Below are 56,643 nucleotides of genomic sequence, written 5' to 3' on the forward strand. Positions count from 1 at the left end.
ACATAAAATATGCATACCGATTTTTGCCATGCCGTTACGCACGGAAAAAAGACGAGACCTGTAAGGACGATCGCCTTGCTCCTTTGATCGTTTCTGTTAAAAAACTCGTAAAGTCACACTTTATCCCACGCATCATACAAATGGGTCCCACTTCATGTCAGCCACCAAGCTTGCCATCGTCGGCGTCGGCAAAATCGTTCGCGACCAGCACCTTCCCGCCATCGCAGGCAATCCGGATTTTGAATTGATCTGCACGGCCAGCCGCCACGGTACCGTGGATGGCGTCGCTTCTTACGGCACCATCGAGACCATGCTGGAGGCCGTCGAGGATATCGAGGCCGTATCGCTCTGCATGCCGCCGCAGTACCGTTACGAGGCTGCATATGCGGCGCTGAATGCCGGCAAGCACGTTTTCCTCGAAAAGCCGCCGGGCGCAACGCTTTCGGAAGTTCAGGATCTCGTTCGTCTTGCGGATTCGAAGGGTCTTTCGCTATTTGCAAGCTGGCACTCGCGTTATGCGCCGGGCGTTGAAGCTGCAAAGGCGTTTCTCGCCTCGACAAAAATCGACAGCGTGCATGTCATCTGGAAAGAGGATGTGCGCCACTGGCACCCCAACCAGGCATGGATCTGGCAGGCGGGCGGTCTCGGTGTGTTCGATCCCGGCATCAATGCGCTGTCGATCATCACCCACATCCTGCCCCGCGCGCTGTTCCTGACCAAGGCAACGCTTGAGTTCCCGGAAAACCGCGACGCGCCCATCGCTGCCGAGCTGCATTTTTCCGACGTTACGAAAATGCCCGTGCGCGCCGAGTTCGACTGGCGCCAGACCGGCAAGCAGAGCTGGGATATCGTTGCCGAAACGGCGGCCGGGCAGATGGTGCTTTCGGAAGGCGGCGCGAAGCTCTCCATCAATGGCGAGCAGGCAGTGTCGGAACCCGAGCGGGAATATCCGGCGCTCTACGAGCGTTTTGCGGAAATCATCAAGGCCGGACGCTCTGATGTCGATCTTGCGCCATTGACTCATGTGGCCGATGCCTTCCTGCTCGGCCGCCACAAATTCGTGGATTCCTTCTACGACTGAGGAGCCGAAAGGCTTTTGGAAGCCTTCCGTAAGACAGGTGCATCAAAGGGCGCGGCTGACGAAACGGTCGCGCCCTGACTTTTTTGCCTGATACAGTGCCTCGTCAACGCTGCGCAAAAGCGTGGCGCGGTCAGCACCGGCCTGAGGGGCGATGGCGCCGCCAATGCTGAGACGCGCACCGACCGCCTGCCCGTCAACATCAAAGGGTTCACGGAAGGCTGCCAGAAGCCTGTCTGCCAGTCCGTTCATCACCTCAGACCTGCTGGGACGGGGTATGAAAATGGCGAATTCGTCGCCTCCCATGCGCACCACCGTATCTTCGCTGCGGATCGAATTGCGAATGCGGTCGGCGGCAGCGGTCAGCACCCTGTCACCCGCCGGGTGGCCGAACGTGTCATTGATCGCCTTGAAACCGTCCAGATCGAGATAGAGCACGCCGAAGGCCTCGTTCTCACGCAGAGCCGCGCCAAGCTGGCCATCGACAATCGCCTCCAGCGCCTTGCGATTGTAAAAGCCGGTCAACGGATCAGTCATCACCGCATCCCGCAATTCACGCTCCGCCAGACTCATTGTGAAATTGGCCTTCTGTAAACGCAGGAGTGCGGCCGCCAGCAGCGCAAAGTGCTTCAGATTGTCAATTTCGCTTTGAGAGAATTTTCTCGGCACCGTATCGACAAGGCAAAAGGCGCCGACCACAAGACCCGGTTCCAGCTCGATCGGCGCGCCAGCATAGGAACGCAATCCGGGACCGCCCTTCACATAGGACATGAAGCGGAAATCCGGATGCTGGGTCAGATCGGAAATGACCACGACATCCTGCCTGGCAATTACTCGGTTGCATATCGACAGATCGCGCGGGCATTCCGAAAGTTGCATTCCCGCCTGTTCGGCAATATGGAGCCAGTCCTCATCGACGATATGGACGGCCGCACGCGGGACGTCAAAGACGCCCTGCCCCAATCGAGACAGCACTTCCAGTTCCGGCATCTCGGCATTCTTGACGGACATGATTGACCGCACCGCGACCAGACGCTCTATTTCCCCGTCGGGCCGTGAAATCGCCTGTCCCATGATGATGTCCTTCTGCTGTTTGGTCTGTGGCAGCCGCCACCGTCCGTCACCTGTCGGCCGGATCAGACAGCTATGTCTGATTCGGCTCATAATGCGAAAACCGGCAGGCTGCGCCACATGCGAATTTTTGCCAGTCTTTTTGTGTGGGAAACTGTGATCAGGCTTTCTTCTGCCAGCGGCCTTCCGGCGATTGCTGCCAATAGGTCAGCGCATGACCTTCGGTCTTCAGCCTTTTCCAGTGGTTCCGCGCCATTTCCAGCTGGTAGGCATCATATCCGTCGAACATGAACACTATCCGCTCATAGCCCTCCACCGCCGGCGGTTCGGCACCGTCGACGAGAAACCGCACACTCGCCTCGTTACCGTTCGCATTCGACGCCGTCAAAAGAATCGGCTGGTTTTGCGGCGCGGCAGAGCTATCCGTTGCGTGCGGCAGAAAACTGTCGTCACGAAAGGTCCACAGATGCGTGTCGAGGAAATCGCGGCGCTCCTCGTCCACCGTCTGGATCGCGACCTTCCAGCCGCGTTCCAGCGATTTTTCGAGCAAGGGCGGCAATGCATCCTCCAGCTTCGATTCCGTCAGATGGTAGAACAGGATTTCAGTCATCTGCGGACTTGCAGCTCCGGTCGCATCAATCTTCGTAGTGGGCGCGAACGAGTTCGTTCAGCAACCGCACACCGTAGCCGGATCCCCAGGACTGGTTGATCTCGGTCAACGGCGAACCCATGGCGGTGCCGGCGATATCGAGATGCGCCCAGGGTGTTTCGCCCACGAAACGCTTGAGGAACTGAGCGGCGGTGACAGAGCCCGCCAGACGGCCAGAGCTGTTCTTCATGTCGGCGAATTTGGAATCAATAATCTTGTCGTAATCCTTGCCCAGCGGCATGCGCCACAGCTTTTCCGCCGTAACATCGCCTGCCTGCGAAAGACGTGCAGCCAACTCGTCATCATTCGAGAAAAGGCCAGCCTGAAGATTGCCGAGTGCAACCGTGATCGCTCCCGTCAAGGTGGCGAGGTTGATCATGAATTTCGGGTTGAAACGCTCCTTGGCGTACCAGAGCGCATCGGCGAGAACCAGCCGGCCTTCGGCGTCGGTGTTTATGATCTCAATGGTCTGGCCGGACATGGAGGTGACGATATCGCCGGGACGCTGGGCGTTACCATCAGGCATGTTCTCCACCAGACCGATGACGCCGATCACATTGGCTTTCGCCTTGCGGGCCGCGAGCGTGTGCATGAGGCCGGTCACGGCGGCAGCGCCACCCATGTCGCCCTTCATGTCTTCCATGTTAAGGCCGGGCTTCAGCGAGATACCGCCGGTATCGAACACAACGCCCTTGCCGACGAAGGCGATAGGCTCGTCCTTCTTGGAGCCGCCGTTCCACTGCATGACCGCAAGCCGGGGCGGACGCGCCGAACCCTGCGCCACACCGAGAAGCGCGTTCATGCCAAGCTTCTTCAGCTCCTTCTCGCCGAGAATTTCGACCTCGACACCGAGCTTCTTTAACTCTTCCGCCTTTTCAGCGAACTCGACAGGACCGAGAACATTCGGCGGCAGGTTGACGAGATCACGCGCCAGGACAACGCCGCCCGCGACGGCCTCCGACACGGCAAAGGCCTTTTCCGCCTCCTGATGGACTGCCGTCACGATGACGATTTCTACTTTCTTCGGCGACTTCTCATCATCGGATTTCTTCTTGGTCTTATAGGCATCGAAGCTATAGGCACGCAGCAGCAGGCCAAGCGCAAAATCCGCAGCCGCCTGCGCACCGACATCGACGCCCGGGGCATCTAGATAGACGGCAACCTTGTCCGCCTTCCTGAAATTGGCGGCAGCGGTGCCGCCGGCACGCAACCAATCATGGGCGACAAGTTTCGCCGGCTTGCCGAGGCCAATGACGAGAAGCCGGTCGGCGCCCGAACCCTGCGGCGCAATCACGTCGAGTGTGGTCATGGACTTTGCGGAAAAGCCCGAAATCTTTGCCGCCCGTTCAAGCACGCCACCCGGATCGGCTTCCGATGCGCCGGCAGCTGCCTGCGCCTCACCCGAGGCTTGCAGCACAACGGCAAGGGTATTTTCAAGCGAGGCGGAATTGGCGAAAGAAATATCGAATTTGGCGGACATGTTTTCCTGCTCTTCGTGGATAACTTGCGTGTGCGCCCGATCATGGCCTTTTCGGCCCCCGGCGCAACCCTGCATTTTTAAAGGCTCACATTCTTTAAAGGCCGACATTCGCTAAAGGAAAGGCATTTTTGTGGAATGGCCGATCGCGTCATGAAACCGACAGCTTGTTCCACAAAAAGACACAGGCGGTGGAAAAATCATCGTGCAAAACATTTTTGTGAGCGTGCCGGAATAGCCAATTGCAAACGATGCGATTAGATAGGCGGAAATCCGGCGAGCGATCGCGCAGAAAAACAATGTCGACAAGGGCAGTATGAAGCTTCTCGAGAACTATATCCTGCGACGGACAACGCAGATGTTTCTGGTCGCGCTGCTGCCGGTGCTGGCCATCATCTGGACCATCCAGGTTCTCCAGAGAATCAACCTCGTCACCGATACCGGCCAGTCGATGGGCTCCTTCATGGCGCTGGCGACGATGATCCTGCCGACGCTGATTCCCGTCGTGTTGCCTTTCGCCCTCGTCATTGGCATCACCCAGACATTCACGGCGATGAACAACGATTCCGAGCTTGCCATCATCGATGCGGCCGGATCGTCGCGCTCTGTGATGTTTCGCCCGGTTATCATTCTGGCTGCCGTTCTAAGTGCGCTTTCCTTCACCATCACCAACTTCATCGAGCCGCCTGCCCGAAATTCGGCCAGGCAGATGGTGGCGGCTGCCTATGCCGACCTCCTCTCGTCGGTGATCGAGGAAAAGACCTTCCGCGCTGTTCAGGACGGCCTCTATGTGCAGATCGCCCAACGTCAGGGCCGTATCCTCAAGGGCCTGTTCGTCGCCGATCGCCGCGATCCGAATTTCGATCTTATCTATTACGCCAAGGAAGGCATGATCGATGAAAGCGGCACGTCGCTGACGATGCGCGACGGCGAAGTCCAGCAGAAAACACCTGATGGCAAGGTCTCCATCGTCAAGTTCCTGTCCTATGCCTTCGACCTTTCGACCATGTCGGAAAAGCAGACTTCCGAACCGTCGCTTTCTCCGGGCGATGCGAGCCTCGGTTTCCTTCTCTCGCCAGACGAGAACAACGCGAGTTACAAGCGGTCTCCCGAAAGCTTCCGCAGTGAGTTGCACAAGCGCCTGTCGGACTGGATGTTCGCCTTCGCCTTCGCACTGATATCGCTGGTCATAGCCGCTGATGCGCGCTCGCATCGTGAAGCGCGGATGCATCCGATGGTCGCTGCGCTGGTGACGGCCTTCATGCTGCGCTGGCTCGGTTTTTACGTCACCAACCAGGTCAAGCAGAGCGCGGCCTTCATTCCGCTGGTCTATGCCGTGCCGGGCCTCAGCGGTGCCGCCGCCGCCTTTATTCTCATCACGGGTCGCAAGCCGAGAATGCCGAAGATCATCGCGGATACGGCCAGCCGTCTGCGCCGTCTTTTCTCCAGCCGGCTGGCGCGAAGCTCGGGGAGCGGTAACGCATGATTTTCAGCACCCTCGCCCGGTATTTCCTCAAACGGTATCTGATCACGGCCATCTGGTTCCTGCTCGGCGTATCGGCAATTATCTATCTTGCCGATTTCAGCGAAACGGCGCGGCGCATGTCCAGCGTGCCAGGCTATTCTGTTCCAGGCGCACTTGGCCTCACCGCGCTTCGCCTGCCGCTGATCCTGCAGCAGACTATTCCCTTCATTGCACTCTTCGTCGGCATGACGACGCTGATCTCGCTCAACCGGCGTTACGAGCTCGTCGTCACGCGTGCGGCAGGCGTCTCCGCCTGGCAATTCATCCTTCCTTTTGTCCTTGGTGCGGTCTTTCTTGGAATCCTGTCCGTCCTCGTCCTCAACCCTATCGCCGCCTGGGGGCAAAACCAGTCGCTGTCGATGGAGGCGGGCTGGCGCAACGAAGGCAGCGGCGGACGCCAGCAGGACATCATTCCCTGGATGCGCCAGTCGAGCGGCGGCCAGGATACGATCATCGGCGCTAAGAGCTTCGAAGACAACGGGACCATGCTTCTCGACGTGGTTCTGATACACCTCGACAAGGCCGGCAACATCGTCTCCCGGCAGGACGCGAAGTCGGCAAAGTTGGAAGATGGTTACTGGCTTCTTAACGGCGTCGCGGAAACCCGTGCGGGACATGTGCCAGTTCGGCAAGAGAGCACGCGGATCAGTACCAATCTGAGACGAGAATTCGTTCAGGAACGTATGACGCAGACGGAAACCGTTGCTTTCTTTGATCTTTCTCACAAGATCGAAGTTGCAAAGTCTTTTGGACTGTCTTCGAAAGCGCTTGAGACGCAGTATCATTTCCTGCTATCGACGCCCCTGCTTCTGGTTGCGATGACCTTGATCGCCGCGACAGTTTCATTAAAGTTCAGCCGCTTCGCCCAGTCGCGCTCCGTGATTCTGGGTGGAATCGTTTCCGGCTTCGTGCTTTATGTAGTAACCGTGCTCGTAAGGGCATTCGGGAGTGGTGGCGTTGTCCCTCCCACCGTCGCGGTCTGGGTTCCAGTCATCGTGGCGTTGGCTTTGGGGGCAACCATTCTGCTTCATCAGGAGGACGGCTAGTGGCGGTATATGACCGCGGGAATATCAGGCGGCTTTGGACGGCCCTTCTGACAGGTGCCGCTGTGTGCGCATATTTGGCATCCAGCCCGGTCGCTTTCGGCCAGGGTGGTTTGCTTGCGCCCGGAAGCCAAGACGATTCGAAACTCCTGCTTACGGCAAATGAACTGACCTATAATCGCGATTCCCAGCGGGTCATCGCGAAGGGTGTGGTTCGCATGCATTATTCGGGCTACCGTATGGTGGCCCAGCAAGTGGAATATAATCAGCAGACGGGCCGCGTGATTGCGCACGGCAACATCGAGCTGATCGAGCCCGGCGGCAACAAGATCTATGCCGACGAGATGGATGTCACTGACGATTTCGGTCAGGGCTTTGTCAATGCGCTGCGCGTCGAGACCCCGGACAATACCCGCATCGCGGGTGAAAGCGCCGAACGGCTCGAAGGCGACCGCATGGTCCTCAATAACGGCGTCTATACCGCCTGTTTGCCCTGCGCCGAACGGCCCGAAAAGGCGCCGTTGTGGCAGGTCAAGGCTGAACGTGTCATTCAGGACGGCAAGACCCATACGATCCGGCTGGAAAAAGCCCGCTTGCAGCTTTTCGGCCATTCGATCGCATACGTCCCGTTCCTGACGGTTCCGGACAATACGGTGAAGCGGAAGTCCGGATTCCTGTTTCCGCAGATGAGCATTACCGACAACCTCGGTTTCGGCATCGGCGTGCCCTATTTCCAGGTTCTGTCCGACACCTCGGATGTGACCGTTACCCCGACCTATTACACGACGCAGGGTCTGCTTCTGCAGGCGGAACTGCGCCAGCGTTTCGAAACCGGCATGCACACCGTGACCGTCGCCGGCATCAGCCAGCTGAAGTCCGATACATTTACTGCCGGAACCAGTGACGCCCTCAACGACAATCGCGGCATGATTGCCAGCAAGGGTAACTTCTCCATCAATCCGCGCTGGGCGTTCGGTTGGGATGCCATGGTGCAGACCGACAACAACTTTTCGCGTACCTATGGGCTGAAGGGTTACAAGAACGACGTCCAGACCAATCAGATCTATTTGGCTGGCGCAGGCGAGCGGAACAGCTTCGATGCCCGCGGCTATTATTTCAACGTTCAGGATACGGACAACAACGAATCCAACGAACGCAAGCAGGCCATCGTTCATCCGGTTGTCGACTACCGTTATTTCGTACCGGATCCGATCTATGGCGGCGAACTTTCGCTGACCACCAACCTGACCAGCATCACCCGCCAGAAACAGGATGCCTACGCGCTTGGAGGCTATTCGCGGTTCAACGGGCTTGAAGGAAACTATACGCGCCTTTCCACCGAAGCCGAATGGAAGCGCACCTTCACGATGGATAGCGGCCTGCAGATCACGCCGATCCTTGCCGCCCGTGGTGATGCGCTGTGGACGGATATGTCGGCGGCAAGCTTTACATCGGGTGGCACGTCCTATGCCTATCAGGGCATGATGCAGGACGATGCGGCGTTGCGAGGCATGGTAACCGGCGGTCTGGAAGTGCGTTACCCCTGGCTGTTCACGGCGCTTAACAGCAACCACGTGATCGAGCCGATTGCGCAGATTTTCGTGCGTCCGAACGAACAATATGCCGGCCGCTTCCCCAACGAAGATTCGCAGGCTTTCGTGTTCGACGCGACCAACCTGTTCGAACGTGATAAGTTCTCCGGTTTCGACCGGATCGAAGGCGGCACGCGCGCAAACATCGGTCTGCGCTACAACGGCACATTCGACAATGGCTACGGCATTCGCGCCATTGCCGGTCAGTCTTTCCACCTGGCGGGCGACAATTCTTTCGCCTCCTACGATCTCGTCAATGTCGGCGCGAATTCCGGTCTCGAATCCGACCGCTCGGACTACGTCGCCATGGCAGCCTTCGATGCGCCAATCGGCCTATCGCTGTCATCGAGCCTGCGCTTCGACAAGGACAATCTCGAAATCAACCGTTCCGAGACAGGCGTCAGCTATTCGGACCGCCGCCTCACCGGCAAGCTCAGCTATACGCAGGTCAAGGCGCAGCCGCAGTACGGCTACAATGAAGACCGCGATATCGTTCAGGCGTCCGGTACGCTGCGCATGGACGACAACTGGTCGCTGTTCGGCTCGATCAACTACGATCTGAACGGAAAATTTGCCGCCGAGCGCCGTATTGGCATCGCCTATCAGGATGAATGCACGATCTTGACGGTCAGCTACTCCGACGAGGGCAATATCAATTCCAGCCGGCAGGCCGCCAATGACTGGTCGATCAATGCCCGTCTGGCATTCCGCACGCTCGGCGATGTCAGCATCGGCTCCGCAAACGAGGACTGGGCCGATATGGATATCGGCTGGAAACCGAACAATTACTGAGTTTAAAGGCAGGCCAGACAGGATCGTGGCCTGCCTTTTTGCCATCCAGCCAGTAAAAGTCACGGTTTTGCCGCAACAACGCGCCAGGGTCCGTCCGGTATAGGACCATCGGGTTTCTTTCAACAAACCGACACATTGCCGTCTTGCAGATCGCGATGATATATACGTGGCAAATTCGCGGTGCGGATGCACAGGTGCAGATCTGAAAAGCTAGGGTAAGGAATATTCCCCATTGGCAGACAGAACAGATTGGCGGGACGGGGAAACAGACCCCCGCCCGACGAAAGGGAGAAGGATATGATGAATTTCGGAAAGACGGCTTTGCGTGGCGCTGCTTTCGCCTTTGCGATATTCGCCGTTCCCATGGCCGTTGCGCCCTTTGCCAGCCAGGCCTTCGCCGACAGCACGGTCAAAATCGTCGTCAACAAGACCCCCATTACCAATGATGATATTGCCAAGCGCGTCGCCTTCCTGAAGCTGCAGCGCCAATCTGGCAATCTCAACGAAAAAGCCCGCGAGCAGCTGGTTGATGAGGCGCTGAAACGCGAAGAAATCGGTCGCGTGAAAATGTCCGTCAGCACCCAAGAGGTCGATGCGGCTTTTGCGCGCTTTGCCGGCAACAACAAAATGAAACCGGAGCAGCTGTCTCAGGTCCTCTCCAAGGCCGGTGTCGGCGCCGACCACTTCAAAGCCTTCATCGCCGTGCAGATGAGCTGGCCGCGCCTTGTTAACGCCCGTTATGGTGCGCGTGGCAAGATGTCTAACCAGGACCTCGTCACCCGCCTGAGGGAACGCGGCGACAAGCCGGTAACGACGGAATATTTCCTGCAACAGGTGATTTTCGTCATTCCGGAATCGAAGCGCAATGCCATCACTGGCAAGCGTAAGGCCGAGGCTGAAGCCTCGCGCAAGCGTTATCCGGGCTGCGACCAGGCCATGACTTTCGCGGCCACCATGCGGGACGTGGCGATCAAGGATCTTGGACGGATTCTGGCGCCCGAACTGCCGGAAGAGTGGAAGCCTCTCGTGGAAAAGACCAAGGAAGGCGGCACCACAGGAACACGCGTGACCGAAAAGGGCGTCGAATATCTGGCAATCTGCAAGCAGCGTCAGGTTTCCGACGATTACGCAGCGGAAATGGTGTTCAAGTCCGAAGACCTGATGAAGGCCAAGGGTGGCGAAAACCCGAACGAGAAGAAATATATGGATGAGCTGCGCAAGAAGGCGCAGATCGTCAACACCTGATACGAGAGCCGGCCTTTCCGTGACACATGCATCCCTGCCGCTTGCCCTGACACAGGGAGATCCAGCCGGTATCGGCCCTGATATCGCCATTGCCGCCTGGGCCAAGCGCCGGGAGAACGGCGTGGCGCCCTTCATCTTCATCGGCGATCCCGATGTGGTGGCGAGCCGTGCGGCGCTGCTTGGCATACCGGTCAATATCGAGAACTGCGAAGCGGCGGATGCCGTCGGCGTGTTTGACCGTGCTTTTCCCGTTCTTCCTCTTCCCGTCGGTTTCGAGGTTCAGGCCGGCCAGCCGCATGTCGGAGCCGCTCATGCGACGATCAAGGCGATCGAGCTTGCCGTTGCCTTGACGGTCGAGGGCAAGGCTTCCGCCGTCGTCACCAATCCGATTGCGAAATCCGTGCTTTACGAAGCAGGCTTCGGTTTTCCCGGTCACACGGAATTTCTCGCCGATCTGGCTTTGCGCCTGACCGGCAAACAGGTGATGCCGGTGATGATGATTGCCGGACCCAAGGTCCGCGTCGTGCCAGTAACGATCCATATCCCAGTAAAAGACGTGCCTTCGGCACTGACGGAAGAGCTGATCGTTACGACCTGCCGCATTATCGATGCTGATCTGCGGCAGAAATTCGGCATCGAGGCACCACGACTGGCGGTCGCCGGTCTCAATCCACACGCGGGTGAAGATGGGGCATTGGGCACAGAGGACCGCGATGTGGTTCACCCTGCGACCATACGGTTGCGGAAAGACGGGATCGACGCTTTCGGCCCCCTGCCCGCCGATACGATGTTCCACGATGCTGCCCGCAGGCGCTATGATGTCGCCGTCTGCATGTATCACGATCAGGCCCTTATCCCGGCCAAGGCGCTTGGCTTTGACGATTCCGTCAATGTCACGCTCGGCCTGCCCTTCATCCGGACCTCGCCCGACCACGGCACCGCCTTCGGCATCGCCGGCCAGGGCATTGCCAGCGAAACGAGCCTTGTCGCAGCGCTGAAGATGGCGGCGGAGATTTCTCTTCGCAGCCGGGTCGGCGCATAATGGCCGCCATTGACGGATTGCCGCCGCTACGCGATGTCATTCAGCGCCATGGGCTAGACGCTAAGAAGTCGCTCGGGCAGAACTTCCTGTTCGATCTCAACCTCACCCAGAAGATCGCCCGAACCGCTGGGCCGCTTGACGGCGTGACGGTCATCGAGGTTGGCCCCGGGCCTGGCGGCCTCACCCGCGCCATTCTATCGCTCGGTGCCAAAAAGGTTATCGCCATTGAGCGGGACAGCCGCTGCCTGCCGGCACTTGCGGAGATCGAAGCGCATTATCCCGGACGTCTTGAGGTCATCGAGGGTGATGCGCTGAAGACCGATTTCGAGGCTTTGGTTCCCGCTGGCGAACCGGTGCGGATCATTGCCAACCTGCCTTACAATGTCGGCACGCAATTGTTGGTCAACTGGCTGCTGCCGAGAGAATGGCCGCCTTTCTGGCTCTCCATGACGCTGATGTTCCAGAAGGAAGTCGGCCAGCGCATCGTGGCAGAAGAAGGCGACAACCATTACGGCCGCCTTGGCGTTCTCGCCGGCTGGCGCACGGTTTCGGAAATGGCCTTCGACGTCCCGCCGCAGGCCTTCAGCCCACCGCCTAAGGTTACCTCGACGGTCGTGCATCTGCTGCCAAAGGAAAAGCCGCTGCCCTGCGATGTCGCGAAGCTCGAAAAGGTAACGGAAGCCGCCTTCGGCCAACGCCGCAAGATGCTGCGCCAGAGCGTGAAAAGCATTGGCGGTGAAGTTCTGCTGGAAAAGGCAGGCATTGACGCGACACGACGGGCTGAGACGCTGTCGGTCGGGGAATTTGTGACGCTGGCGAACTGCCTCTAATTGAAGGCGACGTTTCGGCACTTCTAACGCGGGCGACGGAATTAGGGGACAAGCGCGTGGAGAGTGCCGGTTTTCACTACAAGCTCCACATGCCCGTCGGATCGCCTGATTGCGCGGTCGTGTTGCTACACGGTTCGGGAAGAACGGAGGAAGATCTCGCTTCGTTTGGCCGTACCGTTTTTCCCAACGGCATTCTGTATGCTCCGAGAGGCATTGTGCGATGGGAAAATGGCTTTGCGTTTTTTCGCAGAAAGCCCGACAGACAACTCGATATCGACGACCTGAAACATCAAGCCGCCGGACTTTGCCGGTTTATCGAATTCGTATTTCAGCAGACGGGGCAAAGACCCTTTCTCGCGGGATATTCAAACGGTGCGATCATCGCGGCTGAAACAATCTGCCAGAATCGTCATCTGTCGAGGGGTGCCATTCTGCTTCGGCCACTATCCCCACGCAATAACGAGCATTTTCCGAAGCTCACCGGATATCCTGCGCTCCTGCTTGCAGGTGCACATGATGAGCGGCGGCATCGCGATGATGCGCCCCATTTGGCCGATCAATTTTCGATTGCGGGCGCGGATGTGGTACTGGAGACACTCGACACAGGCCACGGCTGGGCAACAGACGCGGCAGACGAGCGCGTGTCCCGGCAATGGCTACGTCAGCATTAGAGATAACACGCCGCTTTAACTGCCAAATCAGAGCTGCGGTTCTTCCGCAAGCAGTCCGCGCACGAAATCGAACATGCCGTGGCGGCGGTCGCGGCGCACACGTTCGGCCTTGACTATCGCTTCTACGGCCTCGAAGGCCGCCTGCAGGTCGTCGTTGAGGATGACGTAGTCGTAATCGCGCCAGTGCTCGATCTCGGCGCGGGAATTGAGAAGCCGGGTCTGGATCACCGCTTCGGTGTCCTCGGCGCGGCGGTGCAGGCGCGATTGCAGCTCGGTCATGGTTGGCGGCAGGATGAAGATCGACACGACGTCGGCCTTCATCTTGTCCTGAAGCTGTTCGGCGCCCTGCCAGTCGATGTCGAACAGCATGTCGCGTCCGGCCGCCATCGCCACTTCCACCGGCTCGCGCGGCGTGCCGTAAAAATTGCCGTGAACCTCGGCCCATTCCAGAAGCTCATCGCTGTCACGCAGGCGCTCGAAGTCGCGCTTGGAGATGAAGTGGTAGTGGATGCCTTCAATCTCGCTCTGGCGGCGCGGGCGCGTCGTCACGCTGACGGACAGGCTGATGTTCTTGTCCTTGTCGAGCAGGTTGCGCGCTATCGTGGATTTACCAGCGCCCGATGGCGATGAAATCACCAGCATCAGCCCTCTGCGGGCAATCGTAACAGGGGAATTGTTCACCGGAACCATGGGTCTACTCCAGATTTTGGACCTGCTCGCGGAACTGGTCGATAACCACTTTCAGCTCTATGCCTGCTGCGGTTACCGCACTGGCGTTCGATTTGGAACAGATTGTATTCGACTCGCGGTTAAATTCCTGTGCAAGAAAATCGAGCTTGCGGCCAACTGGCCCGCCATGAGCCAAAAGTTCGCGCGATGCCTGGACATGTGCGTGTAGCCGGTCGACCTCTTCGCGCAGATCCGCCTTGGTAGCGATCAATGCGGCCTCGGCGTGCAGACGGTCGCGATCGAGCCCGTGCATGCCATCGCCAATAAGGGCAATCTGCTGGGCAAGCCTTGCAGCGATCTGTTCCGGCTGGCGGGAAGGATCGTTTTCGATGAGGTTCACGAGTTGCTCGATCCTGTCGATCTGCCCGGACAGGATGGCAAACAGGGACGCCCCTTCCCGCTCGCGCATGTCCTTCAGCTTCTCGACGGCGGCGGCAAAGCCCGCAAGCACGTCGGCGTTGCGCGCGGCCTGCGCCTCGGCATCATCTTCCGCCTCGCGAAAATCGACGAGCCCGCGCAGCGACAGTAGCGTATCGAAGCTCAGCGGCTTGTCGTCGACGACGTCGCCCAGTTCTTTCTTGAGAGCGAGAACTGCGGCAAGAGCATCGCGGTTGATCACCGCCTCCAGCCGGTTTTCCGCAATCGCCAGCGTCAATCCCGCCTGAATATTGCCGCGGGAAAGATGCTGTGCCGCGATTTCCCGCAGGCCCGTTTCCAGCGCTTCCAGACCGTTTGGCAGGCGCAGGCGCACATCAAGCCCCTTGCCGTTCACCGAGCGCAATTCCCACGCCCAGCGGTAACGGCCGGAGGTTCCTTCGCTGCGCGCGAACCCGGTCATCGATTGCAATGTCATATTCAGAAAGCCCCCATCATGCCGTGCAAAAAACCGGGCCTTGTGATGACAAGGCCCGGTCAGAACTATCAGTTATTGGCCGGTTTTTCCGCCTCGGTGCCGCCGGGCTGACCATCCACGACAACATCGGGATTGGCGCCGGAAGCCGCTTTTTCGGCCTCGATCTTGCGCCAGCGGCGCACATTGGCGTTATGTTCGTCCAGCGTCTTTGCAAACACATGGCCGCCGGTGCCATCGGCAACAAAGTAGATGTCATCGGTGCGCCACGGGTTGGCAACCGCCTCGAGTGCGGCCCGGCCCGGATTGGCGATGGGAGACGGTGGCAGGCCTTTGATGACATAGGTGTTAAACGGCGTCTGCTTTTGCAGGTCCGACTGGTAGATCGGACGGTCGGACGGTTTGCCGTCGCCGCCGAAGAGACCGTAGATGATCGTCGGGTCGGATTGCAGGCGCATGCCCTTCTTCAGCCGGTTGTAGAACACCGAAGCGACATGGGCGCGCTCGTCGTCCTTGCCGGTTTCCTTCTCCACGATCGAGGCGAGCGTCACGAATTCCTCGACCGTCTTGATCGGCAGGTCGGGGTCACGACGTTCCCAGATCATGTCGATCAGCTTCTCCTGCGCCGCACTCATCTGGTTGATGATTTCCTCACGCTTCGTACCACGGGTAAAGCGATAGGTATCGGGGCGAAGGCTGCCTTCCGGCGGCAGGGTGGCGGGCAATTCGCCATCCAGCACCTCGTCGGCGGCAAGCCGCGCGAACATCTGCTTGACGGTCAGACCTTCCGGCAACGATACGGAATAAAGGATCGATTTGCCCGACTCCAAGAGCATCATGATATCCTTCATCGATGCGCCGGCCTTGATTTCGTATTCGCCCGCCTTCAGCGTCTGGTCCTTCTGCAGGTAGCTGCCCGTCATCAGGCGGAAGACACGGGCATTGGATACGACGTCATTGCGCTCGAGATTATTGGCGATCTCGATGAGGCCTGCGCCGTTGCGCACCGTGAAATGTGTGTTCGTCTGAAGCGGACCGGGCTCCTGGAACGCATTGATCATGTAATAGAAGGCTGCGACAGCAAGCACACAGACGGCAACCGCAAGCGTCATCAGAAAATTCAGGAAGATCACCAGCTGGCCATGGGCCTTGCGGGAGCGCTTCGGTGGAGCCGGCACTTTTTCCGGCCGAAGCGCTTCGGTCGGGGATTTCGGGATGATCGGGCCGCGATTGCCCTCACCCGCGCCGTCTCGTCCGTATGGTCCCTGGCTGTTCTGGTTCGTGTCGCTCACCGTCGGTCCTTTTCAGTTCGGCGTTGTCAGCGCTTTTTGCGCAGGTAATGCGGCAAAAACAGGTTCGGAATGCCTTCCTGCACCACATAGAGACATCGTGAAGACCTCATTGTCCTCCTTCACGAATCGTCGTTTCCGGCAAAGCCGGTCAAGGAAAGCCATCTGCGGCGGGAAATTCACCCGCAGCAGGAAATCATTCCGAAACCGGCAAACCGTCTTCCGTAAACGACTACAATATCGGCGCGAAAATCGAAATGGCTTTCGCGAGCCGCAATGCGTTCTTCAAAGAAGAGCGCTCTCAGGCACCCGGCGGGAGGGAGCCGCACCGCTTTAGGCGGTTTGCGGCGCCGGGTTTTCGTCGTGATTTATGCTTCGTAGCGACGCAGTACGAGGGAGGCGTTGGTGCCGCCAAACCCGAAGGAGTTCGACAAGGCGACGTTGACCTGCCTCTTGCGCGCCTTGTGCGGCACCAGATCGATCTTCGTCTCCACGTCGGGATTGTCGAGGTTCAGCGTCGGCGGAACGATGTTGTCGCGGATCGCAAGCGTGGCGAAAATCGCCTCGATAGCGCCAGCTGCTCCGAGAAGATGGCCGGTGGCCGACTTTGTGGAAGACATGGAAATCTTCGACGCCGCGTCACCAACCAGCCGCTCGACCGCGCCAAGCTCGATCGTATCGGCCATGGTGGAGGTGCCGTGGGCGTTGATGTAGTCGATATCGTCAGGCGTGAGGCCGGCGCGCTTCAGCGCCATCGCCATGCAGCGGTACGCGCCATCGCCATCTTCCGACGGTGCGGTGATGTGATAGGCATCACCGGAAAGGCCGTAACCGACGACTTCGGCATAAATCTTTGCGCCGCGCGCCTTGGCATGTTCCAGCTCTTCCAGAACGACGATGCCGGCACCTTCGCCCATGACGAAACCGTCACGGTCGCGGTCATAGGGACGCGATGCCTTCTGCGGATCGTCGTTATGCTGGGTGGAAAGCGCCTTGCAGGCGGCAAAGCCGGCAAGCGCGATGCGGCAGACCGGCGATTCGGCACCACCTGCGACCATGACCTCAGCATCGCCGAACGCAATCATCCGGGCAGCATCGCCGATGGCATGCGCACCGGTCGAGCAAGCCGTCACTACGGCGTGGTTCGGACCGCGCAGCTTGTGACGGATTGAGACGTGGCCGGAAACCAGGTTGATCAGACGGCCGGGAATGAAAAATGGAGAAATGCGGCGGGGGCCCTTGTCGCGCAGCGTATAACCCGCCTCGACAATACCTTCCAGACCGCCGATGCCGGAACCGATCAGAACGCCCGTGGCGATCTGGTCCTCGTCCGTTTCGGGATGCCAGCCGGCGTCCGCAAGCGCCATGTCGGCGGCGGCCACACCGTAAAGGATGAACGGATCGATCTTGCGCTGCTCTTTGAGTTCCATCCAGTCGTCGGCATTGAACGTGCCGTTAGAGCCATCGCCGACGGGAATGCGACAGGCAATCTTTGCGGGCAAGTCTTCGACTTCGAACTCAGTCACGAGACGGGCACCGTTCTGGCCGGCAAGCAGCCGTTCCCAGGTGATTTCCGTTCCGCATCCAAGAGGAGATACCATGCCGGTACCGGTGATAACGACACGCCTCATCGCCAACGCTCCGCCCTTATCCAAATCATCGGTCTTTTTGCAACGCCACACACCATGGAATGGCGGGAACAGGCGCTGCACCATTTTGAATGTCCGCATAATCTTCCGCAGGCCGGAGCCGGTTCGGAAACTTATGCATTCGTCAGGACGCACGTCTTTCGGGCGCGTTCTGTTTCACGATAAAATATTGGCCCGGACAAGCCGGGCCAAGACGGGAGGTTGTTACTCCTCCCCAATACAGGTCGATCAGGCCTGGGCCTTCTCGATGAACTTGACAGCGTCGCCAACAGTCAGGATCGAGTCAGCTGCGTCGTCTGGGATCTCGACGCCGAATTCTTCTTCGAAAGCCATGACCAGTTCAACGGTATCGAGCGAATCAGCGCCCAGATCGTCAATGAAGCTTGCGCCTTCAACAACTTTGTCGGCGTCGACGCCCAGATGATCAATTACAATTTTCTTTACGCGTTCTGCGATATCGCTCATGTCGGTTTCCTCGACCTTTATTTTGAAGGGAATGCCTTACGGCACCCTGCCCTGTTAGAAGCCCTCATGCGCCGTTCAAATCCGGCACTGCTGGCAAACCCGTTCAACCCGGTCCAAGCTAGACATCGTCGCGCAAAATCGCAACGGCTTCCTGTCTCTCCGGGACGACTGTTCACAGTCTTGGCCCGATTAACACGGTTTCAACCGGTCGAAAAGCCTGAAAACGCGCTAAGCACAACGTATGACAGGCAATTTCGCCGGAAACCGGCATGGAGGGTCTTGCGGCGCCCGACACCAAACAAGGTGCAGAAACAGCGCCGCAATCGTTTCAAGACGCCTTTCAGGTGGCGTCAGATCATCGCCATGCCGCCATTGACGTGCAAGGTCTGGCCGGTCATGTAGGCAGCTTCATTGGAAGCAAGATAAAGTACGGCCGAAGCGACTTCGGCGCCCGTTCCCATGCGCTTCATGGGAATGGCACCCATGATGGCGTCTTTCTGCTTGTCGTTCAGCTTGCCGGTCATCGCGCTTTCGATGAAGCCGGGCGCCACGCAGTTGACGGTGACGTTGCGGGTGGCGATTTCCTGTGCCAGCGACTTCGAAAAACCGATCATGCCGGCCTTGGAGGCGCAATAGTTCGCCTGGCCGGGATTGCCGGTGACGCCGACGATGGAGGTGATGTTGATAATGCGGCCGAAACGGCGGCGCATCATCGGATGCGTCAGTTCACGCGTCAGACGGAACATCGCGGTCAGGTTCACCTCGATGACGTTGTCCCAGTCCTCGTCGCTCATGCGCACGAACAGGCCGTCCTTGGTAATCCCGGCATTGTTGACGAGAATGTCCACGCCTTCCAGCTCGGCCTCGGCCTTTTCGCCCAGCGCCTTGACCTCGGCACGATCGGCAAGGTTGGCCGGGAAAATCTTGACGCGGTCGCCAAGTTCCGCCGCCAGGGCTTCGAGCTTTTCAACGCGCGTGCCGTGCAGGCCGACGGTTGCGCCCTGGCTGTGCAGAAGGCGGGCGATTTCCTCGCCAATGCCGCCGGTCGCGCCGGTTACGAGAGCCTTGCGGCCTGTCAGATCAAACATGTTCCGTTCCTTCTTTAGAGCAATTCCGCAAAAAGCCTTTTAGCGGAATTGCATCGGGAATTACCGTAAAACAAAAAGCCGATGCGGGGCGAAGCCCGTCTCAGCCGATAAGAGTGGCGAGAAGCTGGTCGATATCGGCAGCGCCGTTGACGGCAACGCCGTTCACCGTCTTGTCGATGCGACGGGCAAGACCCGTCAGCACCTTGCCCGAGCCGATCTCGTAAAGCTGCGTCACATTGTTGGCGGCGAACCATTCCACCGTCTCGCGCCAGCGCACCTGGCCCGTCACCTGCTCGACCAGCAAAGCGGCGATCTCATTGGCGTCGGAAACGGGGGCGGCACGCACATTGGCTATAACAGGCACAACCGGGTTATTCTTTTCGACAGCCGCCAGTGCCTCGCGCATGGCTTCCGCCGCCGGCGCCATCAGCGCGGAGTGGAAGGGCGCGGAAACCGGCAGCATGATGGCGCGCTTGGCGCCCTTTTCGGAAGCGATCGCAGCCGCCTTCTCGACAGCCGCCTTGCCGCCGGAAATGACCAGCTGGCCGCCGCCATTGTCGTTGGCGATCTGGCAGACGCCGAGAATGGCAGCCTCTTCACAAATTGCCGAAACAGCATCGTGCTCCAGCCCGATGATCGCTGCCATCGCGCCCTCGCCCACCGGCACGGCAGCCTGCATGGCATTGCCGCGGATGCGGAGAAGCCGTGCGGTATCGGCAACCGAGAAGGTGCCGGCAGCACAGAGCGCGGAATATTCACCGAGCGAATGGCCAGCGACATAAGAGACGGCGTCGGAGAGCTTCAGACCCCGCGCTTCCAGAACCCGCATGACCGCCATGGACACCGCCATGAGCGCCGGCTGGGCGTTGGCCGTCAGCGTCAGCGTTTCTTCCGGGCCATTCCACATGATGTCGGAAAGCTTCTGGCCGAGCGCGTCATCGACCTCCTGGAACACAGCCCGTGCTTCCGGATAGGTATCGGCGAGTTCCTTGCCCATGCCGATGGCTTGGCTTCCCTGACCGGGAAATGTGAATGCAATACCCATGGGATGTGGTCCTTCTTGTCTGGCCTTGCCTTTATTCTTTTCGACTTCCATTCACATTCCGGCCTGCGGAGTCAAGGCTTGAAGCCCTTCGGCACCCCATCGACGCGGTTTTGCCGATCTATTTTCCCCTTTCTTTTCATCATATTTTTTCTTGCACTGCGGCAATTCCCCATTACTTTCATGCCACCTTTCAAATATCTGGCCAAGCACCGGGACATTTCCATGAAACAGAGACTATTGGGCCGCACGGGCATTTCCGTGTCCGAAATTTGCCTTGGCACAATGACGTGGGGCACGCAGAACACTGAAGCCGAAGCGCATGCGCAGATGGATTACGCGCTGGAGAACGGCGTCAATTTCTTCGATACGGCCGAGCTTTACCCCACCACCCCCGTTTCCGCCGAAACGCAGGGACGGACGGAAGACTATATCGGCACATGGTTCGAAAAGACCGGCAAGCGCGACCAGGTCGTGCTCGCCACCAAGGTCGCCGGTTCCGGGCGTGACTATATTCGCGGCGGGCGCGATATTGATGCGAGCGCCATCCGCGAGGCAGTAGATACCAGCCTCACGCGCCTGAAGACGGATTACATCGACCTCTATCAGATCCACTGGCCGAACCGCGGCACCTATCACTTCCGCGGCGCCTGGAGCTTTGATGCTTCCGGTCAGGAAAAGGAGCGCACGCTTGCCGAGATAACCGAAAAGCTCGACACGCTCGGCGAGCTGGTAAAGGCCGGCAAGATCCGCGCTATCGGCCTTTCCAACGAAAGCGCATGGGGTACACAGAAATATATCGATATTGCCGAGGCCCGTGGCCTGCCGCGCGTCGCAACCATCCAGAACGAATATAACCTGCTCTATCGCAGCTTCGATCTCGACATGGCGGAAGTCGCGCATCACGAAGATGTCGGCCTGCTGGCCTACTCGCCGCTGGCGGCGGGGCTGCTCACCGGCAAGTATCAGAACGGCGCACGCCCTGCGGGCTCGCGCGGCACCATCAACAAGGACCTCGGCGGTCGCCTGCAGCCGCATCAGGAAGCGCCGGTCAAGGCCTATCTGGAGCTAGCCGCACAACACGGCCTCGATCCGGCACAGCTCGCCATCGCCTTCTGCCTGACACGCCCCTTCATGGCCTCCGCCATCATCGGCGCAACGACCATGGAGCAGCTGAAGGTGGATATCGCAGCAGCCGATGTGGCGCTATCGGAAGAGGTCCTGAAGGGTATTGCGGCGATCCATCGGCAATATCCGATGCCGATCTGACGACAGCGCAGCGCGCTTTTTCGCCTCCGGTCCTTGCATTCCGGGCAAAAATGGATATAAGCGCGCTGTTCACAACATCCGGTCCAATTGGCTGGTGGCTGAACGGAGGGCTGGTTTCGGTAACGAAACAGCAGGAACCATAAGGTTTTTCCGGCCTCCCGTGTCTCCGCTCTCGACCGTCTCGAACAACGCTTTTCTTGCTTTAAGGCTTCGCAGCCTAACCAGGAGCAGTCGTTGAGGCTTAGCGCCGTTGCCGGGTGAAGGACGAAACGCAAGAAAGGCAAAGCTAAATGGCTCTTTACGAACACATCTTCCTTGCCCGGCAGGATATTTCTGCCCAGCAGGTCGACGCACTTGTCGAGCAGTACAAGGGCGTTATCGAATCGTTCGGCGGTAAAGTCGGACGCGTCGAGAACTGGGGTCTGAAGTCCCTCACCTACCGCATCAAGAAGAACCGCAAGGCTCACTACGCTCTTATGGACATCGACGCTCCGGCGCCTGCGATCCACGAAATCGAGCGCCAGATGCGCATCAACGAAGACGTTCTTCGCTACATGACCATCGCCGTCGAAGCCCACGAAGAAGGCCCGTCCGCGATGATGCAGAAGCGCGACCGTGACGACCGTCCGCGCCGCGATGGCGACCGTCCGGATCGTGGCCCGCGTGAAGATCGTGGTCCCCGCGCACCGCGCGAAGGTGGCTTCGGCGACCGCGAAGACCGTCCGCGCCGTCCGCGCGAAGACCGTGCATAAGGAGAATTGACCAATGGCTGATACATCCTCTTCCCAGGCACGCCGCCCGTTCCACCGTCGTCGCAAGACGTGCCCCTTCTCCGGCGCAAACGCTCCGAAGATCGACTACAAGGACGTTCGTCTCCTGCAGCGCTACATTTCCGAGCGCGGCAAGATCGTTCCTTCCCGCATCACGGCCGTTTCCCAGAAGAAGCAGCGCGAACTCGCCCAGGCGATCAAGCGCGCCCGTTTCCTCGGCCTGCTGCCTTACGTCGTAGCGTAATGATTTGAAGCGAGGCCGCGCTTTGGCGCGGCCTCGTCTTCCACGATGCAACTGACTTTTAATTAGTAGGTTGCGAGTTCAAATCCTTCCGCGTTGGGCGCGGATCGATACCATAAAACCCATGTTGGGGACGACGATCCTGATTGGACCGGTCCTCTAACTGCTCAAGTTTCCAGCAGGACAGCGAAGTGCAAAAGTTGAACCAGACAGTGCTGATCACCGGCGTTCTCGCCGGCATATGCGCGGCGTTTCTAACGCTTGGCGCAACGGCACAGTCGTCCTTTTCCTTCCTGCTTTACGCCGGTTCCGCCATGCCCATCTTCATCGCCGGCATGGGCTGGGGCAATCGCGCAGCCGTCGTTGCGATCATCACCACGGCTATCATCGGCGCGCTCGTCATATCGCCGCTTTTCTCGCTGACCATTGCGATCTTCACGCTGATCCCGGCGGGCTGGCTTTCGCATCTTGCCAATCTGGCGCGCCCGGCCTCGGAACTCGGCGGCCCGGATGACCTGCTTGCCTGGTATCCGCTGTCCGGCATTGTCCTGCATCTCTGCCTTCTGGTTTCGGTTGCCGTCGTCATTCTCGGCTGGATGATCGGTTACGGTCCCGATCTCGTCGCGCGCATGGTCGATCTGATGATGACCTCCGTGCAGAGCCGCGAACCGCTGTTCGAACCCAATGTCGAGGCACTGGCGCAGACGAAGTCGCTGCTGGTTCTGATGCTGCCGATCGTTCAGGGCGGCCTGTGGGTCATCCTTTTGTTTGCTGCCTATTATTTCGCGGCCCGGCTGGTCGGTTCCTTCGGCAAGGGTCTTCGCCCACGCGAGGACATTCCTTCCGCGCTGCGCATGCACCGCAACGCCATCTTCGTTTTTCTCTGCGGCATCGTCGCCATGTTCTTCGGTGGCGTCGCCGCGATGGTCGGCGCAGTCGTCTGCGGCACCTTCGGCGCGGGCTTCCTGATGGCAGGTTACGCCTCGCTGCACAAACGCGCGCGTGGAAAGGACTGGCGTCTGCCGGTTCTCATCCTCGCCTATCTCTCGGCGGTCTTTGTCTTCCCGCTGCTTATCATTCTCGTTTTGGGATTGAGCGACGTGCGCAGCACGATCTCCCTCACCCCAACGCGGAAAACTGACAATACGAACGAAACCAACACATAGAAAGGATCAAGAAGATGGACGTTATTCTTCTCGAACGCATCAACAAGCTCGGCCAGATGGGCGAAACCGTAAAGGTTCGCGACGGTTACGCACGTAACTTCCTGCTGCCGCAGGGCAAGGCGCTGCGCGCCAACGCCGCCAACAAGACCCGTTTCGAAACCGAGCGCGCAACGCTTGAAGCCCGTAACCTGGAGCGCAAGTCGGAAGCCCAGAAGGTTGCCGAAGCACTCGAAGGCAAGTCCTTCATCGTCGTTCGCTCGGCTGGCGAAACCGGTCAGCTTTACGGTTCTGTTGCTGCTCGCGACGTCGTTGAAATCCTCGGCGCCGAAGGCTTCAACATCGGCCGCAACCAGGTTGAACTGAACACGCCGATCAAGACCATCGGCCTGCACAACGTTACCCTGCACCTGCACGCCGAAGTCGAGCTTCAGGTCGAGCTGAACGTTGCCCGTTCTGCCGAAGAAGCCGAGCGTCAGTCCAAGGGCGAAAGCCTCACCTCCGCCGACGCCATCTACGGCGTTGACGAAGACGCCCTGCGTCCGGAAGACTTCTTCGATCCGGAAGCTGACGGCAACGACGACGACGAATAAGATTTGGCCTTGTGGTCATAAGGAAAACCCCGGATGGCGACATCCGGGGTTTTTTTGGTTTTGTGACTGGAGTGTGCGGAGAGGTTACCCCCCCTCTGCCCTGCCGGGCATCTCCCCCACAAGGAGGGAGATCAGCAGGGCGATCCCACATCGCTAATAGCCGCAACGTTGAGGTTGTCGAGCGCAAGCCACAATTCGATCTCCACCCTTGTGGGGGAGATGTCCGGGAGGACAGAGGGGGCGCCTCTCGGCATACTCCAATAGCCAGACTACCTCGCCGCCGTCTCCGCCCCCTCAGGCGCCACGCTCTTGTCCACATGCACGACCACCGACATGCCCGGCGACAGATCCGCTGCCAGCGGCTGATCGGCGTCGATTGCGATACGCACGCCGAGACGCTGGGCGATCTTCACGAAATTGCCGGTGGCATTGTCGGGCTTGATGACAGCGAATTCCGATCCCGTGGCGGGCGAGAACCGCTCGACGCGGCCGTTGAGCTTGCGGCGATGCAGGGCATCCACCGAGATCGTCACCGGCTGGCCGACCTGCATGCCCGCGAGCTGGGTTTCCTTGAAATTGGCGATGACCCAGACATCGTGCGGCACAACCGCCATCAACTGCGTTCCGGCCGTCACATACTGACCGGTGCGCACGCCGATTTCGCCGAGCCTGCCGTCCACCGGCGCGTGAATTTCGGTATTGTCGAGATCGATCCTGGCGAGTTCGACCGCAGCCTCAGCATTGGCGACAGCGGCCTGCAGGGAACTGCGGTTAACGATGATCGTCTGCAAATCCTGCCGCGAGACCTCAAGTGCCGCTTTCGCCTGCGAGAGCGATGCCCTCGCCTTTTCAAGCGCGGCATGCGCCTCCTCCTGCAGGCTGGAGGTGCCGGCACCGCTTTTGATGAGGTTGTCCTGACGGTCTGATGCCAGTTGCGCCTGTTTCAGAGATGCCTGCGCGCTATCGACCGCCGCCTCGCTGGAACGGATATTGGCGTTGGCGGCGTTTTCCTGCTGGCGGGAATTGTCCAGTGCCGCTTTTTGCGTATCCAGCGCGGCTCCCGCCTGCGCCTGCTTCTGGCGGTAGATGCGGTCGTCGATCTTCGCCAGCAATGTGCCCTGTTTGACCTCCTGATAGTCCTTCACCGGCACATCCACGACATAACCGCTCACCTGCGGGCTCATCGTCGTCACGTAACCACGCACGAAGGCGTTGTCGGTCATTTCGACGGTGGAAAGGAATGGCGGCAGGCGCCATGCATAGAGCACCAGCGCGACGCCGGCGAGGCCACCGAGCAGAACGAGAATGGAAACGGGGGTAAAAATCTTCTTCAGCATATTATCACTCTTGGAGGTTCAAGACTGTGGCGCCGGCGCGGCATCGACATTGTCCCGGAAAAAGCGGGGACGGATGCGCAGCCATGCAAGGTGGAGCAAAAGCGCCATGAGCGCCAGCGCCGCAACGGTGGAAATCAACAGGAACGTATCGTTATAGGCGAGCACATAGGCTTCCTTGGTAACCTGCTGGCCAAGGAGGGAAAGCCCCTCGGCCTTCAGCAGCGCCGGATCGGTGATGACGTGGCTGTAGGCGCCGGAAAGTTGCGACACGCGCTGGGCGACCAATGGGTTGGTGAGCAGGATATTTTCCACCAGAATATTGGAATGGAATTTTTCGCGCAGCGTCACGAAACTGCCGAGCAGCCCGGTCATCAACATCGATCCGGTGATCTGGGTGAACAGGAAGATGGTGATGAAATTCACCAGATAGGGCGCTCCGCGCGCAAGTGCGGCAGCGAACCCCTTTGCCATAACGGGCGGCAGGAACATGGCCGCACCGAAGGCGATCATCATCTGGCTCAGATACATCTGCGCTGGCCGCGTCAGGTTGTTGGACTGGCTGTCCAGAAAAGCGCCGGCCGCAATCAGGGTAAGCGCAATCACATGAGCGGTATCGACATATTTCGTCAGCATCAGCCAGGCACAGGCCGCACCGCCGAGAACCGTCGCCAAAAGCACCAGAGCATAAAGCGTGATCGTCTGGTCGTTCAAAAGGCCAAGCTGCTGGTAGAAACTCACCGCCGTCGAGGATTGCTCGGAGGAAACTGCACGGTAGATGAGAAGGACCGCTATGACATGCAGGTTGGTTTTCGAAAAAATCCAGCGCAGGTCAAGCAGCGGGTTCTTGCGCGGCAACTCGATGACGACCATCAGCGTGAGAAGCGTGATCGACGTGGCCAGGAGCACGCCCAGCCACCATGTTTCGAACCACCAGTAAAACCGGCCAAGCGTGAGCATGACCGCGAGACAGCCAAGGCCACCCGCGAACAGAAGGTAGCTCAGAATATCCGTGCGCTCGATGACTTTCGCCCGCGGCGGCGGCGTGACTTTCAACAGGTAGATCAAGGCGAGCGAGATCAGCGCGAAGCCCATTTCCATCGTGTAAAGGGCATTCCAGCCGCCTATTTGCAGCAAGGAAGGCGAGACGATGCGCGCGAGCGGTGCAGACAGCAAGGTTCCGGTGAGCGCGATGCTGAAGCCCAGCGAGAATTTCCGCGCCGGCGGAAAGGCCTCCAGAATGTAGAGAAAGCCGAGCGAAGAAAGAGGTGCCGCCGCCATGCCGCTGAGGAAGCGGATGACGATCGCCGAATGCAAATCTGTCACGAACAGGTTGAGGCAGGAGGCAACCACGAAGACGATGATCGAAAGTTCGGCAAAGGGACGCAGGCCATATTGCGTTCGCACCTTGAACAGCGCGATGGAAAACGTGGCATAGGGGGCCATATAGGCGGCGGAGAGCCAGGCGACCTCAGCCACCGTGGCGGAAAATTCGCCCTGCAACTGGTATAGATTGGCCATGACGAGGTTCATGCCCAACCCTTGCGTGATGAAGAACGCCAGGCCCGCGAAGATGAAACACAGCCGCAGCCACACTGGCCGCTCCACCGGTTGCGGCGCGGCGGCCGCAGCAGCAGATTCCGGCACGTTCGCCGGCTTTACCGTAACGTCGACATTTTCAGAGGCGTTCTCGTCTGCCGTTTGCGGCACCACGGTACTCACGATTGCGCCCTCCCGCTTGCCAGATTTTGCAGATTAGCCGAAAGCCTGCGCATGACATCCAGCGCCATCGCCAGATCCTGCGAGGAAACATCGGCGGCGATTTCAGAACGGAGCGATTTTGCCACCGCCTGCACCGTTTCGGAGGTTTTCTCGCCCTCCTCCGTCATGTGGATGCGTTTGGCACGGCGGTCGGTTTCGTCGGAGCGTCGCTCGATGAGGTTCTGTTTCTCCATGCCGTCAAGCACGCGCACCAGCGTCGGCGTTTCGATTTCCATTTCCTCGGCAAGCTCCGTCTGGGTCAGCGGCCCACGTCGCGACAGCGCGAAAAGCGCACGCGCACGCGCCAAAGTCAGGCCGCTTTCCCCTACCCGCGCGTCAAAAAATGCGCGCAGCTTGCGGGTGAAGGCGGACACCTCGTCCAGAAGCTGTTCCTTGTCGGTTTCGCGGGACATGTCAGCAAGCCTTATAATTAGCACACTACTTATTTTCTGCCTATTTATTTGGAAGCCTGCCGATTTTCAAGTTTCTTTCACGTCGGGTCTGCCATGCGATAAACTCATGGCAGCGAATCACGTTGCCGGGAATTTCCCGCACCTTGTCCCCACCCGCCTGTGGATTGCTGGGGACAACTGAAGATGTGATCCAGCTTCGCAGACAGGACGTCAGGCTGCCATAGAGTGTTGCAACAATATCATTGACTGCCATGGCCAAGGAAGCCAAACCCGAAGTGTAGTGGCAAGGCAAAGGGAGATCGTGCAAACCATGAACGACGCTGTGAGAAAGATCACCCCCGCGCAACCGGCGGAACCGCATTACCGCGAGGCGCCGAACAATATCGAGGCCGAACAGGCGCTGCTGGGCGCCATCCTCGTTAACAACGACGCCTATTACCGCGTGTCGGACTTCTTGAAGCCCGTGCATCTTTACGAACCGCTGCACCGCAAGATTTTCGAAGTGGCGGGCGACATCATCCGCATGGGCAAGACCGCCAATCCGGTGACCATCAAGACCTTCCTGCCCGCAGACGACAAGGTCGGCGACCTGACGGTGGCGCAATATCTGGCGCGTCTGGCGGCAGAAGCCGTTTCGATCATCAATGCGGAAGATTACGGTCGGGCGATCTATGATCTGGCGCTGCGCCGCGCGCTGATCCAGATCGGCGAGGATGTCGTCAACATCGCCTATGATGCGCCGCTGGACATGCCGCCGCAGGCGCAGATCGAAGACACCGAGCGCCGCCTGTTCGAACTGGCGGAAACCGGTCGCTACGATGGCGGCTTCCAGTCGTTCAACGATGCGGTGGCGCTGGCGATCGACATGGCGGGCGCCGCCTTCGAGCGTGACGGCAATCTTTCCGGCATTTCCACCGGCATCCACTCGCTCGACGCCCGCATGGGCGGCCTGCAGCGTTCCGACCTTATCGTACTTGCCGGTCGTCCGGGTATGGGCAAGACCTCGCTTGCCACCAACATCGCCTATAACATCGCGGCGACCTACGATCAGGAAGTACAGCCTGATGGTTCGTTCAAGGCGAAAAACGGCGGCGTCGTCGGCTTCTACTCGCTCGAAATGTCGTCCGAACAGCTGGCAACCCGTATCATTTCAGAGCAGACGGAAGTGTCTTCCTCGAAAATCCGCCGCGGTGACATTACCGAGGCCGATTTCGAGAAGCTCGTCGCCTGCTCCCAGATGATGCAGAAGGTGCCGCTTTACATCGACCAGACCGGTGGTATCTCCATCGCCCAGCTTTCCGCCCGTGCACGTCGACTGAAGCGCCAGCGTGGTCTTGACGTCCTGGTGGTCGACTATATTCAGCTGATGACCGGCGCCGGCAAAAGCGGTGAGAACCGCGTGCAGGAAATCACCCAGATCACCACGGGCCTTAAGGCGCTCGGCAAGGAACTCAATGTTCCCATCATCGCGCTTTCACAGCTCTCCCGTGCGGTGGAAAGCCGTGAAGACAAGCGCCCGCAGCTTTCCGACCTGCGTGAATCGGGCTCGATCGAGCAGGACGCCGACGTGGTGCTGTTCGTGTTCCGTGAGGAGTATTACGTCAAGAACATGGAGCCGCGCGATATTTCCGATCCGAAATATGCCGAGTGGGAGGCCCTGTTCGACAAGGTGAAAGGCACCGCGGACGTCATCATCGCCAAGCAGCGTCACGGACCCACCGGCACAGTGAAACTCGCGTTCCAGTCCGAATTCACCCGCTTCGCGGATCTGGCCGACCCGAGCTTCAGCCAGTACGAAGAGCATTGATCTGAACCGAGGGCGGAAACAGGTCAGCGTTTCGCCCTGCCTGCTCTAAATCGAAACTGGGGAATCTCTTCAGAACTTTGGCGGGATTGCCTCACAATCCGATTCCGCGCAAAAGCGCCACGGTGACGACGCCGAGCGTTGCGGCTGGCAGCAGGCTGAGGCGGAGCGCCGCGACTGCCGTCACCGCGCAGGCGATTGTTTCCGCCATTCCGCTTGAGAATGCCGTTGGCGTCACCACAGCCATCAAGACCGCAGGCGGAACCACGCCGAGCGCTTTTTTCAGACGCGGCGTCAGGGTGAAATGGTTGACCAGCAGCAGACCCCCAAGACGCGTAGCGACGGTGGCCGCCATCATGGCGAGAATCGCCAGCAGGGTGTTCGTATCAAGCGTCATGCCGGCTGCTCCACCTTGTCCTCGCGGCCGAAGGCTGCGACGGAAAGCCCCGCAAGCGCACCGGCGGCTATGTACCAGGCGCCTGGGACCAGCGCGTGCGTGACAAAGGCAGCGGCAGCGCTTGCCAGCAGCACCAGGCCGGTTTCCCTGCCCTTCCAGAACCCCATCAGCAGCACGATGAACACGGCCGGAAAAGCGAAGTCCAGACCGATAACCGTCATGTCCCCCATCACCGAGCCTAAAAGCGCGCCCGTGAGCGTGGCGATGTTCCAGACGAGGTAGATTGACAGCGCAGCGCCGGTGAAAAATGCGGCCGTCAGCCTGCCGGCAACTGCCCTGAATTCCGATAGCGCCCAGGATTCGTCCGTCAGCACCAGCATGGCCGCATATTTTCGCCAGCCGGTAAAATCATCGAGCTTGCCAGCGATGGAAGCGCTCATCAGCACATGGCGAAGATTGACCAGCAGCGCGGCAAAACCGAGCGCGCTCCAGCTTGCCGGATGCGTCCACAGATCCAGGGCGACGAATTGCGAGCCACCTGCAAAGACGAGAATCGACATCAGCGAGGCTTCCAGCGTCGACAATCCCTTGCCGACCGCGACTGCACCGAACACGGCGCCGATCGGCACCATGGCGACCAACAGTGGTGCCGCAGCTCTCAGGCCTGCGCCAAGCTCTGCACGTTTTTCCAGTACGGACATTGCATTCTCCTTTTCAGAGACATGCGATTACGCCTGCAAGTTTTTCCAGTCTTGAATGAAAGTGACGTTGCGCTTCGGAATGGCCACCAAAATCACGCCGTCCGGAATTGTCCCGGCGTGACGCCGGTGCGCGTCTTGAAATGCCGCGTAAAATGCGCCTGATCGGCAAAACCGCACAGCGCAGCCACCTCGGCCGGCATTTCGCCGGAACGCAGAAGACGGCGCGCCCGCCTTATGCGCACATCCGTCAGATAGGCATGCGGGGTGATGTGGAACTCCTTGCGGAAGGCCCGGATGAGATGCGCGCGGCTGAGACCAGCGATGGACGCCAATTCCTCAAGGCCGATATCGGTCTCGTAATTATCGGAGAGATAGTCGCGGGCGGTATGGACCGCCGTCTTCTCGCGGGTTTCAACGGCCAGGATAATGGCGCTGCCATGCCTGCCGAACAGTGCCGCCAGAACCGAGAACATGCCCTCGTCTGCCTCAAGAGCGCCGGACTTGGCCTCCAGCCTGCGATGCGCCATCTGAAAAGCGGCGGCCATCTGCGGATCACGCGGGAGAAACCTTGGAAAGGACGGCATTCCGTGGAAAGCCCTGCCCGTCACATCCTCGATAATATCACGCAGCAGCGATGCGTCGGGATAGATCATCCGATAACGATAACCGCCGCCACCCGGCGCACCATCGTGAATCTCGTCCGGATTGATGAGATAGAGATGCCCCGGCCCGGTCTGTTCCCTGGTGCCCTGAATGGTGGAAATCTGCGAGCCGCTTTCGATCGCGCCGATCGAGAAGGTATCATGCGCGTGCGGCGAATATTCATGTGTCAGGAACGTCGCGCTCAGACATTCCATGCCGCTAAAACGTGGGTCGCGCCAGAAACGCGTCGTTTCCGTCGCTGCAACCGGCATGACGTCTATGGCCTGTTCCTGCGAAACATTGTGCATAGAACGACTTTAAACCAATCGGTCATTACCGTCTTGAACAAAAGTGCTAGGGTCCGAACCGGTTCCAAATCAACCGGACGCATGGCATGACAGACGACTTCGAAGACACATTTCCCGAACACGAAACCGACGCTTTCGAACATGCGCCGCTGAGGCTGACCGTCGATCTCGGCGCGCTTGCCGACAATTGGCGCGACATGAAAAAGCGGTCCGGCAAGGCGCGGACGGCGGCTGTCGTGAAAGCAGATGCCTACGGGCTCGGTATCGAGGATTGCGGCGCGACGCTCTACCATGCCGGCGCACGCGACTTCTTCGTGGCAACGGTGTCCGAAGGTGCGACCTTGCGATCCTATGCACCGGAAGCGCGCATCTTCGTGCTGTCAGGCATCTGGCAGGGCCAGGAGCGTCAGGTCTTCGACAATGATCTCGTGCCGGTTCTGGCCTCGGAGGAACAGCTTTCCTTCTGGATGGCGACAGTTGCCGAACGCGGCGAACACCCCTGCGCGCTGCATGTGGATACCGGCTTCAACCGGCTTGGCCTGCCGCTGGACGACGCGCTGTTTCTGGCAGACGACGTGACCCGGCCTGCGAGTTTCGATCCGGTTCTGGTGCTCTCCCACCTCGCCTGCGCCGACACGCCGTCTTCGCCCATGAATAAGGTCCAGCTCGAATCATTCCGCAAGGTTAGCGCCGCTTTCGAAGGAATCGAATCAAGCCTTTCCGCCTCTGCCGGGATCTTTCTGGGACCGGATTATCATTTCGATCTCACCCGCCCCGGCATTGCCCTTTACGGCGGCGAGGCAATCAACGATGTGGCAAACCCGATGCGGCCCGTCGCAAGGGCCGAAGCGCGGATCATCCAGATTCGCGAGGCCGGCGAAGGCCAGACAGTCAGCTATGGCGGCACCTATTTGCTGAAACGGGCGAGCCGCCTTGCCATCGCTTCCGTTGGTTACGCGGACGGATACCAGCGGTCGCTTTCCGGTTCCGGCATTCCATTGCGCGAAATGGGCCATGGCGGTGCTTACGGCGTAGTCAACGGCCACAAGGCGCCGGTCGCCGGTCGTGTAACCATGGATCTCACTATTTTCGATATCACGGACATACCGGCAAACGCTGTCCGCACCGGCGATTATATCGAGCTTTTCGGCCCGAAAGTGCCGCTCGATGAGGTGGCGCGCGCCGCCGGCACCATCGGTTACGAAATGCTGACGGGGCTTGGTTTGCGCTACGAGCGGCAATATCTGATGGCTGACGACTGAACCACGTCTTTAGCTCTTGGAAAGCGGAAGCGACCTGTGCTAAAAGAGAACAAAAGGAGATCGAAATGCCCGAAATCCATTTGAGCGAACAGGACGAAAAGTTCATCGAAGAGCAGGTGGCTGCGGGTGTCTATAGCGATGCGGACGCCGTTATTCATGCGAGCCTGCAATTACTGAGCAGCGATGAAAGAAAAAGAGTCGCGCTTAAATTGCTGATACAGGGCATTGACGACGCTGAAGCAGGCCGGGTTCACCGCTATGCCTCACAAGACGTCTTCCTGAGCGATATCAAACGCGTTTCCGTGCAGCAAAAAACGGGGACCGGTCATTAAAATCCGGACCCCAATCTGGACCACGCGGGCAAGGCGCGATCTTGCCGAAGACCATGGGCCGGGCTTCGCAGTATTGCCTATCGTGGGCGCGTCATCTTCTTTCGTGTTGACGAGGCCGATCTAACCGTTCTGCGCTTGCTGCACCGCCACCAGGACAATTCCGCCAAAGATTTCAAACAAGAAGAAAACTGACATAGATGGCCAAAGCCAAGACCCAATTCGTGTGCCAGAACTGCGGCACGGTTCATACCCGCTGGGCGGGAAAATGCGAAGGCTGCGGCGAATGGAATACCATCGTCGAAGAAGACCCGATGGGCGGCATCGGTTCCGGCCCCGGCAAGACGCCGAAAAAAGGCCGGGCGGTCGCGCTTACGGCGCTTTCGGGCGAGATCGAGGAGGCGCCGCGCATTCCGACCGGCATCAGCGAACTGGACCGGGCAACCGGTGGCGGTTTCGTGCGCGGTTCGGCGGTGTTGATCGGCGGCGATCCCGGCATCGGCAAATCGACCCTGCTGATGCAGGCGGCAGCTGCCCTTTCACGGCGCGGACATCGCGTCATCTATGTTTCTGGCGAAGAAGCGGTAGCGCAGGTGCGTCTGCGCGCCCAGCGGCTGGGTGCGGCGGAAACCGACGTGCTGCTGGCGGCAGAAACCAATGTCGAGGATATTCTGGCGACGATTTCCGAGGGCAAGCGCCCCGATCTCGTCATCATCGATTCCATCCAGACGCTATGGAGCGACACGGCCGATTCCGCTCCCGGCACGGTAACGCAGGTGCGCACCGGCGTGCAGGCAATGATCCGTTACGCCAAGCAGACGGGCGCGACCATGGTGCTGGTGGGCCATGTGACCAAGGAAGGCCAGATCGCCGGTCCCCGCGTGGTGGAGCACATGGTCGACGCCGTGCTTTATTTCGAAGGCGACCGCGGCCACCATTACCGCATTCTGCGCACCGTCAAGAACCGCTTCGGGCCGACGGACGAGATCGGCGTGTTTGAAATGTCCGATCGCGGATTGCGCGAGGTCTCAAACCCGTCCGAACTGTTCCTTGGCGAGCGCAACGAGAAATCTCCCGGTGCCGCAGTCTTTGCCGGCATGGAGGGCACCCGTCCCATTCTGGTCGAGGTGCAGGCGCTGGTCGCGGCCACCTCGCTCGGCACGCCGCGCCGCGCCGTGGTCGGCTGGGACAGTTCGCGGCTCGCCATGATCCTTGCCGTGCTTGAAGCCCATTGCGGCGTGAAGCTCGGTCAGCACGACGTTTATCTGAACGTCGCCGGCGGATACCGCATTTCCGAACCGGCTGCGGATATGGCGATAGCTTCTGCGCTGGTTTCCTCGCTTGCCGGTCTTGCCCTGCCCGCCGATTGCGTCTATTTCGGCGAGATCAGCCTGTCGGGCGCGGTACGGCCAGTCTCGCATACGGGCCAGCGTTTGAAAGAAGCTGAAAAACTCGGTTTCTCCGCCGCACTTCTGCCGTCTGCTTCGGCTGAATTGCCGAAAGCGGGCAAGGGGCGCTGGACGGAAATAGAAAGCCTGCCGGACCTCGTGGCGCGCATCGCCGGTTCCGGCAACCGGTTCAAACAGGTTGAGGACGACTAAGATTGATCCTTTCGCCAAGGGAAACAGTGGTGTAAGAGGATCGCACAATTGGCAAGGCAGCGCCTGACAGGGCGTCGCACCTCCGGAGTTGGTATATGCCCATTACAATTTTCGACGGCATCGTCATCGCCGTTGTTCTTTTCTCCGCCATTCTCGCGATGGTGCGCGGTTTTTCCCGCGAGATTCTGTCCATCGCGAGCTGGGCCGGTTCGGTCGCCGCCGCCTATTATCTTTTCCCGATCCTGCTGCCCTATGCACGCAACTATACCGATGACGATAAGATCGCCATCGCCGGTTCGGCAGGCGTCGTCTTCCTCATCTCCCTTGTCGTCATTTCCTTCATCACCTCGCGCATTGCCGATTTCATCATCGACAGCCGCATTGGTGCGCTGGATCGCACGCTGGGTTTCCTGTTCGGCGCAGCGCGCGGCATTCTCTTGCTGGTCGTCGCGGTTGCCTTCTGGAACTGGCTGGTGGATGTGAAGACGCAGCCGCAATGGGTAACCCAGGCCAAGTCCAAGCCTTTCCTCGACGGGCTGGTGGGCAAGCTGGAAGCGGTTCTGCCTGACGATATCGAGCCGCAGATCCGCGCCCGTATCCTCGGAAAACCGCAGGAACCGGCAGCCGCGCAGACGCCTGCGGAAGATGTACCGGCGACAAATCCGCCGGCAACGAATAATTGACACAGTGTCGCGCCTTGCAATGCATGCAAGGCGCGCTATTTGTGCTAAATATCAAGCACGACACAGACTGGCCGACCGGGAGACAAGCTCACCGGAGAGGTCTTTCGTTTTTCTCGGTAGAGAGCAAGGGCAAGCCGGATGATTGAGCCGCTTTCGCATTCCACTTTCAATGAAGAGATCGACGGCGACACGCTGCACGAAGAGTGCGGCGTGTTCGGCATTCTCGGCCACGCCGATGCCTCCGCCCTGACTGCACTCGGCCTGCATGCGCTTCAGCATCGCGGCCAGGAGGCAGCAGGCATCGTCTCCTTCGATGGCAAGCGCTTCCATCAGGAACGCCATATGGGCCTCGTCGGCGATCATTATACCGATCCGGCAACCCTTGCCCGCCTGCCCGGCTCCATCGCTATTGGCCATACCCGCTACTCCACAACAGGCGAAGTGGCGATGCGCAACGTGCAGCCACTGTTTGCCGAGCTGGAAGAAGGCGGCATTTCGATTGCCCATAACGGCAATTTCACCAATGGCCTGACGCTTCGCCGACAGATCATCGCCACCGGCGCCATCTGTCAGTCGACATCGGATACCGAAGTCGTGCTGCACCTCATCGCCCGTTCGCGTCACAGCTCCACTGCCGACCGTTTCATCGACGCCATCCGCCAGATGGAAGGCGGCTATTCGATGCTGGCGATGACCCGCACCAAGCTGATCGCAGCCCGCGACCCGATCGGCATCCGCCCGCTCGTCATGGGTGAGCTGGACGGCAAGCCGATCTTCTGCTCGGAGACCTGCGCTCTCGATATCATCGGCGCGAAATTCGTGCGTGACGTCGAAAACGGCGAAGTCATCATCTGCGAAATTCAGCCGGATGGTTCGATCACCATCGATGCGCGCAAGCCTTCGAAGCCGCAGCCGGAGCGTCTCTGCCTGTTCGAATATGTTTATTTCGCTCGCCCCGATTCCGTCGTCGGCGGCCGCAACGTCTATACGACGCGTAAGAACATGGGCATGAACCTTGCCAAGGAAGCGCCGCTGGAAGCTGACGTTGTCGTTCCGGTTCCCGATGGCGGCACGCCGGCAGCGCTCGGTTTTGCGCAGGAAAGCGGTATTCCGTTCGAATACGGAATCATCCGCAACCACTATGTCGGCCGTACCTTCATCGAGCCGACGCAGCAGATCCGCGCTTTTGGCGTCAAGCTCAAGCATTCCGCCAACCGGGCGATGATTGAAGGCAAGCGCGTGGTGCTGGTGGATGATTCGATCGTGCGCGGCACGACTTCATTGAAGATCGTGCAGATGATCCGCGAAGCGGGCGCGAAAGAAGTGCATATCCGCGTTGCCAGCCCGATGATCTTCCATCCGGATTTCTACGGCATAGACACGCCTGATGCCGACAAGCTGCTCGCCAACCAGTATGCCGATGTGGACGCCATGGCGAAATTCATTGGCGCCGATTCGCTTGCCTTCCTGTCGATCGACGGTCTTTACCGCGCCGTCGGTGGCGAGAACCGCAACAATGCGCGTCCGCAATTCACGGACCATTATTTTACCGGCGACTACCCTACGCGCCTTCTCGACCAGAACGGCGAGGCGATGGGCAGCAAGATTTCCGTGCTGGCCAGCAACGGCTGATAATCTCGAAATAACAAGCGGCCACCGGCTTCCGGTGGCCGCTTTTTTGTGGCGGGCGATTAAAACAGTACCCGCTGCGGCGTTTTGATCGCTTGCGGTTGGCGTCAGGGGCTTCATAAAACAAGCGGAATGAATTTCGGAGGGGGCAAAATGACCATCAATCTCAGGGGCAGGATCGCGCTCGTCACCGGCGCGTCGCGCGGTATCGGCTATTTCACGGCGCTGGAGCTTGCCAAGGCCGGTGCGCACGTCATTGCCTGCGCCCGCACGGTCGGCGGCCTCGAGGATCTGGACGACGCCATCAAGGCCGTCGGCGGCACCGCGACGCTGGTTCCCTTCGATCTCGCCGACATGAACGCCATCGATGCGCTGGGCGCCAATATCTTCGAGCGCTGGGGCAAGCTCGATATTCTGGTCGCGAATGCCGGTGTTCTCGGCGTCATCTCGCCGGTCGGCCATATCGAAGCGAAAGTCTTCGAAAGGGTCATGACCATCAATGTCACCGCTACATGGCGGCTGATCCGCTCTGTCGAACCGTTGCTCCTGCGATCGGATGCCGGGCGCGCGTTGATCCTGTCTTCGGGTGCTGCCCATAGCTGTCGTCCCTTCTGGGGCGTCTATTCCACCTCCAAGGCCGCCGTTGAGGCACTTGCCCGGACCTGGGCTGCGGAAACCGATAAAACCGCGCTGCGCATCAACAGCATCAATCCCGGCGCGACACGCACCGCCATGCGCGCCCAGGCCATGCCCGGTGAAGACCCCGCAGACGTGCCACACCCTTCTGAAGTTGCCGCCGCCATTGTTCAACTCGCCTCGCCTGAGCTTACCGAAACCGGCAAGCTCTTCGTGGCGCGTGAAGGCAAATTCCTGGATTACCGCCAGCCGGAATAGGCTTTTGGTCAAGGCGGTCTCTTAAGGTGCTTCTGGCGCCTGCGAGAAACGCTTGACCGCGAAACACCGGCACGCCATAAGGCAAGGCATGAAAACAACGATCTGCACCTGCTGCTGAATAATTTTTGCTGGTTCACCACCGGCCAGATCGTTTTCGTCTCCCCGCAAGGTCCAACAGACAAACGGTCCGGCCAGGACAATTGACTGCCTTTAGGGAACGCCCGCATGTCCTTGCGCCTGAAACTCCACAACACCCTGACACGCGAAAAGACGGAATTTGCGCCGATCGACGCCGACAATGTGCGCATGTATGTCTGCGGACCAACGGTTTACGATTTCGCCCATATCGGCAATGCGCGCCCGGTCATCGTTTTCGATGTTCTTTACCGGCTGCTGCGCCACGTCTATGGCGAAAGCCATGTGACCTACGCCCGCAACATCACCGATCTCGACGACAAGATCAACGCAAGGGCGTTGCGCGACTATCCGCATCTGCCGCTGAATGACGCCATCCACGCGGTGACGAAAAAGACCGCCGACCAGTTCCATGAGGATGTGGCAGCACTCGGCTGCCTACAGCCGACCGTTGAACCGCGCGCCACCGACTACATCGCCGAGATGATCGACATCATCGAGAAGCTGATCGCGCGCGGCCATGCCTATGCGGCGGGCGGCGAAGTGCTGTTCGACACCCGCTCGATGGCCGATTACGGCCAGTTGTCCAAACGCCCGCTGGACGAACAGCAGGCCGGCGCGCGCGTGGCGGTGGAAGCACACAAGAAGACCCCCGGCGATTTCGTGCTGTGGAAACTTTCCTCTGATAATGAGCCCGGCTGGGAAAGCCCCTGGGGCCGCGGCCGTCCGGGCTGGCACATCGAATGCTCGGCCATGGCCGGTCGCTACCTCGGCGAAGTGTTCGACATTCACGGCGGCGGGCTCGATCTCATCTTCCCGCATCACGAGAACGAAATCGCGCAATCCCGCTGCGCCCACGGCACGCAGGTGATGGCCAATGTTTGGATGCATAATGGCTTCGTGCAGGTGGAAGGCCGCAAGATGTCGAAGTCCGAGGGCAACTTCGTGACCATCTATGAATTGCTGCACACCGAAAAATTCGGCGGCCGCCAATGGCCGGGCGAGGTTCTTCGCCTTGCCATGCTGATGACGCATTACCGCGAGCCAATCGATTTTTCGGTAAAGCGTCTCGAAGAGGCCGAACGTCTTCTCGCCAAGTGGCCGGCGGCCGAAGCCTCCGACGCGGCACCGGATGAAACCGTGCTTGATGCGCTTGCCGACGACCTGAACACGGTTGCCGCCGTGCAGGCGCTTCACGCGCTGGCACATGCCGCCAACACCGATCCTGCCCGCCTGCCCGCCTTTGCGGCCAGCGCCGCCCTGCTCGGCGTTTTGCCGAAGAAAGCGGAAGTGGACGAGGCCATCGTTTCAGCCGTCGATGCTCTGGTGCAACTACGTCTGGAAATGCTGAAGGTGAAGAACTTTGCAGAGGCGGATCGTTTGCGCGACGAGCTTTCCGAGAAGGGCATTCAGTTGAAGGATGGCAAGGATAAGGAAACCGGGGAACGGACGACGACCTGGGAGTTGAAGCGGTAATTTGCTGCTGCGGCTTGGGACTTACCCCCCCTCTGCCCTGCCGGGCATCTCCCCCTCAAGGGGGGAGATCAGATGCCGCGCGCTAGTGCGATAAGGCCCCGCGCATTCCATAGGCAGGGTGCTAGCCGCTTGTCGATCTCCCCCCTTGAGGGGGAGATGCCCGGCAGGGCAGAGGGGGGTGATGCCCCACGACAGGCCCTTGATTTCGTCCACACCATGCTACAATCTCGCGGCAACAGTTCAAGTCGCGAGCATCCCAATGCCCCATGCCAAGGTCAGCCCCCGACATCGGAAACATGCTCGGCAGATGCGCAAGGTCATGACAGGCGCCGAACTCAAGTTCTGGAACGCCGTCCGTGCCCATCGTCTTGCAGGTCTGTCTTTCAGACGCCAGCTGCCTGTCGCAGGATACATCGTTGATTTCACCTTCCCGTCGCATAAGATCATTGTCGAGTTAGACAGGTTTCAGCATGCGGAAGATGCTGCGGCAGACTATGATCGGCAACGAACGGAGACGCTGGAGCAGTGTGGCTGGCGGGTTCTGCGTTTCTGGAACGAAGATGTTGTGAAAGACATCGACAATGTCTGTCTCCACATTATCCGAACGGTGAAGGAGAGCCAACCATGACCACCTACACCGGCGGATGCCAGTGCGGCGCGATCCGGTTCCGCGCGACCGGCGATCTCAAGGACAGTTCCATCTGTCATTGCCGCATGTGCCAGAAGGCTTTTGGGGCCTATTATGCGCCGCTGGTTTCGGTGCGTGAGGTCGAATTCGAATGGACACGTGGCGAACCCAAGCGCTTCCAGTCATCCAGCGTCGTCAAGCGCGGCTTCTGCCCCGAATGCGGCACGCCGCTGACCTATGAGGCGCCGGATGGCATGGCGGTTGCGGCCGGTGCTTTCGACGATCCCGCCGCCTTGCCGCCCACCATTCAGTGGGGCGTGGAACGCAAAATCGATTTCGTCGACAGCATCCACACGCTACCCGCCGTCCCAACGGAAGACGATCTGACCTCGGTCGACTATCTGACCCATCTCGTTTCCTACCAGCACCCCGACCATGACACCGAGAGCTGGCCCCCGGAGAACAAACGATGAGCGAAACAGGCTTTTCCGGCGGCTGCCAGTGCGGCGCCGTGCGGTTTCATGCGGGCAAGATCGGTCGCCCCTCCATTTGCCATTGCCGCATGTGCCAGAAGCATTTCGGCAATTTCTTCGGTGCACTCGTCACCGCCGATCAGGCGCATCTGACATGGACGCGCGGCCAGCCTTCCCTCTTCCGTTCATCTGCGAAAATCCATCGGGGCTTCTGCAACAAATGCGGCACGCCGCTGACCTATCATTATCCTGGCGGCGTAGAGATCGCGATCGGTGCTTTCGATCATCCGGAGCGGATCGAACCGCAGGTGCAGGTCAATATCCACAAGCGCATGCCCTGGATCGAGCAGCTGTTTTCAAAACCTGCAATCGAGCAGAGCGTCGATGAGGCTGATATCACCTCCTTCCAACACCCGGACCACGACACCAAGGTCTGGCCGCCGGAAGACGACCGCGCATGAACGGTTCAGAAATCTTCAGCGGCGGATGCCAGTGTGGCGCCGTGCGTTACCGGATCGATGGCGGGTTGCGCTATCCGCATCTGTGTCATTGCCGCATGTGCCAGAAGGCATCGGGCAACTATTTCATGCCGCTTGCAGCAAGTACCCGCGCGAAGTTTGAAATGACCCGTGGCGAGGCTTCGTGGTTCCAGTCGTCCGATCACGTGCGGCGCGGTTTTTGCGGACGGTGCGGCACGCCGCTTTTCTATGTCATGCCGGACGCCGATTTCATCAACATCACGCTTGGTTCGCTGGACGAGCCGGAGCTGATAAAGCCCGAGGCGCAATCAAATCTCGACAGCAAAATGCATTGGTTCGGTGACCTTGACGGCTTGCCGGTCGAGCCGGAAGCTGCGCCGGATGAAAACCGGCTACCGGTCAACAACCGGCAACACCCGGATCGTGACACGGCCGAATGGCCACCCGAATGAAAGTAAGACATGACCGAAGAATTGCGCAGCTTTTACCCCGAGATCGAACCCTTCGAGAGCGGCATGCTCGATGTCGGCGATGGGCACACGATCTATTGGGAGCGGGTTGGTACACGCGGTGCGAAACCGGCGGTTTTCCTGCATGGCGGTCCGGGCGGCGGGGTAAATCCCACGCATCGCCGCGTTTTCGACCCGGCACTTTACGACGTCATCCTGTTCGATCAGCGCGGCTGCGGTCGCTCCACGCCGCATGCGGAACTGGAAGCCAACACCACCTGGCATCTGGTTGCCGACATTGAGAGGCTCCGCGCGCTGTGCGGCTTTGAAAAATGGCTGGTTTTCGGCGGCTCCTGGGGCTCGACGCTGGCACTCGCCTATGCCGAGACTCATCCCGAACGCGTGAGCGAACTGGTGCTGCGCGGCATCTACACGGTCACCAGGCCGGAACTGGACTGGTATTACCAGTTCGGCGTTTCTGAAATGTATCCCGATCGCTGGGAAAACTTCATAGCGCCAATTCCTGAAGCCGAGCGCGGCGAGATGATGCAGGCCTATAATCGCTATCTCACCGGTACGGACGAAGCCAAGAAACTCGAATGCGCGCGAGCATGGAGCCAGTGGGAAGGCGCAACCATCGCCCTTGTTACCGATCCGGCGCGCGTCGAGGATTTCGGCGAGGATAAATACGCCATCGCCTTCGCACGCATCGAGAACCACTTCTTCGTCAATGGCGGCTGGCTGGAGGAAGGGCAATTGCTGCGCGATGCCGGCAAGCTTCGCGATATTCCGGGCGTCATCGTGCACGGGCGTTACGATATGCCCTGCCCGCTGAAATATGCCTGGCGGCTTGCCAAGGCCTGGCCGAAGGCGGATTTCCATATTGTCGAGGCAGCCGGGCATGCGCTGAGCGAACCCGGTATTCTTGACCAGCTGATCCGCGCAACCGATCGTTTCGGGGGGAAATAGGCAGGCCTTTCAGATGCTTGAAGCGGCCTGATGAGATAACGATTCACGCAGATTTTTGTGAGTGGATCATCCGTTCGGTCGCAAAGTCGCCTGTTTCAAGAGCAAATCGCCTTTTATTCATGCAGTTTTTCTCATGAACGCTTCACGGAAATGAATTGGCCCGCGCTACGCCGATCCGTTATGAAGGGCAATCCCTAATAATTGGCGGTACTCCCATGGCACTCGATAAAACGCTTCCGGCCCAAGAGGGCGGCGATAGCGCACGCGGTTTTGCTTTCGCGCTCTCCGCATATCTGCTGTGGGGATTCCTTCCCATCTACATGAAGGCGGTTGCGCATATTTCGCCGATAGAGGTCATCGTGCACCGCGTCATCTGGTCAGTGCCGATCGGCGCCGCCGTCCTCATCGCTCTCGGTCGCACGGCGGAAATCCGCACTGCGCTGAAAACCCCTAAAATGCTCGCCATGGCAAGCCTCACGGCCGCGCTCATCAGCATCAACTGGGGCATCTATATCTGGGCGATCGGCGCGGGCCGCGCACTCGATGCCGCGCTCGGCTATTTTATCAATCCGCTGTTCAGCATCTTCCTCGGCGCGGTACTGCTCAAGGAAAAGCTTTATCCGGCGCAGATCGCCGCCATCGGCCTCGTGGGGCTGGCCGTTGCGATCCTCACCTGGCATGCGGGCAGCCTGCCATGGGTTTCCATTGCGCTCACCGTGTCCTGGGGTTTTTACGCCTTCTTCCGCAAGACGCTGCCAATCGGCGCCACACAGGGCTTCCTGCTTGAAGTCATGCTTCTTTCCGTTCCGGCCGTGCTGGTGCTGGCCTGGCTTGCCATTAGCGGACAGGCGCATTTCATGGCCGGCAATGCGACCGACACCTGGCTGCTTGCGGCCAGCGGCATCGTCACCGCCGTTCCGCTTATTCTTTACGGCAATGGTGCAAAGCTTCTGCGGCTGTCGACTATCGGTATCATGCAATATATCGCTCCGACGATGATCTTCCTCATCGCCATCTTCATCTTCAAGGAACCGTTCGACATGGTGCGGATGGCGGCCTTTGCAATGATCTGGGTGGCGCTGGCGATCTATACCGCATCTAGCCTGATGCGGCTGAAGCGATAACCTTCCGCGTCATGCCAGCTCTCCACATTCCCGTATCTGTAACGGGAATGCGGGTCTTCAATAATCGACCAGCAATTGCGGTGTCGCGTCATAACCGAAGCGCGGCTTGACGCCGAGAAGTCCAGCCGTCTGGGTGATGATTTCACGGGTCATGGGTGCGGCCGTCGAGGCAGCCGTGCGTCCTCCGTTCACGCCGGTCCTGGGGGCGTCGATCATCGTCAGCACGACATATTTCGGCTTGTGCATCGGAAAACCGGCAACGAAGGCGTTGAAATTGATATCCTTGGCATAACGGCCATTGATGACCTTGTCGGCGGTTCCGGTCTTGCCGCCAACGTGAAATCCTTCCACCTGCGCACCCCTGCCCGACCCTTTGATGCCGTTCCAGTTGAAAAGGTAACGCATATCGGCGCTCGTCTTTCCGTTGATGACGGTGCGGGAAAGCACTGCCGCATCCTCTCGGGAACGCGGCAGGAAGGTCGGCGAAATAAGGCTGCCGCCATTGATGAGCGCAGCTGCTGCCACCGCCGTCTGCAAAGGCGTAGTGGCAACGCCATGACCGAAGGAAATAGTGACGGAATTGATCTTCTTCCATGTTCTCGGCTGGGTTGGCGTGGCAACGCCAGGCATTTCCGTATCCATTCTGGAAAGAAGTCCCAGTTTCGTCAGGAACTGCTGGTGGCCTTCGACCCCGACCTTGTCGGCAACAGCCGCCGTGCCGATATTCGATGAATATTGAAACACTTCCGGGATCGACAGCGGGCGGTTCCGACCCTTGAAATCCTTGATGGTGAAGCCACCCATGCGGATGGGCCGCGACGCGTCAACCACCGAGTTGAGCGTTATGGCACCTGCATCCAGTCCCATTGCAAGTGTGAAGCTCTTGAAGGTGGATCCCATCTCGAAGGTCGCATTGCTCATGCGGTTGAACCAGCCCTTTTCATACTCCCTGTCGATGCTGCCATCGGCAAGGGTGCGGGAAGGCTCGTTCGGGTCGTAATCCGGCACCGATGCCATGGCCAGCACCTCGCCCGTCTCCACATCCAGTATCACTGAACCGGCAGCCTCCGCCTGATAGGCGGTTTTCGCCTTGAGCACGACCTCACGCACGATGTTCTGCACCCGCAGATCGATCGACAACCTCACCGGCTCCAGCGGTGCACCGCTGGCAAGGCCGGTCGCGCGCAAGTCGGCCAGTCCCTGCTGGTCGAGATAACGTTCCATCCCCGCAAGGCCCTGATTGTCGACATTGACGTGGCCGATGATATGCGAGGCTGCGGGGCCACCCGGATAAAAGCGCCGTTTCTCCGGCCGGAAACCGATGCCGGGGATGCCGAGGTTGAGAATATCGGCCTGCTGGCGCGGCGTCAGCTGGCGCCGCAGCCATTGAAAGCCGGTGTCCGAGCGCAATCTGCGGTGCGTCTCGCGCCAGTCGAGATTGGGGATGACGGTTGCGAGCTTCTCGACAACCTCATCCGCGTCCACGACCCGGCGCGGATCCGCATAAAGCGACACCATGTTGAGATCGGTCGCGAGCAGCGTGCCGTTGCGGTCGAGGATATCGGGACGGGAGGCGACTGCTGTAGCGCCGGTATTGATCCATGCGGTCGCGATGGGTTCGGCAAGGCCGTATTGGACAAGCCGTGCTGCAACGACGCCATAGATAACGGCAAAGACGGCGATCAATATTCCGAGTCGCTTTTTCGCGTCCACCCGGCGGCGGGCAGCGGAACCGAGGATCGCATCCCTGCCCTGAAACGGACTTCTCTGAATAATAAAATGCGTCCGGCTTTTCAGCCGCACCAAAAAAGCAATCATTCCCCAATGAGCCCCGCTATCATGGCGGCGAAAATCAAATTCCGCGCTCAGCCTACGCCTTGTAGACGCTGGCACAGGATCGGGCGCGGAGCCATGAAAACAGCGGGCAGGGCGATGCCGCAGTCAAATCTCTATTAATATACACTTAAAATTGTAACGAACCGCGTGGCGGCCCGTTAACATTTATTCGATGCCTAGAGACGGGAGATTACCGAGGGGTCGCCTTCCGGGTTCTGCTGCGCAAGCGCCCGGTCGATGATGGCGGGCACGATGTCCTTGACCTCATCGATGACCAGCGGGTTCAGAAGATGGGCGCGATGGATGAAACCCTGATCGCGCATATGCTGCACAAGTTCCAGCATCGGGTTCCAGAAGCCGTTGATATTGGCGAAGACAATCGGCTTGGCGTGACGACCGAGCTGCGCCCAGGTCATGATTTCGACGATCTCTTCCAGCGTGCCGACGCCCCCCGGCAGCGTTACGAAAGCATCCGAGCGCTCAAACATCATATGTTTGCGCTCATGCATGTCCTTGGTGACGATAAGCTCGTCCAATTGTCCGAGAGAATGGCGTGTAGCCTCCATATCGACCAGAAATTCCGGTATGATACCCGTTACTTCGCCGCCGTTGGAAAGAACGCCGCTGGCGACCGCGCCCATGATGCCCTTGGTGCCACCGCCATAGACCAGCCGAATGCCGTTTTCGGCAATGGATTTCCCAAGCGCGCGGCCTGCTTCCATGTGAGCCGGGTCACGTCCGGGCTGGGAGCCGCAATAAACGCAGATGGATCGAATCGCTGTATTTTTGTCCGTCATGATGGGAAGGAACTATGCCGGATGCGACACGTCAAGAAAATTTGGGAAATCCCTTGCAAATATGGCCTTTTACGGCCACGCCGCTTGTCTGGGGCAAGGTAAGACGCTAGCAATCTCAACTCGTGTAGAAAGCTTACAATACCCGGAGATTCCAGGATGAAAAACAATAAAGCCGGTTTGCTGGCACTGATCGTGCTGGGCATCGCGTCCCTGCTCATGATCTTTTTCGTCCTGCCGAGAATTTCCAATGACGGCAAACCGATCGGCGATGCCATCAACGAAGCGGGCAACGCGGTGAAGAACAGCGTTGAAATGGGCAGCGACAAGGCGGGAGACATCCTGTCCGACGCTGCTCAGGAGACCGCCAATATCGCCGACAAGGTCGGGCGCCTCGCGGCTTCCGCAACCCAGTCGATCAAGGATCTGACCACGCTTTTCGCCGATAGCAAGGTTCCGTCCGACGCCGACTTTGCGGCAGCACGCAAGAAGGTCGAGGCATCGCTCAAGGAACTGACCAATATCGAAATTCCCGAGACGCTCGATGAAACGACGTCGCGCCTCATCACCACGGCGCGCACTGCGGCCGAACGCACCACCGCTTTCCTGCGCGGTCTGCCGGATAGTGCAGCGGCGGCGGCAGCACAGGTCCGCCGTCTGGCGGGCGTCTTCACCGGCACCGACGATGGCGCTGCACAGCAGACCCAACCCGCCGCTCCTGCCGCCGATGCAGCGCAGTCCACATCGGGCGCACCGACCTTTGACGTGCTTCGCGTCGAGCCCGATGGTTCGGCTGTGGTCGCAGGCAAGGCACAGCCCGGCTCTAAACTGGAAATTCTCAGCAACGGCAAGGTGATCGCGCAGACGACCATCGACGGATCGGGCGATTTCGCCGCCGTTTTTGACAATCCGCTACCACCGGGCGACCATGAGCTGGTGCTGCGCTCGACCGACGCCAGCGGCAAGGCTACACAATCCGAAGAAGTCGCAACCGTTTCCGTGCCCAACGGCAAGGCGGGCGAACTCTTGGCGATGGTGTCCAAGCCCGGTGAAGCAAGCCGCGTGCTAGCAATGCCGGAGGCGGCACCTTCAGCACTCCAGCCCCCGCAAGCCGCGCAACCGGGTCAGTCGGCAACAGCTGCCGCCACCACGACGCCCGCGCCTGCCGCTGGTACCCCGGCCCCGTCCGCTGCCGCCGCTCCTCTGACTTCGACAGTTCAGGTAACCGCCGTCGAATTCGAAGGCTCGAAGATTTTCGTTGCGGGTTCCGCGCCTGCCGCTTCGAGCGTGCGCGCGCTGGTCGACGACAAGGAAATCGGCAAAAGCACCACGGAGGCCTCCGGCCATTTCGTCATCGAGGGCAATGTCGATCTTTCCGTCGGCAGCCATATCATCACTGTCGAAGAGCTGAATGCCGATGGCACGGTGAAGGTGCGCGTGCGCGTTCCTTTCGAGCGCCCGCAGACCGACCAGGCAACCGTCGCCATGCAGGCACCGGCCGCAACGCCATCCGCCGCCACGACGACCGCGCCCGCTGAAAACCAGAGCACGGCAAGCGACCGCGCTGCATTCGAAAAGCTGCGCACGGATGTCGCCAAGGCCTTCGGCATTCTGTCCAATCTCTACAAGGATCAGGCCACACCGGCGCTCGACCAGGCCATTGCCGGCCGCTCCGCCGTGGTGATCGGCCTCAAGTCGCTCTCCGAGTTCCGCACTGCCGCCGGCACCGAGCCGTCCTTTACCGCCTTTGCCGGCGATATCGCCGCCAAGGCACGTCAGCTGCTGACATCGGTAGAGGCATGGCCGAACGACGTTGCCGGGATCGGCAAGGGCATCGCCACGCTGGCAAGCCGCCTTGCCGACCTCCACATCATCGCGCCGCCCGCACCTGCACCGCAGGCGCCCGCCGGTCCGCAGACCTTCGAGCAGCCGCCGCTTGCCGAAAGCCAGAACAGCGTCATCATCCGCCGCGGCGATACGCTGTGGCAGATTTCCCGCCGCGTTTACGGACAGGGCGTGCGTTACACCACGATCTACCTCGCCAACGAGGATCAGATCAAAAATCCTGACCTGATCGAGCCCGGCCAGATTTTCGGTGTGCCGGAGAAGGCCCTGCCGAATGCGGAAGAACTTCATCGCAAGCGTCTGAAGAGCGGTTCCTGATCGTTCAAGACATTGCGGTGACCCCGCAACAACCCTACCTGTGACAAGCACGGCGGCTTTCCAGAGCCGCCGCCCTGCTGTCGGCTTCCGGCAGTGCCCGGAGCAAATGATGGCCACTAAGAAAAAAACCATTTCGGCGGATTCCAGCAATCCCACGCAGACCCTCATCAACCTCTGGCCCTACATGTGGCCGGAAGGCCGCCTTGACCTGAAAATGCGGGTAATCTGGGCGACGGCATTTCTCGTTATCGCCAAGCTGGTGCTGATCCTCGTTCCCTATTTCTTCAAATGGGCAACGGATGCGCTGAACGGCAAGCTGGACATGGTCGGGCTGGTTCCGGCCTTCCTGCTCGGTGCTGTCGCGCTTGTCATCGCCTATAATCTGACGCGGCTGATACAGGTCGGGCTCAACCAGCTGCGCGATTCGCTGTTTGCCAGCGTCGGCCAGCATGCCGTGCGCCAGCTCGCCTACCGAACCTTCGTGCACATGCACCGGCTTTCCCTGCGCTTCCATCTGGAGCGCAAGACCGGCGGGCTTTCACGGGTTATCGAGCGTGGGACCAAGGGCATCGAAACCATTGTCCGTTTCACCATTCTCAACACCGCACCGACCTTCATCGAATTCCTGCTGACGGCGATCATTTTCTGGACCTCCTACGGCTTTTCCTATGTGCTGGCCACGGTTGTCACCGTCTGGGCCTATATCTGGTTCACCGTGCGGGCCAGCAACTGGCGCATCTCCATTCGCCGCGCCATGAACGACAGCGATACCGACGCCAACACCAAGGCGATCGATTCACTGTTGAACTTCGAAACCGTCAAATATTTCGGCAATGAGGAGATGGAGGCGAAGCGCTTTGACGTCGCCATGGAGCGTTACGAAAAATCGGCGATCTCGATCTGGACGTCGCTCGGCTGGCTGAACTTCGGCCAGGGCGTGATCTTCGGCATCGGCTCCACTGTCATGATGGTGATGTCGGCGATGGCCGTGCAGCGCGGCGAGCAGACCATCGGCGATTTCGTGTTCATCAACGCGCTTCTGCTGCAGCTTTCGGTACCGCTGAACTTCATCGGTTTCGTCTATCGTGAAATTCGCCAGGGATTGACCGACATCGAACAGATGTTCGAACTTCTCGAGGTCGAGGCCGAGGTTACCGACAGGGCGGATGCGAAGCCGCTTGTGGCCGGACCGGGTGCCATTTCCTTCCGCGACGTGTATTTCGCCTACGATCCGGAAAGACCGATCCTGAAGGGCATTTCCTTCGATGTGCCTGCGGGCAAGACGGTGGCGATCGTCGGTCCTTCGGGTGCCGGAAAATCGACGATCTCGCGGTTGCTTTATCGTTTCTACGATATTCAGGAAGGCGCCGTCACCATCGACGGGCAGGACATTCGCGACGTGACGCAAAAGAGCCTGCGCTCGATGATCGGCATGGTGCCGCAGGATACCGTGCTGTTCAACGATACGCTCGCCTACAACATCCGTTACGGACGCCCTTCGGCAACGACCGAGGAGGTCACGGCAGCGGCGGATGCGGCCCAGATCAGCGCTTTCATCGGCAAACTGCCGGAGGGTTACGCCACCATGGTTGGCGAACGGGGCTTGAAACTTTCCGGCGGCGAAAAGCAGCGCGTGGCGATTGCCCGAACCATTCTGAAAGCGCCGCCGATCCTCATTCTCGATGAAGCGACCTCTGCGCTGGACACCCATACGGAACAGGAAATCCAGAGCGCGCTTGATATCGTTTCGAAAAACCGCACGACGCTGGTCATCGCCCACCGCCTCTCCACCGTCATCGGCGCTGATGAAATCATCGTGCTGAAGGAAGGTTTGATCGCCGAGCGAGGAACCCACGCCTCGCTGATGGCACAGAACGGGCTTTATGCCTCGATGTGGAGCCGCCAGCGCGAAGCCATTCGCGCAGAGGAAATGCTGCGCCATGTTCGCGAAACCGACGATCTTGGCGTTGTGGACCGCGGCGAACCCGCGCATTGACGGGCATAAACACCTGACAACAGGGCGGCACACCAACCGGACCATTGCCGGGCGGGGAGTTTGGCTGTAACCAGCTAAGCGAACTTTGTCGCATGCCCGTATGGATGATGTCGTATCACGACCATATGCAGACGCGGCAGGCGGAAACCGGAGCAAGGAAACTTATGAATCTGTTCGACACCATTCGCAACACCATCGTACCGATCCACAAGGAAGGCTACGTCTTCGTGGCCGCCTTCTTCGTGGCATCGCTGGTGCTCGGCTGGATATCCGAACCGCTGTTCTGGGTCGGTCTGGTGCTGACGGCCTGGTGCGCCTACTTCTTCCGCGACCCCGAGCGCGTGACGCCGCAGGATGACGACCTGATCATCAGCCCTGCCGATGGCAAGGTGTCCGCCATCCAGACCGTCGTTCCGCCGCTGGAGCTGGAACTCGGCAAGGAGCCGATGGTGCGCATTTCGGTGTTCATGAACGTGTTCAACTGCCATGTGAACCGCGCGCCCGTGCGCGGTCGTATCGTCAATGTCGCCTACCGCCCCGGCCTCTTCCTCAATGCGGAAGTGGACAAGGCCTCAGAAGACAATGAGCGCAACGGCCTCGTCATCGAGACAGCGCATGGCAAGGTTGGCGTGGTGCAGATTGCCGGCATGGTCGCCCGCCGTATCGTCTGCTGGGTCAAGCCGAATGAACCAGTTGATGCCGGCGAGCGTTTCGGTCTTATCCGTTTCGGTTCGCGCCTCGATATCTTCCTTCCCGAAGGTTTTCAGCCGCGCGTTTCGGTGGGCCAGACGGCAATTGCCGGCGAAACGGTTCTGGCCGAGTTCGGCTCCGCCAAGGGTCCGGTCCTTAGCCGTCGCGGCTGACGAAAACAGGAAGGGCATGCGCCATGGAAACGCCGATCTCGGAGCCGCAACAGAACGGAAAACATGAGGGCCGCAACGACAGCGGCCGTGGGCCGCGCCTGAGGGAAATTCCCTTTCGCCTCGTGATACCCAACCTCATCACCGTTCTGGCCATCTGCGCGGGCTTGAGCGGCGTGCGCCTTGCCATTGAAGGCCGGTTCGAGCTGGCCGTGGGCATGGTGCTCCTTGCCGCCTTCCTCGACGGCATCGACGGGCGCATCGCCCGGATGATGAAGGCGACATCCAAATTCGGCGAACAGATGGATAGTCTGGCCGACATCGTCAATTTCGGCGTCGCCCCTGCCCTCGTCGTCTATATCTATATGCTCGATCAGGCGCGTTCGATCGGCTGGATCGCCGCCCTCATCTACGTGATTGCCGCAGGCCTTCGTCTGGCGCGCTTCAATGTCATGATCGAGCGCCCGGTGAAGGCGCCGTGGCAGAACGAATTTTTCGTGGGCGTTCCGGCGCCGATGGGCGCCATGCTGGTGCTTCTGCCTGTTTATCTCGGCTTCCTTGGTGTCGAGCCGGGCAAGCCCTTCGCCTATATCGCCGCCGCCTACACCGTGTTGATCGGTTATCTTCTCATCAGCCGCCTGCCGGTCTGGTCGGGGAAGTCAGGTACCAGCCGCATTCGCCGCGATCTGGTGCTGCCGATGATCCTCGTCGTCGTTCTTTACGTCGCGATGCTGATGAGCTTCACCTGGGAGGTACTGGTTCTGACGGTTGCTGCCTATCTCGTGTTCATCCCCATCAGCGCTCGCCTCTGGCACCGCCGTTATGGCACGCTGACGATTGAGGAAGACGCGCATGACGACGCCAATGGCGGCAACGGCCTAGATCGCGGTATTTGAAACCGCAGGTATTATTTTTCTCCCCCGAGCCGTCGTTTGACGTGACACAAAATGTCGCAGCCCGAAAAGCGGGCTTCGCTTTCTTTCGCCTCGAATCCGTCAAGATTACCCACGAGAGAAGTAGCTCACACGTATCGAAACGGCGATTGACGTGAATTGTGGAGAAAGAGAAATGACGAACGAGACGAAGGCACAGCCGCAGGCGAAGCCCGACCTCAACAGCCACTACCGACCGCTCGGACTGAAGGCCGTTGCGGCCGCAGCCCTGATGCTGAAGCGCAAGCCCGCCGCCAAAACCGCTTGAAAAAATTCGCTTTTCTTGAAAGAACAGCATCCAAGGCCTCGCAGACTTTGCGATGGTAACGGTCAATCCGAAAAAACATCCGGATAAATGTGCGGCGCTAATATTAGCGCCGTCTCCATTTGTGCGGCCCCCATCGAGAACCGCAAAACCGGCCTGTTTTATAAAACTTCCCGATCTGTAACGAAGCTGCAACCAAAACGAAGTAAAGTATTCGACTTCCACGGGACGACTGTACGGATAGTCTCGCATCGACTACTGAGCATCAAAAAAATTTCTACTTTAGCGATTCTTCCTGCTACAGCGAACAAGGCCGATTTTCGATGCCGTTGACAGGCGGTATCGGACCAATTCGGATGTTGCGGGAAAACCAACGAAGACGGGCCATGGGGGGCTTCATACGGCATGCAGGATAAAATCCTTCTGATTGAAGATTCCGTTGCTCTTTCCATGCTGCTGAAGTCGCGGCTTTCGGAGGAAACGCCAGCCGAAGTGATCCATTGTGACAGCATGGCGCAGGCCGATATTCTGCTGCGCGCCCATGATTTCACGCTGGCACTCACCGGTCTCAATCTTCCCGATGCGCCGAAGGGTGAAATTCTCGCACTTCTTGCCGACCACAAGGTGCCGGCGATCGTCTTCACCGCCACGGTGGATGAGGAGGCGCGCAAGCGCTACGCCGAAAAGAAGATCATCGACTACATCGTCAAGGATGGCCATCGCACCGTTGATGCCGTGGTGAAAACGGTCGACCGGATTTTGACCAACAGACTGTTTTCCGTGCTGGTAGTGGATGACGTGCGGACGGCGCGTTCCGGCCTCGTGGAAATCCTCGAACGGCAGAATTTCAGGGTCAGCGAAGCCCATTCGGGCAAGCAGGCGCTGGAAATCCTGTCGCAGGATCCATCGATTCAGCTTGTCATCACCGATTACCATATGCCTGACATGGACGGCTACGAGCTGACGCGCCGCATCCGCGACAGCCGTTCCTCGGAAGACCTGCGGGTCATCGGCATCTCGTCCTCCACGGACCGGCTGCTTTCGGCAAGCTTCCTCAAGGCCGGGGCATCGGATTTCGTCTACCGTCCCTTCGTGCCGGAAGAATTGCAGTGCCGCATCGACAACAATATCGAAACGCTGAAACAGCTGAAACGGCTGCGTGAACTGGCAGAGCGGGATCATCTCACCGGTCTGCCGAACCGCCGCTCCTTCTTCGAGCGTACGCGGGCGCTGATGGACGTCATCAACGACAATGACGAGAACGGCGCAGTCGCCATTCTCGACATCGACCATTTCAAGAAGATCAACGACACGCTGGGGCATGATGCCGGCGACAGGGCGCTGAAGAAGCTTGCCGAACTGCTGCACGACATGTGCCATGAGCAGCGCCACATTCCCGCGCGCCTTGGCGGCGAGGAATTCGCCGTGTTCCTGCGCGGGCTCAATGCGCATGCTGCCTATCAATTCTGCGAGGAGCTGCGCGGCGCCGTCGAAAAGAACGGCCGCCAGCTGAGCGGCAGCAGCCTGGCGCTGACGATTTCGCTCGGCGTCGTGGAAATCGAAAAGGGCGAACCCTTCGACAATCAGCTCAATGCCGCAGACCAGCTGCTCTACCTCGCCAAGGCGAACGGCCGCAACCGCGTCTATTCCGACATCATGATCCAGGAAGGCCTGCAGAAAATCGGGCGGAACGGGTAAGACGGGCGCAGGATGGGCAACTGTGGAGTGACCGGGTCGATCCGCGATGACCAGCCTCGAATGCCAGCAAGCACATCAGAACAATGACATCTGGCCATCATCCTTAGGTAGCCTTATTTTCGCGAGCGGCGCGCTTTCCGGCACCGGCTCGATAAGGTCAGCGCCGACATTGGCGACCTTGTTGACCTTGTCCGATACCGGGATCATCTCGAAAAAATCATCTTGAACCGGGCGCATCAGGTCAGCCACCTCGCGCGGCTCCTGCGTCTTGCAATCCAGCCAGCGGCTGAAATCCTCCGGCGCGATTACCACCGGCATACGGTCGTGAATGCGGCCGATCGCGGCGTTGGCAGCGGTGGTTAGGATGGCGCCGGTATCGACCTCGGACCCGTCAGCGGAAGACCACGTCTCCATGAGGCCGGCAAAGGCGACGATGCCGCCGTTCTTCGGGCGGATGAAATAGGGCTGCGGCTTGCCGCCCTCCTCCTTCGGCGGGCGGCGCCATTCGTAAAAGCCGGTGGCAGGCACCAGCACTCGGCGATGGCGCATGGCAGCTCGAAAGGATGCCTTGCCGATGGCCGTTTCCGAACGCGCATTGATGAGGAGGGGAAAATCCTTCGGGTCCTTGACCCAGCCGGGCAGAAAACCCCAGCGCACCAGCATGGCCCGACGGTTGGGCAGGTTACTGCCGCGCTCCTGCCGTTCACCCTCCAGCACGATCAGGATCGGCTGTGTGGGCGCGATGTTGAAACGGGCAGGAAAATCTTCAAGGCCGATCAGGTCAAGATAATCGGCAATCTCTTCCGGTGTCGCTTTGAGCACGAAACGTCCGCACATCGTCTGCTCCTCAGGCCCGGGGACCGAATAAAATGATAGCCGTGCCCGCGAGGCAGACGGCACCGCCAGCGATATCCCATCTATCCGGTACTTGCCCCTCGACGCCCCAGAGCCAGAGAAGCGATGCGGCAATGTAAATCCCGCCATAGGCGGCATAGGCCCTGCCCGCGGTCTCGGTCGGCACCAGCGTCAAAGCCCAGGCGAAAGCGGCGAGCGCCAGCATGCCTGGCAGCAATATCCAGCCCGTCTTGCCAAGCTTCAGCCAGACCCAGAAGGAAAAGCAACCGGCGATTTCCGCAACAGCCGCCAGGGCATAAATAAGATAGACCTTCATTCCACCGTCTTCTGCGTGCACAATCGATCCGATTCTCGAATATACCATCGGTATTCCCGGACCAATATAGACAGGCCCAAGACGGCTGAAACAAGCGAAACCATTCATGACCCTTCGTATCAAGCCCCGCCCCGCCTCCTCCGCCATCGTCCGGAATGGAGATCGGCTGCTGCTCGTGCGCCGTATAAATCCGCCGTCGAAAGACATGTTCGCATTTCCGGGCGGGCGCGGCGAAGAGGGTGAAACGCCAGCCGAGACGGCGCTGCGCGAACTTCAGGAGGAAACCGGTATCGTCGCGCGTAAACCGCAGCTGTTTGCGACCTATGACCTGCCGTCGCACGACCCCGAGGGTGCGCTGACGAGCCACTATTTCCTCTCCGTCTTTACCGTGGAAACGGATGCGGACCCGGCGGTGACGGCGGCCGACGACGCGGCGGATGCGGGCTGGTTCACATTGTCGGAAATCCGCCGGTTGCCGGCACCGGAAAGCGTCGTCGAATGCGCCGAACGGCTGCTTGCATGATTGCCAGCCAGCCAGAATCGCTATTATCTAGAGGATGTCGCGCAACACTGTGCAGCAGTTTTGCGATAACGAGATGATATAGACCTAAAGCTGACGGGGCGGTCTGAAAGGCCGCGATGGCTTCAGGACCAATCCGCCCGCCGGGTGTTCACGAGTATGTGTGGGGCAGAATAAAATTTTGATACGGCCAACCATTTTCCTGTCTTTTTTCCTGACCATGCTTGCACCCGCCGGGCAAGACGGCGTCGCTCATGCGCAGTCTTCGAAGGCTGCTTCCAGTGAGGTTCGCCCGCCGGAAGCACAACCGCCCAAACCCGCTCCCTATGACGACAGGCTGGCACGGCTGTCGGAGATATTGGGGGCGGTGCAATATCTGAGAACCCTGTGCCCTTCCTCCGGTCCGGAGGACTGGCGCAAATCGATGAGCGATCTTCTGGCGGCCGATACGGCCAACGAACCTGAAAGGCGCCAGCGCATGACGGCTGCATTCAACCGTGGATATCGTTCCTTTGCGGCCATCCACAGCAGTTGCACACGCGCCGCCGTCATGGCAGAAGAGGGCTACCGTAACGAAGGGGCAACACTCGCCCAGGAAATTGCGTCCAGGTTCGGAAATTAGCGGATTGTTAACCTCTTTTCGCCGCAGCCCGTGCCGTTTTGATAAAAGGCTGCTAGTGTTGTTAACAGGGTGGTAAGGACTTGCCCGCCCTGTCGAGGATGAAAAATGCAGACGAGCCGTAACGAAATCGAC

Annotated in this window: 57 protein-coding genes (1 of these 57 only partly in view); 36 read left to right on the top strand and 21 right to left on the bottom strand. The window is 59.5% G+C overall.

Annotated elements, in window-relative coordinates; genetic code table 11:
• Positions 1-154: 154 nt before the first annotated feature.
• Positions 155-1,081: a Gfo/Idh/MocA family protein gene (locus GH784_RS18540; RefSeq protein ID WP_003512408.1), complete on the top strand. Its 927-nt coding sequence runs from the start codon at positions 155-157 to the stop codon at positions 1,079-1,081.
• 42 nt (positions 1,082-1,123) lie between these two features.
• Here GH784_RS18540 and GH784_RS18545 read toward each other — a convergent pair whose 3' ends face one another.
• The 3 genes from GH784_RS18545 to GH784_RS18555 form a co-directional block, all read right to left on the bottom strand.
• Positions 1,124-2,152: a sensor domain-containing diguanylate cyclase gene (locus GH784_RS18545; protein WP_003512406.1), complete on the bottom strand. Its 1,029-nt coding sequence runs from the start codon at positions 2,150-2,152 to the stop codon at positions 1,124-1,126.
• A 157-nt stretch (positions 2,153-2,309) separates the two neighbouring features.
• Positions 2,310-2,759, bottom strand: a complete 450-nt coding sequence (locus GH784_RS18550; RefSeq protein WP_003512404.1) for a DNA polymerase III subunit chi — start codon at positions 2,757-2,759, stop codon at positions 2,310-2,312.
• 25 nt (positions 2,760-2,784) lie between these two features.
• A complete protein-coding gene (locus tag GH784_RS18555) occupies positions 2,785-4,278 on the bottom strand; it encodes a leucyl aminopeptidase (protein WP_065704783.1) in 1,494 nt (497 codons plus the stop codon).
• A 313-nt stretch (positions 4,279-4,591) separates the two neighbouring features.
• On the opposite strand from GH784_RS18555, the gene GH784_RS18560 reads away from it, so the two are divergent.
• From GH784_RS18560 to GH784_RS18590, 7 genes are all read left to right on the top strand, one after another.
• Positions 4,592-5,761: an LptF/LptG family permease gene (locus GH784_RS18560; RefSeq protein ID WP_003512402.1), complete on the top strand. Its 1,170-nt coding sequence runs from the start codon at positions 4,592-4,594 to the stop codon at positions 5,759-5,761.
• Positions 5,758-6,846, top strand: coding sequence for an LPS export ABC transporter permease LptG (gene lptG / locus GH784_RS18565; RefSeq protein ID WP_003512400.1), 1,089 nt, complete (start codon positions 5,758-5,760; stop codon positions 6,844-6,846). The genes GH784_RS18560 and lptG overlap by 4 nt, the downstream gene beginning before the upstream one ends.
• Positions 6,846-9,227: an LPS-assembly protein LptD gene (locus GH784_RS18570; RefSeq protein WP_003512398.1), complete on the top strand. Its 2,382-nt coding sequence runs from the start codon at positions 6,846-6,848 to the stop codon at positions 9,225-9,227. The genes lptG and GH784_RS18570 overlap by 1 nt, the downstream gene beginning before the upstream one ends.
• Before the next feature lie 297 nt (positions 9,228-9,524).
• Complete coding sequence (locus GH784_RS18575) at positions 9,525-10,472, top strand: SurA N-terminal domain-containing protein (RefSeq protein ID WP_065704785.1); 948 nt, start codon at positions 9,525-9,527, stop codon at positions 10,470-10,472.
• Between the two features lie 19 nt (positions 10,473-10,491).
• Positions 10,492-11,514 carry a 4-hydroxythreonine-4-phosphate dehydrogenase PdxA gene (gene pdxA / locus GH784_RS18580; protein ID WP_065661159.1) on the top strand — a complete coding sequence of 341 codons (1,023 nt, stop codon included), beginning with the start codon at positions 10,492-10,494 and terminating at the stop codon, positions 11,512-11,514.
• Entirely contained in the window at positions 11,514-12,344 is an 831-nt protein-coding gene (gene rsmA / locus GH784_RS18585; protein ID WP_153793673.1) for a 16S rRNA (adenine(1518)-N(6)/adenine(1519)-N(6))-dimethyltransferase RsmA, read from the top strand. The genes pdxA and rsmA overlap by 1 nt, the downstream gene beginning before the upstream one ends.
• Before the next feature lie 56 nt (positions 12,345-12,400).
• Positions 12,401-13,015 (top strand): alpha/beta hydrolase, encoded by a 615-nt coding sequence (locus tag GH784_RS18590; RefSeq protein WP_065704790.1) that lies wholly within the window; start codon positions 12,401-12,403, stop codon positions 13,013-13,015.
• Between the two features lie 27 nt (positions 13,016-13,042).
• Here the strand turns inward: GH784_RS18590 and gmk are convergent, their stop codons facing one another.
• The 7 genes from gmk to fabD all read right to left on the bottom strand — a co-directional run bounded on the left by gmk (position 13,043) and on the right by fabD (position 20,130).
• On the bottom strand, positions 13,043-13,705 hold the full coding sequence (gmk, locus tag GH784_RS18595) for a guanylate kinase (RefSeq protein ID WP_003512388.1): 663 nt from the start codon (positions 13,703-13,705) through the stop codon (positions 13,043-13,045).
• Positions 13,706-13,709: 4 nt separating this feature from the next.
• Positions 13,710-14,597 (bottom strand): YicC/YloC family endoribonuclease, encoded by an 888-nt coding sequence (locus tag GH784_RS18600; protein ID WP_065688184.1) that lies wholly within the window; start codon positions 14,595-14,597, stop codon positions 13,710-13,712.
• 68 nt (positions 14,598-14,665) lie between these two features.
• The gene (gene mltG, locus GH784_RS18605; protein WP_003512383.1) at positions 14,666-15,886 is read right to left on the bottom strand and encodes an endolytic transglycosylase MltG; all 1,221 of its coding nucleotides are present in this window, start codon (positions 15,884-15,886) and stop codon (positions 14,666-14,668) included.
• Positions 15,887-16,251: 365 nt separating this feature from the next.
• Positions 16,252-17,514 (bottom strand): beta-ketoacyl-ACP synthase II, encoded by a 1,263-nt coding sequence (gene fabF, locus GH784_RS18610; protein WP_065661575.1) that lies wholly within the window; start codon positions 17,512-17,514, stop codon positions 16,252-16,254.
• Positions 17,515-17,760: 246 nt separating this feature from the next.
• On the bottom strand, positions 17,761-17,997 hold the full coding sequence (locus GH784_RS18615; protein WP_003502080.1) for an acyl carrier protein: 237 nt from the start codon (positions 17,995-17,997) through the stop codon (positions 17,761-17,763).
• 350 nt (positions 17,998-18,347) lie between these two features.
• On the bottom strand, positions 18,348-19,085 hold the full coding sequence (fabG, locus tag GH784_RS18620) for a 3-oxoacyl-[acyl-carrier-protein] reductase (protein WP_003512379.1): 738 nt from the start codon (positions 19,083-19,085) through the stop codon (positions 18,348-18,350).
• 100 nt (positions 19,086-19,185) lie between these two features.
• Positions 19,186-20,130 carry an ACP S-malonyltransferase gene (gene fabD / locus GH784_RS18625; protein WP_065661162.1) on the bottom strand — a complete coding sequence of 315 codons (945 nt, stop codon included), beginning with the start codon at positions 20,128-20,130 and terminating at the stop codon, positions 19,186-19,188.
• 222 nt (positions 20,131-20,352) lie between these two features.
• Here fabD and GH784_RS18630 point away from each other — a divergent pair, with 222 nt between their 5' ends.
• The 5 genes from GH784_RS18630 (at position 20,353) to rplI (ending at position 24,163) form a co-directional block, all read left to right on the top strand.
• Positions 20,353-21,396 (top strand): aldo/keto reductase, encoded by a 1,044-nt coding sequence (locus tag GH784_RS18630; RefSeq protein ID WP_025592963.1) that lies wholly within the window; start codon positions 20,353-20,355, stop codon positions 21,394-21,396.
• Between the two features lie 290 nt (positions 21,397-21,686).
• Positions 21,687-22,148, top strand: coding sequence for a 30S ribosomal protein S6 (gene rpsF / locus GH784_RS18640; protein ID WP_003512373.1), 462 nt, complete (start codon positions 21,687-21,689; stop codon positions 22,146-22,148).
• Between the two features lie 13 nt (positions 22,149-22,161).
• A complete protein-coding gene (gene rpsR / locus GH784_RS18645) occupies positions 22,162-22,410 on the top strand; it encodes a 30S ribosomal protein S18 (protein ID WP_003496832.1) in 249 nt (82 codons plus the stop codon).
• A 188-nt stretch (positions 22,411-22,598) separates the two neighbouring features.
• Positions 22,599-23,573: a YybS family protein gene (locus GH784_RS18650; RefSeq protein ID WP_025592960.1), complete on the top strand. Its 975-nt coding sequence runs from the start codon at positions 22,599-22,601 to the stop codon at positions 23,571-23,573.
• Positions 23,574-23,587: 14 nt separating this feature from the next.
• Entirely contained in the window at positions 23,588-24,163 is a 576-nt protein-coding gene (gene rplI, locus GH784_RS18655) for a 50S ribosomal protein L9 (protein WP_003512362.1), read from the top strand.
• A gap of 269 nt (positions 24,164-24,432) precedes the next feature.
• Here the strand turns inward: rplI and GH784_RS18660 are convergent, their stop codons facing one another.
• From GH784_RS18660 to GH784_RS18675, 4 genes are read right to left on the bottom strand one after another with little or no spacing between them, the layout of a single operon-like run.
• A complete protein-coding gene (locus GH784_RS18660) occupies positions 24,433-25,500 on the bottom strand; it encodes an HlyD family secretion protein (RefSeq protein WP_003512361.1) in 1,068 nt (355 codons plus the stop codon).
• Between the two features lie 18 nt (positions 25,501-25,518).
• Positions 25,519-27,219, bottom strand: coding sequence for an MFS transporter (locus GH784_RS18665; protein WP_065704792.1), 1,701 nt, complete (start codon positions 27,217-27,219; stop codon positions 25,519-25,521).
• Positions 27,216-27,671, bottom strand: a complete 456-nt coding sequence (locus tag GH784_RS18670; RefSeq protein WP_003512359.1) for a MarR family winged helix-turn-helix transcriptional regulator — start codon at positions 27,669-27,671, stop codon at positions 27,216-27,218. Before GH784_RS18670 ends, GH784_RS18665 begins: the two co-directional genes overlap by 4 nt.
• Before the next feature lie 40 nt (positions 27,672-27,711).
• Positions 27,712-27,924 carry a hypothetical protein gene (locus GH784_RS18675; RefSeq protein WP_127966030.1) on the bottom strand — a complete coding sequence of 71 codons (213 nt, stop codon included), beginning with the start codon at positions 27,922-27,924 and terminating at the stop codon, positions 27,712-27,714.
• 57 nt (positions 27,925-27,981) lie between these two features.
• Here GH784_RS18675 and GH784_RS18680 point away from each other — a divergent pair, with 57 nt between their 5' ends.
• Complete coding sequence (locus GH784_RS18680; protein ID WP_003512358.1) at positions 27,982-29,478, top strand: replicative DNA helicase; 1,497 nt, start codon at positions 27,982-27,984, stop codon at positions 29,476-29,478.
• A 91-nt stretch (positions 29,479-29,569) separates the two neighbouring features.
• Here the strand turns inward: GH784_RS18680 and GH784_RS18685 are convergent, their stop codons facing one another.
• From GH784_RS18685 to GH784_RS18695, 3 genes are all read right to left on the bottom strand, one after another.
• Positions 29,570-29,872, bottom strand: a complete 303-nt coding sequence (locus GH784_RS18685; RefSeq protein WP_003512357.1) for an AzlD family protein — start codon at positions 29,870-29,872, stop codon at positions 29,570-29,572.
• Positions 29,869-30,573 carry an AzlC family ABC transporter permease gene (locus GH784_RS18690; protein ID WP_065704794.1) on the bottom strand — a complete coding sequence of 235 codons (705 nt, stop codon included), beginning with the start codon at positions 30,571-30,573 and terminating at the stop codon, positions 29,869-29,871. The genes GH784_RS18685 and GH784_RS18690 overlap by 4 nt, the downstream gene beginning before the upstream one ends.
• Positions 30,574-30,665: 92 nt before the next feature.
• Positions 30,666-31,523, bottom strand: a complete 858-nt coding sequence (locus GH784_RS18695; protein WP_065704796.1) for an AraC family transcriptional regulator — start codon at positions 31,521-31,523, stop codon at positions 30,666-30,668.
• Positions 31,524-31,609: 86 nt separating this feature from the next.
• Between GH784_RS18695 and alr the strand changes: the two genes are divergently transcribed.
• From alr to rarD, 13 genes are all read left to right on the top strand, one after another.
• Complete coding sequence (gene alr / locus GH784_RS18700; protein WP_065704798.1) at positions 31,610-32,785, top strand: alanine racemase; 1,176 nt, start codon at positions 31,610-31,612, stop codon at positions 32,783-32,785.
• Positions 32,786-32,850: 65 nt separating this feature from the next.
• The gene (locus GH784_RS18705) at positions 32,851-33,117 is read left to right on the top strand and encodes a type II toxin-antitoxin system ParD family antitoxin (protein ID WP_065704800.1); all 267 of its coding nucleotides are present in this window, start codon (positions 32,851-32,853) and stop codon (positions 33,115-33,117) included.
• Between the two features lie 197 nt (positions 33,118-33,314).
• Positions 33,315-34,715 (top strand): DNA repair protein RadA, encoded by a 1,401-nt coding sequence (gene radA / locus GH784_RS18710; protein WP_003512347.1) that lies wholly within the window; start codon positions 33,315-33,317, stop codon positions 34,713-34,715.
• A 95-nt stretch (positions 34,716-34,810) separates the two neighbouring features.
• On the top strand, positions 34,811-35,398 hold the full coding sequence (locus GH784_RS18715) for a CvpA family protein (protein ID WP_003512345.1): 588 nt from the start codon (positions 34,811-34,813) through the stop codon (positions 35,396-35,398).
• A gap of 138 nt (positions 35,399-35,536) precedes the next feature.
• Positions 35,537-37,030, top strand: a complete 1,494-nt coding sequence (purF, locus tag GH784_RS18720) for an amidophosphoribosyltransferase (RefSeq protein ID WP_003512343.1) — start codon at positions 35,537-35,539, stop codon at positions 37,028-37,030.
• A gap of 150 nt (positions 37,031-37,180) precedes the next feature.
• On the top strand, positions 37,181-37,921 hold the full coding sequence (locus GH784_RS18725) for an SDR family NAD(P)-dependent oxidoreductase (RefSeq protein ID WP_065704804.1): 741 nt from the start codon (positions 37,181-37,183) through the stop codon (positions 37,919-37,921).
• A 225-nt stretch (positions 37,922-38,146) separates the two neighbouring features.
• The gene (gene cysS, locus GH784_RS18730; RefSeq protein WP_065704806.1) at positions 38,147-39,532 is read left to right on the top strand and encodes a cysteine--tRNA ligase; all 1,386 of its coding nucleotides are present in this window, start codon (positions 38,147-38,149) and stop codon (positions 39,530-39,532) included.
• A gap of 259 nt (positions 39,533-39,791) precedes the next feature.
• Entirely contained in the window at positions 39,792-40,160 is a 369-nt protein-coding gene (locus tag GH784_RS18740; protein WP_083211673.1) for an endonuclease domain-containing protein, read from the top strand.
• Positions 40,157-40,633 carry a GFA family protein gene (locus GH784_RS18745; protein WP_065704808.1) on the top strand — a complete coding sequence of 159 codons (477 nt, stop codon included), beginning with the start codon at positions 40,157-40,159 and terminating at the stop codon, positions 40,631-40,633. The genes GH784_RS18740 and GH784_RS18745 overlap by 4 nt, the downstream gene beginning before the upstream one ends.
• Positions 40,630-41,094: a GFA family protein gene (locus GH784_RS18750; protein ID WP_003512324.1), complete on the top strand. Its 465-nt coding sequence runs from the start codon at positions 40,630-40,632 to the stop codon at positions 41,092-41,094. The genes GH784_RS18745 and GH784_RS18750 overlap by 4 nt, the downstream gene beginning before the upstream one ends.
• On the top strand, positions 41,091-41,564 hold the full coding sequence (locus tag GH784_RS18755) for a GFA family protein (protein ID WP_065704810.1): 474 nt from the start codon (positions 41,091-41,093) through the stop codon (positions 41,562-41,564). The genes GH784_RS18750 and GH784_RS18755 overlap by 4 nt, the downstream gene beginning before the upstream one ends.
• 9 nt (positions 41,565-41,573) lie before the next feature.
• Positions 41,574-42,530 (top strand): prolyl aminopeptidase, encoded by a 957-nt coding sequence (pip, locus tag GH784_RS18760; protein ID WP_065704813.1) that lies wholly within the window; start codon positions 41,574-41,576, stop codon positions 42,528-42,530.
• A gap of 215 nt (positions 42,531-42,745) precedes the next feature.
• Positions 42,746-43,654, top strand: coding sequence for an EamA family transporter RarD (rarD, locus tag GH784_RS18765; protein ID WP_003512314.1), 909 nt, complete (start codon positions 42,746-42,748; stop codon positions 43,652-43,654).
• A 57-nt stretch (positions 43,655-43,711) separates the two neighbouring features.
• Here the strand turns inward: rarD and GH784_RS18770 are convergent, their stop codons facing one another.
• Positions 43,712-45,472: a peptidoglycan D,D-transpeptidase FtsI family protein gene (locus tag GH784_RS18770; RefSeq protein WP_038490500.1), complete on the bottom strand. Its 1,761-nt coding sequence runs from the start codon at positions 45,470-45,472 to the stop codon at positions 43,712-43,714.
• Positions 45,473-45,666: 194 nt separating this feature from the next.
• The gene (locus GH784_RS18775; RefSeq protein WP_065704815.1) at positions 45,667-46,287 is read right to left on the bottom strand and encodes an LOG family protein; all 621 of its coding nucleotides are present in this window, start codon (positions 46,285-46,287) and stop codon (positions 45,667-45,669) included.
• 156 nt (positions 46,288-46,443) lie between these two features.
• Here GH784_RS18775 and GH784_RS18780 point away from each other — a divergent pair, with 156 nt between their 5' ends.
• The 6 genes from GH784_RS18780 to GH784_RS18800 all read left to right on the top strand — a co-directional run bounded on the left by GH784_RS18780 (position 46,444) and on the right by GH784_RS18800 (position 54,198).
• Positions 46,444-48,447: a LysM peptidoglycan-binding domain-containing protein gene (locus tag GH784_RS18780; protein ID WP_065704817.1), complete on the top strand. Its 2,004-nt coding sequence runs from the start codon at positions 46,444-46,446 to the stop codon at positions 48,445-48,447.
• A 109-nt stretch (positions 48,448-48,556) separates the two neighbouring features.
• Entirely contained in the window at positions 48,557-50,443 is a 1,887-nt protein-coding gene (locus tag GH784_RS18785; RefSeq protein ID WP_065704819.1) for an ABCB family ABC transporter ATP-binding protein/permease, read from the top strand.
• A 125-nt stretch (positions 50,444-50,568) separates the two neighbouring features.
• On the top strand, positions 50,569-51,306 hold the full coding sequence (locus GH784_RS18790) for a phosphatidylserine decarboxylase (RefSeq protein ID WP_076844018.1): 738 nt from the start codon (positions 50,569-50,571) through the stop codon (positions 51,304-51,306).
• A 23-nt stretch (positions 51,307-51,329) separates the two neighbouring features.
• Positions 51,330-52,199: a CDP-diacylglycerol--serine O-phosphatidyltransferase gene (pssA, locus tag GH784_RS18795; protein ID WP_003512304.1), complete on the top strand. Its 870-nt coding sequence runs from the start codon at positions 51,330-51,332 to the stop codon at positions 52,197-52,199.
• Between the two features lie 172 nt (positions 52,200-52,371).
• A complete protein-coding gene (locus GH784_RS27625) occupies positions 52,372-52,503 on the top strand; it encodes a hypothetical protein (RefSeq protein WP_003496883.1) in 132 nt (43 codons plus the stop codon).
• A 402-nt stretch (positions 52,504-52,905) separates the two neighbouring features.
• Complete coding sequence (locus GH784_RS18800) at positions 52,906-54,198, top strand: GGDEF domain-containing response regulator (RefSeq protein ID WP_013635817.1); 1,293 nt, start codon at positions 52,906-52,908, stop codon at positions 54,196-54,198.
• A 75-nt stretch (positions 54,199-54,273) separates the two neighbouring features.
• Here the strand turns inward: GH784_RS18800 and GH784_RS18805 are convergent, their stop codons facing one another.
• Together GH784_RS18805 and GH784_RS18810 are read right to left on the bottom strand one after the other, a co-directional pair.
• Entirely contained in the window at positions 54,274-55,035 is a 762-nt protein-coding gene (locus GH784_RS18805; protein ID WP_025592926.1) for an SOS response-associated peptidase, read from the bottom strand.
• A 10-nt stretch (positions 55,036-55,045) separates the two neighbouring features.
• Positions 55,046-55,369, bottom strand: a complete 324-nt coding sequence (locus GH784_RS18810; RefSeq protein WP_065704994.1) for a YnfA family protein — start codon at positions 55,367-55,369, stop codon at positions 55,046-55,048.
• A 106-nt stretch (positions 55,370-55,475) separates the two neighbouring features.
• Between GH784_RS18810 and GH784_RS18815 the strand changes: the two genes are divergently transcribed.
• From GH784_RS18815 to GH784_RS18825, 3 genes are all read left to right on the top strand, one after another.
• A complete protein-coding gene (locus tag GH784_RS18815; RefSeq protein ID WP_013635814.1) occupies positions 55,476-55,892 on the top strand; it encodes an NUDIX hydrolase in 417 nt (138 codons plus the stop codon).
• Between the two features lie 178 nt (positions 55,893-56,070).
• On the top strand, positions 56,071-56,511 hold the full coding sequence (locus GH784_RS18820; RefSeq protein WP_013635813.1) for a TIGR02301 family protein: 441 nt from the start codon (positions 56,071-56,073) through the stop codon (positions 56,509-56,511).
• A gap of 105 nt (positions 56,512-56,616) precedes the next feature.
• Positions 56,617-56,643, top strand: the 5' portion of a protein-coding gene (locus tag GH784_RS18825) for a hypothetical protein (protein ID WP_003496894.1). The gene runs 231 nt beyond the window's last position; only the first 27 of its 258 coding nucleotides appear in the window; its start codon is at positions 56,617-56,619; its stop codon lies off the right edge, out of view.

It is taken from the genome of Agrobacterium tumefaciens (assembly GCF_009649785.1).
Taxonomy (GTDB): domain Bacteria; phylum Pseudomonadota; class Alphaproteobacteria; order Rhizobiales; family Rhizobiaceae; genus Agrobacterium; species Agrobacterium tumefaciens.

Excerpts from the sequence above, each read along its gene's own strand:
- GH784_RS18560 (WP_003512402.1), top strand. The coding sequence starts at position 4,592 with ATGAAGCTTCTCGAGAACTATATCCTGCGACGGACAACGCAGATGTTT.
- cysS (WP_065704806.1), top strand. The coding sequence starts at position 38,147 with ATGTCCTTGCGCCTGAAACTCCACAACACCCTGACACGCGAAAAGACG.
- GH784_RS18800 (WP_013635817.1), top strand. The coding sequence starts at position 52,906 with ATGCAGGATAAAATCCTTCTGATTGAAGATTCCGTTGCTCTTTCCATG.
- gmk (WP_003512388.1), bottom strand. The coding sequence starts at position 13,705 with ATGGTTCCGGTGAACAATTCCCCTGTTACGATTGCCCGCAGAGGGCTG.
- GH784_RS18685 (WP_003512357.1), bottom strand. The coding sequence starts at position 29,872 with ATGACGCTTGATACGAACACCCTGCTGGCGATTCTCGCCATGATGGCG.
- GH784_RS18780 (WP_065704817.1), top strand. The coding sequence starts at position 46,444 with ATGAAAAACAATAAAGCCGGTTTGCTGGCACTGATCGTGCTGGGCATC.
- GH784_RS18705 (WP_065704800.1), top strand. The coding sequence starts at position 32,851 with ATGCCCGAAATCCATTTGAGCGAACAGGACGAAAAGTTCATCGAAGAG.
- GH784_RS18755 (WP_065704810.1), top strand. The coding sequence starts at position 41,091 with ATGAACGGTTCAGAAATCTTCAGCGGCGGATGCCAGTGTGGCGCCGTG.
- GH784_RS18715 (WP_003512345.1), top strand. The coding sequence starts at position 34,811 with ATGCCCATTACAATTTTCGACGGCATCGTCATCGCCGTTGTTCTTTTC.
- GH784_RS18810 (WP_065704994.1), bottom strand. The coding sequence starts at position 55,369 with ATGAAGGTCTATCTTATTTATGCCCTGGCGGCTGTTGCGGAAATCGCC.
- GH784_RS18790 (WP_076844018.1), top strand. The coding sequence starts at position 50,569 with ATGCAGACGCGGCAGGCGGAAACCGGAGCAAGGAAACTTATGAATCTG.
- GH784_RS18725 (WP_065704804.1), top strand. The coding sequence starts at position 37,181 with ATGACCATCAATCTCAGGGGCAGGATCGCGCTCGTCACCGGCGCGTCG.
- rpsR (WP_003496832.1), top strand. The coding sequence starts at position 22,162 with ATGGCTGATACATCCTCTTCCCAGGCACGCCGCCCGTTCCACCGTCGT.
- pssA (WP_003512304.1), top strand. The coding sequence starts at position 51,330 with ATGGAAACGCCGATCTCGGAGCCGCAACAGAACGGAAAACATGAGGGC.
- GH784_RS18740 (WP_083211673.1), top strand. The coding sequence starts at position 39,792 with ATGCCCCATGCCAAGGTCAGCCCCCGACATCGGAAACATGCTCGGCAG.
- GH784_RS18670 (WP_003512359.1), bottom strand. The coding sequence starts at position 27,671 with ATGTCCCGCGAAACCGACAAGGAACAGCTTCTGGACGAGGTGTCCGCC.
- GH784_RS18785 (WP_065704819.1), top strand. The coding sequence starts at position 48,557 with ATGGCCACTAAGAAAAAAACCATTTCGGCGGATTCCAGCAATCCCACG.
- GH784_RS18600 (WP_065688184.1), bottom strand. The coding sequence starts at position 14,597 with ATGACATTGCAATCGATGACCGGGTTCGCGCGCAGCGAAGGAACCTCC.
- rarD (WP_003512314.1), top strand. The coding sequence starts at position 42,746 with ATGGCACTCGATAAAACGCTTCCGGCCCAAGAGGGCGGCGATAGCGCA.
- GH784_RS18680 (WP_003512358.1), top strand. The coding sequence starts at position 27,982 with ATGAACGACGCTGTGAGAAAGATCACCCCCGCGCAACCGGCGGAACCG.
- rpsF (WP_003512373.1), top strand. The coding sequence starts at position 21,687 with ATGGCTCTTTACGAACACATCTTCCTTGCCCGGCAGGATATTTCTGCC.
- GH784_RS18695 (WP_065704796.1), bottom strand. The coding sequence starts at position 31,523 with ATGCACAATGTTTCGCAGGAACAGGCCATAGACGTCATGCCGGTTGCA.
- GH784_RS27625 (WP_003496883.1), top strand. The coding sequence starts at position 52,372 with ATGACGAACGAGACGAAGGCACAGCCGCAGGCGAAGCCCGACCTCAAC.
- GH784_RS18745 (WP_065704808.1), top strand. The coding sequence starts at position 40,157 with ATGACCACCTACACCGGCGGATGCCAGTGCGGCGCGATCCGGTTCCGC.
- rsmA (WP_153793673.1), top strand. The coding sequence starts at position 11,514 with ATGGCCGCCATTGACGGATTGCCGCCGCTACGCGATGTCATTCAGCGC.
- fabF (WP_065661575.1), bottom strand. The coding sequence starts at position 17,514 with ATGAGGCGTGTCGTTATCACCGGTACCGGCATGGTATCTCCTCTTGGA.
- GH784_RS18660 (WP_003512361.1), bottom strand. The coding sequence starts at position 25,500 with ATGCTGAAGAAGATTTTTACCCCCGTTTCCATTCTCGTTCTGCTCGGT.
- GH784_RS18630 (WP_025592963.1), top strand. The coding sequence starts at position 20,353 with ATGAAACAGAGACTATTGGGCCGCACGGGCATTTCCGTGTCCGAAATT.
- GH784_RS18750 (WP_003512324.1), top strand. The coding sequence starts at position 40,630 with ATGAGCGAAACAGGCTTTTCCGGCGGCTGCCAGTGCGGCGCCGTGCGG.
- GH784_RS18550 (WP_003512404.1), bottom strand. The coding sequence starts at position 2,759 with ATGACTGAAATCCTGTTCTACCATCTGACGGAATCGAAGCTGGAGGAT.
- purF (WP_003512343.1), top strand. The coding sequence starts at position 35,537 with ATGATTGAGCCGCTTTCGCATTCCACTTTCAATGAAGAGATCGACGGC.
- GH784_RS18675 (WP_127966030.1), bottom strand. The coding sequence starts at position 27,924 with ATGGCAGTCAATGATATTGTTGCAACACTCTATGGCAGCCTGACGTCC.
- GH784_RS18545 (WP_003512406.1), bottom strand. The coding sequence starts at position 2,152 with ATGGGACAGGCGATTTCACGGCCCGACGGGGAAATAGAGCGTCTGGTC.
- fabG (WP_003512379.1), bottom strand. The coding sequence starts at position 19,085 with ATGTTTGATCTGACAGGCCGCAAGGCTCTCGTAACCGGCGCGACCGGC.
- fabD (WP_065661162.1), bottom strand. The coding sequence starts at position 20,130 with ATGGGTATTGCATTCACATTTCCCGGTCAGGGAAGCCAAGCCATCGGC.
- alr (WP_065704798.1), top strand. The coding sequence starts at position 31,610 with ATGACAGACGACTTCGAAGACACATTTCCCGAACACGAAACCGACGCT.
- GH784_RS18555 (WP_065704783.1), bottom strand. The coding sequence starts at position 4,278 with ATGTCCGCCAAATTCGATATTTCTTTCGCCAATTCCGCCTCGCTTGAA.
- GH784_RS18690 (WP_065704794.1), bottom strand. The coding sequence starts at position 30,573 with ATGTCCGTACTGGAAAAACGTGCAGAGCTTGGCGCAGGCCTGAGAGCT.
- GH784_RS18540 (WP_003512408.1), top strand. The coding sequence starts at position 155 with ATGTCAGCCACCAAGCTTGCCATCGTCGGCGTCGGCAAAATCGTTCGC.
- GH784_RS18805 (WP_025592926.1), bottom strand. The coding sequence starts at position 55,035 with ATGTGCGGACGTTTCGTGCTCAAAGCGACACCGGAAGAGATTGCCGAT.
- rplI (WP_003512362.1), top strand. The coding sequence starts at position 23,588 with ATGGACGTTATTCTTCTCGAACGCATCAACAAGCTCGGCCAGATGGGC.
- GH784_RS18815 (WP_013635814.1), top strand. The coding sequence starts at position 55,476 with ATGACCCTTCGTATCAAGCCCCGCCCCGCCTCCTCCGCCATCGTCCGG.
- GH784_RS18775 (WP_065704815.1), bottom strand. The coding sequence starts at position 46,287 with ATGACGGACAAAAATACAGCGATTCGATCCATCTGCGTTTATTGCGGC.
- lptG (WP_003512400.1), top strand. The coding sequence starts at position 5,758 with ATGATTTTCAGCACCCTCGCCCGGTATTTCCTCAAACGGTATCTGATC.
- GH784_RS18770 (WP_038490500.1), bottom strand. The coding sequence starts at position 45,472 with ATGATTGCTTTTTTGGTGCGGCTGAAAAGCCGGACGCATTTTATTATT.
- radA (WP_003512347.1), top strand. The coding sequence starts at position 33,315 with ATGGCCAAAGCCAAGACCCAATTCGTGTGCCAGAACTGCGGCACGGTT.
- pip (WP_065704813.1), top strand. The coding sequence starts at position 41,574 with ATGACCGAAGAATTGCGCAGCTTTTACCCCGAGATCGAACCCTTCGAG.
- GH784_RS18575 (WP_065704785.1), top strand. The coding sequence starts at position 9,525 with ATGATGAATTTCGGAAAGACGGCTTTGCGTGGCGCTGCTTTCGCCTTT.
- GH784_RS18615 (WP_003502080.1), bottom strand. The coding sequence starts at position 17,997 with ATGAGCGATATCGCAGAACGCGTAAAGAAAATTGTAATTGATCATCTG.